Origin of the sequence: Pseudarthrobacter sp. YAF2 (assembly GCF_052113345.1) — a bacterium.
GTDB lineage: Bacteria > Actinomycetota > Actinomycetes > Actinomycetales > Micrococcaceae > Arthrobacter.
In genome coordinates, this window is sequence record NZ_JBFRDA010000012.1 from 57,672 (window position 1) to 114,166 (window position 56,495).

50 protein-coding genes, 1 tRNA gene and 2 riboswitches (2 of these 53 cut by a window edge) are annotated in these 56,495 nt (G+C 67.3%); of the genes, 22 read left to right on the forward strand and 29 right to left on the reverse strand.

The annotated features are described in order from the left end of the window. The 6 genes from AB4Y79_RS13460 to AB4Y79_RS13485 form a co-directional block, all read right to left on the reverse strand. Positions 1-66, reverse strand: partial view of an aldehyde dehydrogenase family protein gene (locus AB4Y79_RS13460; RefSeq protein ID WP_441862605.1) — the start only. Its footprint begins 1,473 nt before the window's first position; 66 of the gene's 1,539 nt are visible here — the first part of the coding sequence; the start codon lies at positions 64-66; the stop codon falls past the left edge of the window. Between the two features lie 109 nt (positions 67-175). Continuing rightward, positions 176-802, reverse strand: a complete 627-nt coding sequence (locus AB4Y79_RS13465) for a TetR/AcrR family transcriptional regulator (protein ID WP_441862608.1) — start codon at positions 800-802, stop codon at positions 176-178. A 73-nt stretch (positions 803-875) separates the two neighbouring features. Continuing rightward, positions 876-2,141 (reverse strand): benzoate/H(+) symporter BenE family transporter, encoded by a 1,266-nt coding sequence (locus AB4Y79_RS13470; protein WP_441862611.1) that lies wholly within the window; start codon positions 2,139-2,141, stop codon positions 876-878. 158 nt (positions 2,142-2,299) lie between these two features. After that, positions 2,300-3,280, reverse strand: a complete 981-nt coding sequence (locus AB4Y79_RS13475) for an ABC transporter substrate-binding protein (RefSeq protein WP_441862614.1) — start codon at positions 3,278-3,280, stop codon at positions 2,300-2,302. A 244-nt stretch (positions 3,281-3,524) separates the two neighbouring features. After that, positions 3,525-4,223 (reverse strand): type 1 glutamine amidotransferase domain-containing protein, encoded by a 699-nt coding sequence (locus tag AB4Y79_RS13480; protein WP_441862617.1) that lies wholly within the window; start codon positions 4,221-4,223, stop codon positions 3,525-3,527. 24 nt (positions 4,224-4,247) lie between these two features. After that, a complete protein-coding gene (locus tag AB4Y79_RS13485; protein WP_441862620.1) occupies positions 4,248-5,120 on the reverse strand; it encodes an aldo/keto reductase in 873 nt (290 codons plus the stop codon). A 142-nt stretch (positions 5,121-5,262) separates the two neighbouring features. Here AB4Y79_RS13485 and AB4Y79_RS13490 point away from each other — a divergent pair, with 142 nt between their 5' ends. The 3 genes from AB4Y79_RS13490 to AB4Y79_RS13500 all read left to right on the forward strand — a co-directional run bounded on the left by AB4Y79_RS13490 (position 5,263) and on the right by AB4Y79_RS13500 (position 10,631). Then, positions 5,263-6,258, forward strand: coding sequence for an LLM class flavin-dependent oxidoreductase (locus tag AB4Y79_RS13490; protein ID WP_441862623.1), 996 nt, complete (start codon positions 5,263-5,265; stop codon positions 6,256-6,258). A gap of 210 nt (positions 6,259-6,468) precedes the next feature. Further along, positions 6,469-9,099 carry a trehalase-like domain-containing protein gene (locus AB4Y79_RS13495; RefSeq protein WP_441862626.1) on the forward strand — a complete coding sequence of 877 codons (2,631 nt, stop codon included), beginning with the start codon at positions 6,469-6,471 and terminating at the stop codon, positions 9,097-9,099. Positions 9,100-9,164: 65 nt separating this feature from the next. Then, on the forward strand, positions 9,165-10,631 hold the full coding sequence (locus AB4Y79_RS13500; RefSeq protein WP_441862629.1) for an MFS transporter: 1,467 nt from the start codon (positions 9,165-9,167) through the stop codon (positions 10,629-10,631). Between the two features lie 64 nt (positions 10,632-10,695). Here the strand turns inward: AB4Y79_RS13500 and AB4Y79_RS13505 are convergent, their stop codons facing one another. The 4 genes from AB4Y79_RS13505 to AB4Y79_RS13520 form a co-directional block, all read right to left on the reverse strand. Beyond that, the gene (locus tag AB4Y79_RS13505; RefSeq protein WP_441862632.1) at positions 10,696-11,829 is read right to left on the reverse strand and encodes an FAD-dependent oxidoreductase; all 1,134 of its coding nucleotides are present in this window, start codon (positions 11,827-11,829) and stop codon (positions 10,696-10,698) included. Positions 11,830-11,862: 33 nt separating this feature from the next. Next, entirely contained in the window at positions 11,863-12,789 is a 927-nt protein-coding gene (locus AB4Y79_RS13510) for an AEC family transporter (RefSeq protein ID WP_441862635.1), read from the reverse strand. Between the two features lie 53 nt (positions 12,790-12,842). Next, a complete protein-coding gene (gene panD / locus AB4Y79_RS13515) occupies positions 12,843-13,268 on the reverse strand; it encodes an aspartate 1-decarboxylase (RefSeq protein ID WP_441862637.1) in 426 nt (141 codons plus the stop codon). Between the two features lie 79 nt (positions 13,269-13,347). Beyond that, positions 13,348-14,262, reverse strand: a complete 915-nt coding sequence (locus tag AB4Y79_RS13520; protein ID WP_441862640.1) for a LysR substrate-binding domain-containing protein — start codon at positions 14,260-14,262, stop codon at positions 13,348-13,350. Between the two features lie 169 nt (positions 14,263-14,431). Here AB4Y79_RS13520 and AB4Y79_RS13525 point away from each other — a divergent pair, with 169 nt between their 5' ends. Both AB4Y79_RS13525 and AB4Y79_RS13530 read left to right on the forward strand, forming a co-directional pair. Beyond that, complete coding sequence (locus tag AB4Y79_RS13525; RefSeq protein ID WP_441862787.1) at positions 14,432-15,880, forward strand: amino acid permease; 1,449 nt, start codon at positions 14,432-14,434, stop codon at positions 15,878-15,880. A gap of 357 nt (positions 15,881-16,237) precedes the next feature. Continuing rightward, positions 16,238-19,744 carry a bifunctional proline dehydrogenase/L-glutamate gamma-semialdehyde dehydrogenase gene (locus AB4Y79_RS13530; RefSeq protein ID WP_441862643.1) on the forward strand — a complete coding sequence of 1,169 codons (3,507 nt, stop codon included), beginning with the start codon at positions 16,238-16,240 and terminating at the stop codon, positions 19,742-19,744. Between the two features lie 128 nt (positions 19,745-19,872). Here AB4Y79_RS13530 and AB4Y79_RS13535 read toward each other — a convergent pair whose 3' ends face one another. Together AB4Y79_RS13535 and AB4Y79_RS13540 are read right to left on the reverse strand one after the other, a co-directional pair. Continuing rightward, positions 19,873-20,187 (reverse strand): hypothetical protein, encoded by a 315-nt coding sequence (locus tag AB4Y79_RS13535; protein WP_441862645.1) that lies wholly within the window; start codon positions 20,185-20,187, stop codon positions 19,873-19,875. Positions 20,188-20,354: 167 nt separating this feature from the next. After that, the gene (locus AB4Y79_RS13540; protein ID WP_308929481.1) at positions 20,355-21,209 is read right to left on the reverse strand and encodes a LysR substrate-binding domain-containing protein; all 855 of its coding nucleotides are present in this window, start codon (positions 21,207-21,209) and stop codon (positions 20,355-20,357) included. 141 nt (positions 21,210-21,350) lie between these two features. Here AB4Y79_RS13540 and AB4Y79_RS13545 point away from each other — a divergent pair, with 141 nt between their 5' ends. Then, positions 21,351-22,730, forward strand: a complete 1,380-nt coding sequence (locus AB4Y79_RS13545; protein WP_441862648.1) for an MFS transporter — start codon at positions 21,351-21,353, stop codon at positions 22,728-22,730. Positions 22,731-22,778: 48 nt separating this feature from the next. Here AB4Y79_RS13545 and AB4Y79_RS13550 read toward each other — a convergent pair whose 3' ends face one another. The 3 genes from AB4Y79_RS13550 to AB4Y79_RS13560 all read right to left on the reverse strand — a co-directional run bounded on the left by AB4Y79_RS13550 (position 22,779) and on the right by AB4Y79_RS13560 (position 24,259). Beyond that, the gene (locus tag AB4Y79_RS13550; protein ID WP_441862651.1) at positions 22,779-23,948 is read right to left on the reverse strand and encodes a N(5)-(carboxyethyl)ornithine synthase; all 1,170 of its coding nucleotides are present in this window, start codon (positions 23,946-23,948) and stop codon (positions 22,779-22,781) included. After that, positions 23,945-24,085, reverse strand: a complete 141-nt coding sequence (locus AB4Y79_RS13555) for a hypothetical protein (RefSeq protein ID WP_441862653.1) — start codon at positions 24,083-24,085, stop codon at positions 23,945-23,947. The genes AB4Y79_RS13550 and AB4Y79_RS13555 overlap by 4 nt, the downstream gene beginning before the upstream one ends. Positions 24,086-24,188: 103 nt before the next feature. After that, positions 24,189-24,259, reverse strand: a tRNA-Gly gene (locus tag AB4Y79_RS13560). A 239-nt stretch (positions 24,260-24,498) separates the two neighbouring features. On the opposite strand from AB4Y79_RS13560, the gene AB4Y79_RS13565 reads away from it, so the two are divergent. Further along, positions 24,499-24,960 (forward strand): SRPBCC family protein, encoded by a 462-nt coding sequence (locus AB4Y79_RS13565; protein WP_441862656.1) that lies wholly within the window; start codon positions 24,499-24,501, stop codon positions 24,958-24,960. A gap of 66 nt (positions 24,961-25,026) precedes the next feature. On the opposite strand, the gene AB4Y79_RS13570 is transcribed toward AB4Y79_RS13565, so the two are convergent. Next, positions 25,027-26,739: a CAP domain-containing protein gene (locus tag AB4Y79_RS13570; protein ID WP_441862659.1), complete on the reverse strand. Its 1,713-nt coding sequence runs from the start codon at positions 26,737-26,739 to the stop codon at positions 25,027-25,029. Between the two features lie 143 nt (positions 26,740-26,882). On the opposite strand from AB4Y79_RS13570, the gene dcd reads away from it, so the two are divergent. Beyond that, a complete protein-coding gene (gene dcd, locus AB4Y79_RS13575) occupies positions 26,883-27,458 on the forward strand; it encodes a dCTP deaminase (RefSeq protein ID WP_441862661.1) in 576 nt (191 codons plus the stop codon). 57 nt (positions 27,459-27,515) lie between these two features. Here the strand turns inward: dcd and AB4Y79_RS13580 are convergent, their stop codons facing one another. The 3 genes from AB4Y79_RS13580 to AB4Y79_RS13590 form a co-directional block, all read right to left on the reverse strand. Further along, complete coding sequence (locus AB4Y79_RS13580) at positions 27,516-28,697, reverse strand: cation:proton antiporter (protein ID WP_441862664.1); 1,182 nt, start codon at positions 28,695-28,697, stop codon at positions 27,516-27,518. Between the two features lie 5 nt (positions 28,698-28,702). Continuing rightward, positions 28,703-29,185 carry a cation:proton antiporter regulatory subunit gene (locus tag AB4Y79_RS13585; protein WP_441862667.1) on the reverse strand — a complete coding sequence of 161 codons (483 nt, stop codon included), beginning with the start codon at positions 29,183-29,185 and terminating at the stop codon, positions 28,703-28,705. Positions 29,186-29,248: 63 nt separating this feature from the next. Then, positions 29,249-30,652 (reverse strand): MFS transporter, encoded by a 1,404-nt coding sequence (locus tag AB4Y79_RS13590; RefSeq protein WP_441862670.1) that lies wholly within the window; start codon positions 30,650-30,652, stop codon positions 29,249-29,251. 197 nt (positions 30,653-30,849) lie between these two features. On the opposite strand from AB4Y79_RS13590, the gene AB4Y79_RS13595 reads away from it, so the two are divergent. Genes AB4Y79_RS13595 through mnhG form a run of 6 tightly spaced genes read left to right on the forward strand, consistent with a single transcriptional unit; the run spans position 30,850 to position 37,215 of the window. Continuing rightward, on the forward strand, positions 30,850-33,879 hold the full coding sequence (locus AB4Y79_RS13595; protein ID WP_441862673.1) for a Na+/H+ antiporter subunit A: 3,030 nt from the start codon (positions 30,850-30,852) through the stop codon (positions 33,877-33,879). After that, positions 33,876-34,397: a Na(+)/H(+) antiporter subunit C gene (locus AB4Y79_RS13600; RefSeq protein WP_441862676.1), complete on the forward strand. Its 522-nt coding sequence runs from the start codon at positions 33,876-33,878 to the stop codon at positions 34,395-34,397. Before AB4Y79_RS13595 ends, AB4Y79_RS13600 begins: the two co-directional genes overlap by 4 nt. Continuing rightward, entirely contained in the window at positions 34,394-35,995 is a 1,602-nt protein-coding gene (locus tag AB4Y79_RS13605) for a Na+/H+ antiporter subunit D (protein ID WP_441862678.1), read from the forward strand. Before AB4Y79_RS13600 ends, AB4Y79_RS13605 begins: the two co-directional genes overlap by 4 nt. Further along, entirely contained in the window at positions 35,992-36,537 is a 546-nt protein-coding gene (locus tag AB4Y79_RS13610; RefSeq protein ID WP_441862681.1) for a Na+/H+ antiporter subunit E, read from the forward strand. Before AB4Y79_RS13605 ends, AB4Y79_RS13610 begins: the two co-directional genes overlap by 4 nt. Continuing rightward, positions 36,534-36,812, forward strand: coding sequence for a monovalent cation/H+ antiporter complex subunit F (locus AB4Y79_RS13615; protein WP_308929493.1), 279 nt, complete (start codon positions 36,534-36,536; stop codon positions 36,810-36,812). Before AB4Y79_RS13610 ends, AB4Y79_RS13615 begins: the two co-directional genes overlap by 4 nt. Next, a complete protein-coding gene (gene mnhG, locus AB4Y79_RS13620) occupies positions 36,802-37,215 on the forward strand; it encodes a monovalent cation/H(+) antiporter subunit G (protein ID WP_441862684.1) in 414 nt (137 codons plus the stop codon). The genes AB4Y79_RS13615 and mnhG overlap by 11 nt, the downstream gene beginning before the upstream one ends. On the opposite strand, the gene AB4Y79_RS13625 is transcribed toward mnhG, so the two are convergent. From AB4Y79_RS13625 to AB4Y79_RS13635, 3 genes are all read right to left on the reverse strand, one after another. After that, the gene (locus tag AB4Y79_RS13625) at positions 37,216-37,479 is read right to left on the reverse strand and encodes a DUF4235 domain-containing protein (RefSeq protein WP_441862686.1); all 264 of its coding nucleotides are present in this window, start codon (positions 37,477-37,479) and stop codon (positions 37,216-37,218) included. Between the two features lie 102 nt (positions 37,480-37,581). Next, the gene (locus AB4Y79_RS13630) at positions 37,582-37,797 is read right to left on the reverse strand and encodes a CDGSH iron-sulfur domain-containing protein (RefSeq protein WP_441862689.1); all 216 of its coding nucleotides are present in this window, start codon (positions 37,795-37,797) and stop codon (positions 37,582-37,584) included. A gap of 98 nt (positions 37,798-37,895) precedes the next feature. Then, on the reverse strand, positions 37,896-38,951 hold the full coding sequence (locus AB4Y79_RS13635) for an iron-containing redox enzyme family protein (RefSeq protein WP_441862692.1): 1,056 nt from the start codon (positions 38,949-38,951) through the stop codon (positions 37,896-37,898). A 367-nt stretch (positions 38,952-39,318) separates the two neighbouring features. After that, positions 39,319-39,458, forward strand: a riboswitch (TPP riboswitch). 66 nt (positions 39,459-39,524) lie between these two features. On the opposite strand from AB4Y79_RS13635, the gene AB4Y79_RS13640 reads away from it, so the two are divergent. The 5 genes from AB4Y79_RS13640 (at position 39,525) to AB4Y79_RS13660 (ending at position 45,410) form a co-directional block, all read left to right on the forward strand. Then, a complete protein-coding gene (locus tag AB4Y79_RS13640) occupies positions 39,525-40,148 on the forward strand; it encodes an ECF transporter S component (protein ID WP_441862694.1) in 624 nt (207 codons plus the stop codon). Further along, positions 40,148-41,686, forward strand: coding sequence for an ABC transporter ATP-binding protein (locus AB4Y79_RS13645; RefSeq protein ID WP_441862697.1), 1,539 nt, complete (start codon positions 40,148-40,150; stop codon positions 41,684-41,686). The genes AB4Y79_RS13640 and AB4Y79_RS13645 overlap by 1 nt, the downstream gene beginning before the upstream one ends. Then, a complete protein-coding gene (locus AB4Y79_RS13650) occupies positions 41,683-42,486 on the forward strand; it encodes an energy-coupling factor transporter transmembrane component T family protein (protein ID WP_441862700.1) in 804 nt (267 codons plus the stop codon). Before AB4Y79_RS13645 ends, AB4Y79_RS13650 begins: the two co-directional genes overlap by 4 nt. 106 nt (positions 42,487-42,592) lie before the next feature. Further along, the gene (locus tag AB4Y79_RS13655; RefSeq protein WP_441862703.1) at positions 42,593-44,116 is read left to right on the forward strand and encodes a UDP-N-acetylglucosamine 1-carboxyvinyltransferase; all 1,524 of its coding nucleotides are present in this window, start codon (positions 42,593-42,595) and stop codon (positions 44,114-44,116) included. Positions 44,117-44,183: 67 nt separating this feature from the next. After that, positions 44,184-45,410, forward strand: a complete 1,227-nt coding sequence (locus AB4Y79_RS13660) for a glutamate--cysteine ligase 2 (protein ID WP_441862706.1) — start codon at positions 44,184-44,186, stop codon at positions 45,408-45,410. 127 nt (positions 45,411-45,537) lie between these two features. Here the strand turns inward: AB4Y79_RS13660 and AB4Y79_RS13665 are convergent, their stop codons facing one another. From AB4Y79_RS13665 to AB4Y79_RS13675, 3 genes are read right to left on the reverse strand one after another with little or no spacing between them, the layout of a single operon-like run. Beyond that, positions 45,538-46,746 carry an O-succinylhomoserine sulfhydrylase gene (locus AB4Y79_RS13665; protein WP_441862709.1) on the reverse strand — a complete coding sequence of 403 codons (1,209 nt, stop codon included), beginning with the start codon at positions 46,744-46,746 and terminating at the stop codon, positions 45,538-45,540. Beyond that, on the reverse strand, positions 46,747-47,157 hold the full coding sequence (locus tag AB4Y79_RS13670; RefSeq protein ID WP_285243836.1) for a rhodanese-like domain-containing protein: 411 nt from the start codon (positions 47,155-47,157) through the stop codon (positions 46,747-46,749). Continuing rightward, on the reverse strand, positions 47,154-47,417 hold the full coding sequence (locus AB4Y79_RS13675) for a DUF1737 domain-containing protein (RefSeq protein WP_018760735.1): 264 nt from the start codon (positions 47,415-47,417) through the stop codon (positions 47,154-47,156). Before AB4Y79_RS13675 ends, AB4Y79_RS13670 begins: the two co-directional genes overlap by 4 nt. Positions 47,418-47,430: 13 nt before the next feature. Further along, positions 47,431-47,545: riboswitch (SAM riboswitch) on the reverse strand. Between the two features lie 177 nt (positions 47,546-47,722). Here AB4Y79_RS13675 and opgC point away from each other — a divergent pair. Continuing rightward, positions 47,723-50,185 (forward strand): OpgC domain-containing protein, encoded by a 2,463-nt coding sequence (gene opgC, locus AB4Y79_RS13680; RefSeq protein ID WP_441862714.1) that lies wholly within the window; start codon positions 47,723-47,725, stop codon positions 50,183-50,185. 122 nt (positions 50,186-50,307) lie between these two features. On the opposite strand, the gene AB4Y79_RS13685 is transcribed toward opgC, so the two are convergent. After that, the gene (locus AB4Y79_RS13685) at positions 50,308-50,562 is read right to left on the reverse strand and encodes a hypothetical protein (protein WP_308929501.1); all 255 of its coding nucleotides are present in this window, start codon (positions 50,560-50,562) and stop codon (positions 50,308-50,310) included. A gap of 222 nt (positions 50,563-50,784) precedes the next feature. On the opposite strand from AB4Y79_RS13685, the gene AB4Y79_RS13690 reads away from it, so the two are divergent. After that, positions 50,785-51,489: a TetR/AcrR family transcriptional regulator C-terminal domain-containing protein gene (locus AB4Y79_RS13690; protein WP_441862717.1), complete on the forward strand. Its 705-nt coding sequence runs from the start codon at positions 50,785-50,787 to the stop codon at positions 51,487-51,489. A gap of 22 nt (positions 51,490-51,511) precedes the next feature. On the opposite strand, the gene AB4Y79_RS13695 is transcribed toward AB4Y79_RS13690, so the two are convergent. Further along, on the reverse strand, positions 51,512-51,976 hold the full coding sequence (locus AB4Y79_RS13695; protein WP_441862720.1) for a pyridoxamine 5'-phosphate oxidase family protein: 465 nt from the start codon (positions 51,974-51,976) through the stop codon (positions 51,512-51,514). Between the two features lie 59 nt (positions 51,977-52,035). Beyond that, positions 52,036-52,965, reverse strand: coding sequence for an aminodeoxychorismate lyase (locus tag AB4Y79_RS13700; protein ID WP_441862723.1), 930 nt, complete (start codon positions 52,963-52,965; stop codon positions 52,036-52,038). Positions 52,966-53,057: 92 nt separating this feature from the next. On the opposite strand from AB4Y79_RS13700, the gene cls reads away from it, so the two are divergent. Next, entirely contained in the window at positions 53,058-54,533 is a 1,476-nt protein-coding gene (cls, locus tag AB4Y79_RS13705; RefSeq protein WP_441862726.1) for a cardiolipin synthase, read from the forward strand. Positions 54,534-54,551: 18 nt separating this feature from the next. Here cls and pabB read toward each other — a convergent pair whose 3' ends face one another. Then, positions 54,552-56,495, reverse strand: partial view of an aminodeoxychorismate synthase component I gene (pabB, locus tag AB4Y79_RS13710; protein ID WP_441862729.1) — the 3' portion only. Its footprint extends 138 nt past the window's final position; only the last 1,944 of its 2,082 coding nucleotides appear in the window; its start codon lies beyond the right edge, outside the window; the stop codon is at positions 54,552-54,554.

The following is a 56,495-nucleotide window of genomic DNA, read 5'->3' on the forward strand; positions in this document are numbered from 1 at the left end:
CAGGGTTGAGGCTGTCTCGGTTGCAGTGCTCTGGGCGGCTTCCCGCGCTGGTGTGGCGTAAGTCATAGGAAGGACAGTAACGCACATTGAACGACTGTTCAATACCTTTTTGAACAGTCGTTCAATGTTACTGCCGGGCCGCCCAAGCCCGGGGGAAGCCCGGGGAGCAGGCGGTTTAGTGCGGGTGGAGCTCGGCGTTCCCAACGCTTTCGTCGTGGACGGGCGCGAAGGCGATCTGTTCCGTACGCTCGATGCTTCGCTGGATGGCGGCCTTGTCCACGCCGAGAAGTGCCGTCAGCCACATGCCGTTTTGGATGACCACGATGTCCGCTGCCCGGTCCCGGCAGGCCTCCCAGGCCAGTGCGGGCCGGGCGCTGGAGACCAGCCCGGCCACCCCGTCGATGTAGCGGTCGAAGGCCGCCGCGTTGATCTGGGCATAGTCCTCGTCAGCCTGGGCGAGGGCCCAGAGGTGCAGGCGGAGCGATAGGTATCGGGTGGTGAGCAGATCGGAGCCGGCCACCCGCCGAAGCGCTTTGCGCAACTGTTCGTCCGGGGGCAAGGACGGGTCCGGCGCAACCAGCAGGAGGTCGTGTTCGTCCACCCGGCGCAGGGCAGCCCGGATCAGCGTGGTCTTGTCGTCGTAGTAGTAGTTCACCAGGCCCAGCGCCACGCCGGCCTCGCGCGCCACGGCACGCATGCTCACCCCTGCAATGCCATGGCGGGACAGCAGGTCCATCGCCGCCTCGAGGATGCGTGACTGCCTGTCCATCTGTTCGCCGGAGTTCACGGCATTCGTCCCCATCCGGCCAGACTATTGCCTAACCGGCCGGGAGTGCACTTTGCAGGACATCGGACGGTGCTGGGGGGCGGGGCCGTCAGGACTGGGCGTGGTCCGCGCGCTCAAGCACGCGGGACACCCCGTAGCCGATGACCAGTCCCCAGAAGGCTGCATGGATGTTGAGGAGGTTCATGCCGGAGATGGTCACCACGAACGTCACCAGCGAACCCAGGGTGAAGCTGGTGGCGAACGCCGTGACGAAGGCCTGCTGGAGGGCCCGCAGCATCGCGATGCCGCCCAGGGCCAGGACGAACTCCTTGGGCGCGGCCAGCATCAGCCGGGTCAGCGTGGGGGCGAACGCTGCGAATACCAGGGCCAGCAGGCCGTAGGCCACGGCAGCCGTGTATTGGCGTTGACGGGTCCCCGACGACGTCAAAAGGGCGTTGGTGGGACCTGTAACGCATGCCGAAACGGCGCCGAAGCCGGCGTTCAGTATTGAAAACGCGCCCGAGGCTATGGCGAAGGCATTCACTGGCGGACGATGTCCGGCGGCGCGGAGGACGGCGATGCCCTGGCCGTTCTGAACGAACAGCACGGTGAGGGCCAGGGGAACCACCAGTTCAAGCTGGGCAGCCCAGGTGAATTCCGGAGCGGTGAACACCGGGGTGGCCAGGAGCGGACCGCCGGGCGTCAGGTTGAACTGTCCGCTGGCCGCCACGGCAATGCCGCCTGCCGCCAGGGTGCCCAGGACCGGCGGCAAGAACCTGCCAAGCTTGGGAACGGCGGTGAGGACCAGGAACGCTGCCACCATCGGAGCCGCCACTGCCGGGTTGTCCTGGGTGGAGGTGACGATGTCTGTCCCGAACTTCAGGAACACCGCCGCAACCATGGCCATCACAATCGGCATGGGCACCAGGGCCATGGCCCTGCGCACCAACCCGGTGGCGCCCAGGACGAGGATAAGCACGCCGGAGGTGAAGAAGGCCCCGACGACTTGGGGGAAGGTCAGGTGCTGCAGGGAAGGTCCCAGGAGCACCGTGCCGGGGATGGACCAGGCGAAGCCCAGGGGCTGCCGGTATATGAGCGACATCAGCAGCGTGGCCGCCCCGGCGGAAAAGAGGATGCCAAAAACCCAGGACGACAGCTGGCCCTGGGTCAAGCCGCCCGCCGTCCCTACGGCCAGGGTGACCGCTATGGGTCCGGACGCCGCGAAGATGAGTCCGATTGCCCCGTTGGAAACATAGGACAGGCCCAGGTCCCGAAGGATTTGGCGTGGGCCGGCGGGCCGGATGCCCGGACGTTCCAGCAAGGGCTGCGGTGCCGGCGCCGGCGGGGCTGCCGGATCGTGGCGGGGACGGCTCATCGGGGCTCCTGGCTTGGGGGAAACCCTGAGGCGCTCCGAAGCATCAGCTCCGGAGCGCCTCCAGGGGTATCTCCCTGTTCGCGTGCTGCCCTGCTTTGCCAGGACGTAGTCATAAACTACTTCCTCGCCCTGTCCATCGGTATGGGGGCGGGGGCCGCCTACTTCTTGGGCAGGCCCGCCGGGTTCAGTTCGGACTTCTGGATGGCCTCGGAGGAAAGGCCCCAGCGGTCCAGGATCTTGGCGTAAGTGCCGTCGTCAATCAGGTGGTTCAGTGCAGCCTGCGCGGCAACCGCCAGGCCGTTGCCTTTCTTGGCGGTGAAGGCGATCTGCGCCGTCAGCGGCCAGCCGCCGTTCAGCGTGCCCACCTGCTTCGTCTTCCCGTCCTGCGCGGACTTGTACGCCGCGGCGGCGTTGGGTCCGAACGTGAGGTCCACACGTCCGGACTGGAGGGCCAGGCTTGAGGCCGAGTCGTCGTCGTAATACTGGAACTGGACCGGCGCCAGGCCGTTCTTCTTGTTCTCCTCGTCCCAGCGCACCAGGATCGCTTCCTGGTTGGTGCCCGAGCCCACGATGATCCTCTTGCCGGCCACGTCCTTGGCTTCCTTGACCTCACCGATGCCGGAGTCGCTCTTGGCGTAGAAACCCAGCAGGTCGTTGCGGTACGTGGCGAAGTCGAACTTTTCCTTGCGCGCCTCGGTGACGGTCACGTTGGACAGCACGGCCTCGTACTTGGACGATTCGATGCCCAGCGGCCAGTCAGCCCAGGCGACGGGCAGGACCTCGACGTCCAGCCCCAGGGCCTCACCCACGGCGTAGGCGATGTCCACCTCGCTGCCGATCAGGGTCTTGTTGTCCGTGGCGAACAGGCTCAACGGCGCCGCCCCGCCCGTGGTCACCACGGTGAGCTTGCCGTCGGCCTTGACCGCCTCAGGCACCAGGGCCGCTGCCGCGGAGTCCTTGGTCACCGGGAAGCGGTCCTGCTGCGGTGACAGGTTGAAGGTCTTGCCCGCGGCGCCGGCAGTGGATGGCGACGACGGTGCTGTCGCCGCCGAGGCGCCCGGGTCGGAGCAAGCGGACAGCCCCAGCAGCGCTGCGACGGCAAGCGCCACGACGGCGGACGGCTTGGGTTTGGGAGCCAATGGTTCCTCCTTGGAGGTGGGTGGGGATGCGGCGGAATGTGCGCGTTGCAGCAACTATCCGGCAGCCCCGCCGGGGGAACCAAAGGCCGCGAAACCCGGAGATACAGGGAGTAACGGCGGTTAACCTCAGGACCGCGGCGGTCATATTCCGGGCCCGCTCCGTACGCCTGCGGCACGCAAAGAGGGGACCAGTCCACTGCGAACTGGTCCCCTGTTTTACTGCGTCAGGGTTGGCACCGGGTCCTTATGACAGCGCCGCCAGGACTTCCTTGGCCACTGCCTCGCTGGACTGTGGGTTCTGCCCGGTGATGAGGTTGCCGTCCCGCACCACGTTGGAGGACCAGGCGGCCCCGTTCTCCACCACGGCGCCCTTGTCCTTGAGCGCGTCTTCCACCATCCACGGCGTGTTCTCACCCGTGCCGCCGCCGAGTTCTTCCTCGTTGCTGAAGACCGTCAGGCGCCGGCCCTTGAAAGCGAACCCGCCGTCGTCGTCCGTTGCACCCAGCAGCCCGGCCGGGCCGTGGCAGAACGGGGCGATGACCTTGCCGTCTTTGTCCGCTGCCACCAGCAGGCGGCCCAGGTCGGCATCCTTGAAGAGATCGGCCATGGGGCCGTGCCCGCCGGGCATCACCACGGCGTCATAGCCGTTGATGTCGACGTCGGCGAGGACCAGCGGGTGCGCCAGCTCGCCGTCGATCTTCGCCAGGTAGTCCCGGAAGCCCTGCGCGCGGTCCTCGCCGCCTGCCGATTCGGGGGCCAGGCTCACCTGGTCCACCGTGGGCTTCCTGCCGCCGGGGGTGGCGATGCGGACGGTGTTCCCGGCATCGGTCAGGGTCTGGTGGGATACCACCAGTTCCTCGGCCCAGTAGCCGGTGGGGTGTTCGCTGCCGTCCTTCATGGTGAGGGAATCTGCGGCCGAGACGACCATCAGGATGTTTGCCATGGTGTTTCTCCTGTCTCTGGGTTTCTACTTGCCGGCGGCTTCGAGCTCGGCGTACGTATCGTCGTCGAGCGTGATGCCTGCGGCGGCCATGTTTTCTTCGAGGTGGGCCACGGAACCGGTGCCGGGGATGGGCATCATCGCGGGGGAGCGGCGCAGCAGCCAGGCGAGGGCCACCTGGGAGGTGGTGGCGCCCAGGCGCTTGGCGGCTTCATCCAGCGGTCCGCCCGGCTTGGCGAGTTCGCCCGCGGAAATGGGTGCCCACGGGATGAACCCGATGCCATTGTCTTCCGAGTACCGCAGCACGTCCTCAGAGGACCGGTCGGTCAGGTTGTAGCGGTTCTGGACAGTGGACACGGTGAAGTGCTTTCCGGCCGCTTCCAGCTCCGCCACGCCCACCTGCGAGAGGCCCAGGGCACGGACCTTGCCCTCGTCCTGGAGTTGGCGCAGCACGCCGAACTGTTCCTCGGCGTCCACCTTGGGATCGATCCTGTGCAGCTGCAGCAGGTCCAGGGTGTCCACCTTCAGCTTGCGCAGGCTCAGTTCCGTCTGCTGGCGCAGGTATTCGGGACGGCCCACGGGGATCCACTTGTTGGGACCGGTGCGGGTGAAGCCCACCTTGGTGGCGATCTTCAGCCCCGCCTTGTAGGGGTGCAGGGCCTCGGCGATGATTTCCTCGCTGATGTTGGGGCCATAGGAGTCTGCGGTGTCGATGAAATCCACGCCGAGCTCCACGGCGCGGCGCAGTACGGACACGGCGGCGGCGCGGTCTGCGGGCTCACCCCAGACCCCGTCGCCCACGATGCGCATGGCACCAAAACCGAGCCGGTGCACGGTTCCCAAGTCCTTGAGGTCGATCGTTCCGGACAGTTCCAGCTGCTTCGTTGAATCTTGGCTCATAGGGGCGGCAACATCATCAGTGTGCTGAGTATTCCGCATCTCACAGAAATAAGCCGGGGCCCGCCGTCGTTATGCACTTAGTGCCCGCCGCAGTCCGGCCGGCACGCACCCTCGCAACGTTCTTGAAAGGCCGGCACCTGACGTGACTCTTCCCCTCTCCATCCTTGACCTGGCAACCATCGGCAAAGGCCAGACGGCGGCGGAGAGCTTCGCGGGCAGCGTGGCCATGGCGCAGAGCGCCGAGAAGCTGGGGTACCGGCGGGTCTGGTACGCGGAGCACCACAACATGTCCTCCATCGCTTCCTCCGCCACCAGCGTGCTGATCGCGCACGTGGCTGCCCACACAGAGAGCATCCGGCTGGGCGCCGGGGGCATCATGCTGCCCAACCACTCGCCGCTGACCATCGCGGAACAGTTCGGAACCCTGGAAACCCTGCACCCGGGCCGGATCGACCTGGGCCTGGGCCGGGCACCGGGCAGTGACCAGAACACCATGCGTGCCCTGCGCCGGGACCCGATGTCCGCGGACAGCTTCCCGCAGGACGTCCTTGAACTGCAGGGCTACCTGACCGGCCCCACCCGCATCGAGGGCGTCGAGGCCACCCCGGGCAAGGGGACCAACGTTCCGCTGTACATCCTGGGCTCGTCCCTGTTCGGCGCCCGGCTGGCGGCGCAGTTTGGCCTGCCCTACGCCTTCGCCTCGCACTTTGCCCCCGCCGCCCTGCAGGACGCCGTGGCCATTTACCGCCGCGAGTTCAAGCCCTCCGCGCAGCTGGATGCGCCGCACGTGATCGCCGGCGTCAACGTGATCGCCGCCGATTCCGCTTCCGAGGCGCAGGCCATGTTCCAGGCCACCAAGCGTGCCCGCGTCTCGCTGTTCTTCGGCGGCGGCCGCGAGTTCACTGACGATGAGGCGGACATGATCCTGGACTCCCCGCAGGGACAGCACGTCGCCCAGATGATGCGCTACTCTGCGGTGGGGACGCCGGACGCCGTGGTGGACTACCTGGCTGATTTCGGCAAGCACGCCGACGCCGACGAACTCATCGTGGCGCACCAGAGCACCGGCACCGAGGCGCGGCTGCGCTCCGTCGAGCTGCTGGCCGAGGCCGCCGGACTGGCCAGGGTGGGCGCCTGAGGGCTTCGCCGCACGCGGTGCCCCCGGGCCCTGTCCGCTGCTTTTACACGGACGCAATGAAAGCGACTTTCGGGGGAAACCCCCGCGGCTGAAGATGGGTACTGCCCCGTCAGGGATTGCTGGGATTTCCGGGCGGGGCACCAACCGGTAGTCCGCAGGCGATCCAGCGGCTGTGTTCCCGGCCTGGTCCTGCCTCGAAGGGGTACCTGGATGCCTACGCCGTTGAACCAAAGCGTGGCGGAATCCGCGCTGCTCACCCGCTCCCTCCCGCTGGACATGCTCCGCACCTTCATCCAGTCGGACGCGGCCGGCAACGGGCTGACCCCGGGGCTCTTGGCTGAACTCAAGGTGCTGGCCCGCGTACCGTCCCTGCTGGTGGCCTGCAACTACGGCGGGACCCTGTGCGAGGCCGAAGGCATCTCCACCGAGGTCCTTCCCCTGGGCAATGCGGCCATCGCCCTGCGCGCTCTGGCGGCACTGCCCAACACCCACGCGGCAATCATTTCGGGCCGGTCACTCCGTGACCTGGCGGCGGTGTCGCGGTTGCCCGTGGAGGTGCACCTCATCGGGTCGCACGGAGCGGAGCCGGACATGGGCTTCGCGCACGCCCAAACGCTGGCCACCGAATCCGTCCTGCAAAAGGTCAACACCGCCCTTAACGAGGCCGTGGGCTTCCAGGAGGGCATCTGGATTGAACGCAAACCCGTGGCGGTGTCCGTCCACACCCGGCCTGCACCGCCGGAGGTGGTGGAATCGGTAACGGAAACCGCCCGCGAGATTGCCCGCCTCCATGGGCTCTTCTTCATCGTGGACGGCTCCGTGCTGGACCTCTCCGTGGTGGAACCATCCAAGGCCGAGGCGCTGGAAATCCTGCGGTCCCGGCTCGGGGCAAGCGCCGCCATGTTCGCCGGGGATGCCTACAGCGATGAACTGGCCATCGCCACCCTGCGCGGCCCGGACCTGGGGCTGCGGGTAGGGCCGGGGGAGACCGCCGCCGCGCATCGTGTCCGTGACCCGGAAGCCTTCGCCCGCGTCCTTGCCCTCCTCTTCGAACTGCGCCGGGCCTGGTTGTTCGGGGAGGACGCCGTGGGCCTGGAACGGCACTCGATGATCGGCAACGGATCCTCCACCGCGCTGCTGACCCCGGACGCGAAGATCTGCTGGATGAGCCACCCGCTGCCGGATTCCGGGTCCCTGTTTGCCCACATCCTGGGCGGCGACGCCGCCGGCCACTTCTCCGTCGAACCGGTCAAAGCCTCACAGGTGCTGGGCCAGCGGTATGTGGACAGCACCATGATCGTCGAAACCCGGTGGGCGGACGTCACGGTTACCGACTACCTGGAGCCCGCCCCGGACGGCATTACCAGCCTGGTGCGGGTGCTGTCCGGCCATGGCGCCGCCAGGATCACCTTCGCTCCCCGGCCGGACTACGCCAACGCGCCGTTCAGCCTGGAGGCCCGCGGCGGAGAACTGCACGTGGTGGGAACCTCTGAGCCCATCATCCTTTTCGCTCCGGGCGTGACCTTCAGCATCACCTCGGACGGCGTCCACGCTACAGCCACGGCTTCCGTGAACCTGCAGGACGGCCCGGTGGTGTTGAACCTGCGCTGCGGCGATACCGAACCGCAGCCCGCGGACCCTCAGGGTGAGACGGAGCGGCGGGCCGGAGTGGCGCTGCGCTCACGCCAGTGGGTGCAGGACCTCGCCCTGCCCTCCGTCAAACCCTCCCTGGTGCGGCGCTCGGCCCTGGTGCTCCGCGCCTTGGTGCATGAGCCCACGGGCGCCGTCCTCGCCGCGCCCACCACGTCCCTGCCCGAGGGGATCGGCGGGACACGGAACTGGGATTACCGGTACTGCTGGCTCCGGGACGGGTCCATGACGGTCAACGCGCTGGTGGACCTGGGCTCCACCGCTGAGGCGGCGGGCTTCCTGGACTGGCTGGGCCGCATCCTCGAGCACGCACCCGGCCCCGAATGGCTGCACCCCCTGTACTCGGTGACCGGCGCGCCGCTCTCCACGGAGGCCGTCGTCGACAGCCTCCCGGGGTACGCCGGTTCCCGCCCGGTGCGGATCGGAAACGCCGCGGACCACCAGGTCCAGCTCGACGTCTTTGGGCCCGTCGCCGAACTGATCCATGCGCTCAGTGAACGGGAGGGCTCCCTTGACGACCCCCACTGGGAACTGATGGTGCAGATGGCATCGGCCGTCCTGGCCCGTTGGCACGAACCGGACCACGGGATCTGGGAGGCCCGGCGAGCGGCCCGCCACCACGTCTATTCAAAGGTGATGTGCTGGGTCACCCTCGACCGGGCGCTGCGGACGGCGGACCGCCATGGCCGCCAGCCGGACCCGGCCTGGGCGCCGACGGCGGCCACCATCCGCGATGAGGTGCTGCGCGAGGGCTGGGACGAATCGGCCCAGTCCTACACGGTGGCCTACGACAGCCCCGACCTCGACGCCGCCGTCCTGCACATCGGGCTTTCGGGCCTGCTGGAGGTCACGGACCAGCGCTTCCTGGACACCGTCACCGCCGTGGAACGGGAACTGCGGGTGGGCCCCACCGTGTTCCGCTACCGGTACGACGACGGCCTGCCGGGCCTGGAGGGCGGGTTCCACATCTGCACCACGTGGCTGATCGAAGCCTACGTTGCCGTGGGCCGCATCGATGAGGCCTGGGACCTGTTCGACCAGTTGGTGAACCTCTTCGGCCCCACCGGACTGCTCCCGGAGGAATACGACCCCGGCACCGAGACCCACTTGGGCAACCATCCGCAGGCCTATTCGCACCTGGGCTTCATCCGCTGCGCCCGGCTCCTGGACGCACACCAGGGCAGACGGTAGTCGGCGTCGGTCGTGGGTACCTAGAGTGGAGGTAACAGGGACCCAAAAAGACTGAAACGAGACTGATGATGACCGCCCGCGCCCAGGGAGTGGGGTTCCGTTCCGAACGGGGCCCGATTCTCATCGCTTTGATGCTGTCCACCGGACTGGTGGCCATCGATTCCACCATCGTCGCCACCGCTGTGCCGTCGATCGTCCGCGACGTGGGCGGCTTCTCCTCCTTCCCCTGGCTCTTCTCCGCCTACCTCCTGGCGCAGGCGGTTTCGGTGCCCATCTACGGCAAACTGTCCGACATGACAGGCCGCAAGCCCATCATCCTCACTGGTATTGGCCTGTTCCTGCTTGGCTCGGTCCTCTGCGGCGTGGCGTGGAGCATGCCCTCCCTGATCGCCTTCCGGGCACTGCAGGGACTCGGCGCGGGTGCGGTGCTGCCGGTTGCCGTCACCATCGCCGGCGACATCTACACGCTTCAGGAACGCGCCAAGGTCCAGGGCTACCTGGCCAGCGTGTGGGCCGTCTCCTCGGTGGTGGGCCCCAGCCTGGGCGGCATCTTCTCCGCGCTGGGCATCTGGCGCGGCATCTTCCTGGTCAACGTGCCGCTCTGCCTGCTGGCGGGCTGGATGCTGGTCCGCACCCTCCACGAGGACGTGGAACGCGCCAAGCACAAAGTGGATTATGCCGGCGCGGTGCTGCTGGCAGGATCCCTGGGCCTGCTGATCCTCGGCGCCCTGCAAGGCGGCCAGGCCTGGGCGTGGAACTCTCCCATCAGCATTGCCGTGTTCACGGTGGGCGCCGTCCTGCTGGTCGCGTTCCTCCTGGTGGAGCGGCGCGCGGCGGAACCCATCCTGCCGGCATGGGTGGTGTCCCGCCGCCTGCTGGCTACCACCACCCTGGTGTCCTTCGGGGTCGGGGCGGTCATGATCGGCCTGACCTCCTACGTGCCCACCTACCTGGAGGGTGCCCTGTCCTCCTCGCCGCTGGTGGCCGGCCTGGCGCTCGCCGCCCTGACCCTCGGCTGGCCCCTCAGCGCCTCGCAGGCCGGCAAGTTCTACCTGAGGATCGGCTTCAAATCCACCGCCCTGATCGGCATCGCCATTTCCGTGGCGGGGCTGCTGATCCTGGCGCTGACGGCCTCTTCGCCCAACGTGGCGCTGATCGCCATCAGCTGCTTCATCGTCGGGCTCGGCCTGGGCCTGCTGGCCACGCCCACGCTCATCTCCGCCCAGTCCAGCGTGCCGTGGCACGAACGCGGCGTGGTGACCAGCACCAACATGTTCGCCCGTTCCATCGGCAGCGCCCTCGGCGTGGCCGTCTTCGGTGCCGTGGCCAATGCCATCTACGGCGGCAGCAGCGGCGGCAACACCGATCCCGCCACGGTGATCAGCGCATCCGGGGCCGTATTCCTGGCGGCGCTGGTGGCCGGGCTGATCACCGTGGCAGCCGTGCTGGCCATGCCGGCGGTGAAGGCTGATGACGCCGGGAAGGCAGAGGAGCAGCCGGTCCCCACCAGCGTGGAGGGCAGCCAGAACTAGCGGGACGCCCCGGCCAGCGGGCAGCTCCAGCTACTGGGCAGCTCCAGCTACCGGGCAGCTCCAGCTACCGGGACGCCCGGAAGATGGCCGGCGCGTCCCGCGTCCCGGTAGCAAGGTCCGCCAGGATCCGGCCGATCACCGGCGTGAACTTGAAGCCGTGGCCGGAGAACCCTGCGCCGATCACCACCGGCCCCACCCGGTCCAGGATGAAGTCCTCGTCAGGGGTGGTGGTGTAGGTGCAGCTGATGGCCTCGAACTGCTCTGCGTCGACGCCCGGGAGCCACTGCCGGGCGTAGTCCTGCAGGGCGGCGAGCTGGGCCGGCTCCGGCAGGAAATCCCGGTGGTCCGGATCCACAACGGGGCCCACACCGTGCCAGCCGGCCTTGATGCCTTCGCCGGGGGTCCGCATGCCGTACACGGGGGAGTACCAGCCCCGGTAGTCCGCGCCCGGGTAGTGGTTGAACCCCGGCCACACTGCCCCGGCGTCCGCCACCCGGAAATGCGCCGGCTGCTCCTGCGTGACCCGCAGCTTCGGGATCCGCACACCGGGCGCATCCTTCCCGGCGGCGGTGGCCAGCAGCTTCTCCGTCCAGCCGCCGGCAGTCACCACCGCCTGGGCTGCGGTGACCACCTCGGTGCCCGCAGCGTCTTCGAGCGTCAGCCGCACGCCGTCGTCGAACACCTCGAAGTCCACCACCTTGGTGTGGTGCCTGATCTCGGCGCCCCGGGCCGCGGCCAGCCGCTGGAACGCAGGAAGCGCTGCCTCCGGATTGAGCTGGCCGCCGTCGGGCATATGCAGGACCTGCCGGTCGAAGCGGATGCCGCGCCACCGCTCACCGGCTTCCTCCGGCGCCAGGAATTCGGCGCGGATCCCGGCCGACGTGAGCGCGGAGGCAACCTGCTGCGGGTCGAAACCGGGCCCGTGGTTGACGATGCCCGTGCGCGCCAGCAGCTGCCCGCCGCTTTCCTGCTCCAGTTCCTCCCACAGCGACAATCCCTCAGCCAACATGGCCACGTAGTCCGGCTGGTGGTAGCCGGGATTCAGGTTCCGGGTGGCGCCGTGCGACGCGCCGATCTTGTGTCCGGGACCGAATTGCTCCACCAGCGTCACCTGGCGGCCGCGGCGGGAAAGCGCCCAGGCGGCGGCCGAGCCCATGGCGCCGCCGCCGATCACCACGGTGTCAAGAATGGTATTCATCAGCCCTCCAAGCTGGGGTCATGCGGTCAAAAGCTATGCCAACAGGAGCGCGACGCCGATCATCGCCGGCACCGCCACCACGGTGGTGATCAGCACGGTGTCCTTGGCCACGGTGAGCCCGGTCTGGTAGCGGCTGGCGGCGACGAACACGTTCTGGGCAGTGGGCAGCGCCGAGGTGACCACCACCGCGAACAGGGCGTGGCCATCCATCCCGAGCGCAAAGCGGGCGAAAACGTAGGCGAGGGCCGGCTGGACGGCAAGCTTGAAGCCACTCGCCAGCAGGGTGTCCACGCGGCGCCGGGCGGAGGCCTGCAAGGGGCGGGTGCCGTTCAAGCTCATCCCGAACGCGATCAGCATGGCGGGAATCGCGGCGCCGCCGATCAGGTGGATGGGCTCCATCACCAGCGGCGGGACCTGGAATCCGGTGCCGGCCACCACCAGGCCCAGGGCGGAGCCGACGATCATCGGGTTCCGCAGGATCATCAGCACAAAGCGCAGGGGAGTGGTGCGGTGGGCGCTGGTGCTTGAATCGAGGAGCATCAGGAACATCGGAGTGAAGAACGCCAGCTGGAAGATCAGCAGCGGTGCCACGTAGCTGGCGTCACCCAGGACATATACCGCGATGGGAATACCCAGGTTTGCCGAGTTCGCCAGCGAGGCCGACATGGCGGACATCAGCGATTCCGGGAGCGCCCGCTTCAGCCAAAACCGTGCGAGCAGGAAAAAGATTGATGCCGTGGTGATCGCTGCCACCGCCGTCACCAGCAAAGGCTCGGCGAAGACCTCGTGGAGACGCGCCTTGCTCAGGGTTTCGAAAAGCAGCGCGGGGCTCGCCACGAAGAAGGTCAGGCCGCTCAGTACCGGCCGCGCGTTCTCGCCCAGGATGTTCTGCCGGCCAACGAACCATCCCACCAGGATGATGCACCAGACCACGAAGAATCCCGCCAGGACCCCTAGCACGGGATCCCTCCGCGAGCGCGGCGGAAGCGTCTACCGGAGTTCACGCCCCGGGTTCAGAGGGTGGCGTTGTTCAGCGCGAACGGCGGACGCGTCATGCCGGCGGTGAGGCCCTCGGCGGGGTCGTTGCCCAGTTGGATGATCCGGTTGTCCTGGTCCACATGGACCACCCGGGGCTCGTACGCCTTGGCTTCCTCAGTGGTCATCTGCGCGTAGGTAATAAGGATGACAATGTCGTTCTCGTGCATGAGGTGCGCCGCCGCACCATTGATGCCGATCACGCCGGAGCCGCGCTCACCTGCGATGGTGTACGTCTCCAGCCGCGCCCCGTTGGTGACGTCCACGATGGACACCAGCTCGCCGGGAAGGATGTCCGCAGCCTCAAGCAGGTCAAGGTCAACGGTGACCGAGCCGACGTAATGCAGGTCGGCGTGCGTGACGGTGGCCCGGTGGATTTTGGACTTGAACATTGTTCGATTCATAACGGGTCCAGTCTAGACCCGTGCTCACTCACCCCGCAGTGACGCAGGAAACACAGGAGTCACGGACGACGACGGCCGGTCACCCGGCGTCGTTCCCCGCCACCGCCGCGGCGGCCGCGGCAAGCGTCTCGCGGGCTGCCAGGATCGCCGGGCGCTGTGCACTGGAGCGGCGGACCGAGGTGAAGATGGTGCGGTGCGGCTTGCCGGGAAGCTCAAGGAGTTCCGCCGTGGTGCCGCGGCCGGTCCACACCAGGTCCGGCATCAGCGCCACTGCGTTGCCGGACTCGATCAGGCGGGCCTGTGCCTGCAGGTCTGCGGTTTCAAAACGGACATCGGGCTCGAACCCGGCGCTGCGGCACGCCTGCTCCGCCCAGTGGCGGGACGCGGCACCCCGCGGTTCCATGACCCAGGCCAGGGCCGCCGTGTCCGCCAGCGACCGGATGGCCGGGCCGCCGCCGGAGGCCGGGGGAACGGCGAGCCGGATGGCGTCGGTGGTCAGCTTCACCCGGTCCAGTTCGGGGTAGCGCGGGGCAGCGTGCCCCGGGTACTGCTCAGCGACCACCAGGTCGAAGTCCCGCGCCCAGGTCTCGTGCAGCGCCGTCTCCGGCTCCCGCTGGATCATCTCGATCCGCACCTCGGGGTAGGCGGCGGCCATGCGCGTCAGCGTGTCCGGCATCAGCGCCAGCGCGGCCGATTGGAACACCGCGATCCGCACCGTCCCGGTCACCGTGGTCAGGGACGCGGCCAGGTCTGCCTCGGCCTGCTCCATGGTTTCGAGCAGCTGCGCGGTATGGGCAACGAGTACTTCGGCCTGGGGTGTGAGCTGCACGCGGCGCCCGGTTTTCCGGAGCAGCTCCACGCCTACCTCCTTCTCCAGGAGTGCAAGCTGCTGCGACACCGACGACGGGCTGTACTGCAGTGCCTCAGCCACCTCGGCGAGTGTCCCGCGGATGCTTAACTCACGCAGGAGCCGGAGCCGGCGGACGTCGAGCATAGCGGATTCCTGACTGAAACTAATCAATATTGGTTAGAAGGATTCACTTTATCTAACGCAACCGCCCACGCATACTGTTGGAACCGAGTTACCCCCGTCACAGCCAATTCACATGGCGTGCCGCGGCGGGGTCGCACCCCAAAAGCAGGAGTTCCTGATGAGTAGAGACATGACCCAGTCGATCATGCGGCGTAAGCCCATCGATGACATCGAAGAAGAAAGTAAGCACAGCGGCCTCTTCAAGTCCCTCGGGCTGTGGCAGCTCACCGCCATCGGTGTTGGCGGCATTATCGGCGTCGGCATCTTCTCGCTCGCGGGGCTGGTGGCGGCCGGCAGCGATGGAACTCCCGGGGTGGGGCCCGCGGTACTGATCTCCTTCCTGATCGCAGGCCTCGCCTCCGCGGCCGCGGCCCTCTCCTACGCGGAATTCGCGGGCATGATCCCGCGCGCCGGCTCGGCCTACACCTACGGGTATGTGGCGCTCGGGGAGGTTATCGGCTGGTTCATCGGCTGGGACCTGCTGCTGGAATACATTGCCATCGTCGCGGTGGTGGCCATCGGCATCTCCGGCTACCTGGACGCCTTCCTCGCCGGCATTGGCATCCACCTGCCGGCCGCGATGACCTCCACCTTTGACGAAGGCAAGGGCGGCATCATCAACGTCCCTGCCATCCTGGTTTGCCTCCTGGTCACCTGGATCCTGTCCCGCGGAACCAGGGCGTTCGGCAGGTTCGAACTCGTGGCCGTGGGCATCAAGGTGGTCCTGATCCTCTTCATCATCGGGCTTGGCGTGTTCTACATCGACACCAACAACTACAACCCGTTCATGCCCAGCGGCTTCGGCCCCGTGGTTGCCGGCTCCGCCACCGTCTTCTTCGCCGTGTTCGGCTACGACGCCATGAGCACGGCGGCCGAGGAAGCCAAGGACGGCAAGAAGCACATGCCCAAGGCCATCGTGCTCTCGCTCATCATTGCCATGCTGCTCTACGTTGCCGCCACGCTTGTCCTCACTGGCATGCAGAACTACAAGGACATCGACCCCAAGGCGGGCTTCGCCTCGGCGTTCACCTCCGTGGGCCTGCCGGTCATCGCCACCATCATCTCGGTGTTCGCCGTGCTGTCCATCCTCACCGTGATGCTCACCTTCCTCCTGGGCGTGACCCGCGTCTGGTTCTCCATGAGCCGCGACGGCCTGCTGCCGGGCTGGTTCGCCAAGACGGACCACAACGGCACGCCCCAGCGGGTCACCTGGATCGGTGGCATCGCCTCGGCCTTCCTGGCCGGCGTCTTCCCCATCAAGGCGGTCGCGGACCTGACCAATATCGGCATCCTGGCCGCGTTCGTCGTCGTCTGCCTGTCCGTGATCATCTTCCGTTACAAGCGGCCGGACGCGCCCCGTACCTTCCGCCTGCCCCTGATGCCCGTGATCCCGGCATTCGGTGTGCTCGCCTCGGCCTTCCTGATGCTGCAGCTGCACTGGGAAACCTGGCTGCGGTTCGTGGTGTGGCTCATCATCGGCCTGGTGATCTACTTCGGCTACGGACGCAAGCACTCGCTGATGAACCCCAACAGCCCGCGCCACCAGGAGCTCGCAGACATGCACCGCCCCCTGGCCTAACACCTCCCGACGCCCGCTCACGTCTGGCGGTTATTCCCGGAACGCCCGCTCACGTCTGGCGGTTTTTCCTGAAACGCCCGCTCACATTCGGTTAGAACAGGTACCCCTCCTGCGCATCACGTCCAGGAGGGGTCCTTGTTTATCCGCTAAATGTGAGCGGGCGTTTGGAATTTAAGCGCAGGATCTGAGCGGGGGTTGGGGGTATGGGCGTCAAAGGTGAGCGGGGGTTTTGAGGGCCTCGGAAGCATTGGCTTTTCTAACCTGTATTGGTTGGAAAAGATCGCTTTATCTTATGTGACTCGAAGCTCATACTGGTGGAAAGACCTCCTCCCACAGCCAGAAAGATCGGGAAAAATCATGACCCACGTTGCAATGGAACCGGCAGTCGCAGTCGCTGCCACGCCGCAGACGGTCGACGTCGACGTCCGCCAGGCGAAGGCACTCGCCGATGAAGCGGTCACCTTGGTCCGCCGCTGGCTCACGGAGGCGTCGAAGGTCCCCGTCGACGCCTCCGCCCAGCAGTTGGCCGGCGTGCTCAAGGACCCCAACGGCCTGGAGTTCACCGTCGGATTCGTGGACGGCGTGGTCCGGCCCGAGGACCTGAACGTCGCCGCCCGCAACCTGGCCACGCTGGCCCCCAAGGTTCCGGCCTTCCTGCCCTGGTACATGCGCAGCGCTGTGGCGCTCGGCGGCACCATGGCCCCCGTCCTGCCCCAGGTGGTCATCCCGGTGGCCCGCAGGGTCCTGCGCGAAATGGTGGGCCACCTGATCGTTGACGCCACCGACGCCAAGCTTGGCCCCGCCATCGCCAAGATCAAGAAGGACGGCGTCAAGCTCAACGTCAACCTGCTCGGCGAGGCAGTCCTCGGCGAACACGAGGCCACCCGCCGGCTCGAAGGCACCCACACCCTGCTGGCCCGCCCCGACGTCGACTACGTCTCCATCAAGGTCTCCTCCACCGTGGCCCCGCACTCCGCCTGGGCCTTCGACGAAGCAGTGGAACACGTCGTCGAAAAGCTCACCCCGCTGTTCCAGCGCGCCAACTCCTTCGCCGGCCCGGGTACCAGGGCCAAGTTCATCAACCTGGACATGGAAGAGTACAAGGACCTGGACATGACCATCGCGGTCTTCACCAGGATCCTGGACAAGCCCGAGTTCAAGGACCTCGAAGCCGGCATCGTGCTTCAGGCCTACCTCCCGGACGCACTGTCCGCCATGATCCGGCTGCAGGACTGGGCTGCGGAGCGCCGTGCCAACGGCGGCGCCGGCATCAAGGTCCGCGTGGTCAAGGGCGCCAACCTCCCCATGGAGCAGGTGGAATCCTCCCTGCACGACTGGCCGCTGGCCACCTGGGGATCCAAGCAGGATTCGGACACCAGCTACAAGCGGGTCATCAACTATGCGCTGCACCCGGACCGGATCAAGAACATCCGGATCGGCGTGGCCGGCCACAACCTGTTCGACATCGCCTTCGCCTGGCTGCTGGCCAAGCAACGCGGCGTGGAATCCGGCATCGAATTCGAGATGCTGCTGGGCATGGCGCAGGGCCAGGCGGAAGCCGTCAAAAAGGACGTCGGCTCCCTGCTGCTCTACACCCCGGTGGTCCACCCGGCCGAGTTCGACGTCGCCATCGCCTACCTGATCCGCCGCCTCGAAGAGGGCGCCAGCCAGGAAAACTTCATGTCGGCAGTATTCGAGCTCAGCGAAAACGAGGGCCTGTTCGAGCGCGAAAAGCAGCGCTTCCTCGCCTCGCTGGAAGCCCTGGACAACACCGTTCCGCTGCCCAACCGCCGGCAGGACCGGAATCTGGCCCCGGCGGCCTTGCCTCACACCGGCTTCGGAAACACCCCCGATACCGACCCCGCGCTGCCCGCCAACCGCACCTGGGGCCGTGCCATCCTGGAGCGCGTCCCGTCCTCCGCCCTCGGCGACGCCTCGGTGAAGGCCGCCTTCATCAACGACGAAGCCGCGCTCACCACCGCCATCGAAACCGCCATCGAGAAGGGCAAAGCTTGGGGTGCCCTGTCCGGCGACGAGCGTGCGGAGATCCTGCACCGTGCCGGCGACATCCTCGAGGCGCGCCGCGCCGACCTCCTGGAAGTCATGGCCAGCGAAACCGGCAAGACCATCGACCAGGGCGATCCCGAGGTCAGCGAGGCAGTGGACTTCGCGCACTACTACGCCGAGTCCGCACGCCGCCTGGACGCGGTCGACGGCGCCACGTTCGTCCCAGCCAAGCTCACCGTGGTGACCCCGCCGTGGAACTTCCCGGTTGCCATCCCGGCAGGATCCACGCTGGCGGCACTCGCCGCCGGCTCCGCCGTCGTCATCAAACCTGCCAAGCAGGCCGCCCGCAGCGGTGCGGTCATGGTGGAGGCGCTGTGGGAAGCCGGCGTCCCGAAGGACGTCCTGACCATGGTGCAGCTGGGGGAGCGGGAGCTCGGCCGGCAGCTGATCAGCCACCCGGCCGTGGACCGCGTGATCCTCACCGGCGGCTACGAAACCGCCGAACTGTTCAGGTCCTTCCGCAAGGACCTGCCGCTGCTGGCCGAGACCAGCGGCAAGAACGCCATCATCGTCACCCCCAGCGCCGACCTGGACCTGGCAGCCAAGGACGTGGCCTACTCCGCGTTCGGCCACGCCGGCCAAAAATGCTCCGCGGCCTCACTGGTGATCCTGGTGGGCTCCGTGGCCAAGTCCAAGCGGTTCCACAACCAGCTGATCGACGCCGTCACCTCGCTCAAGGTGGGCTACCCCCAGGACCCCACCAGCCAGATGGGCCCCATCATCGAACCCGCCAACGGCAAGCTCCTCAACGCGCTCACCACCCTGGGTGAGGGCGAAGACTGGGCCGTGGAACCGAAGAAGCTGGACCACACCGGACGGCTCTGGAGCCCGGGCGTGCGCTACGGCGTCAAGCGCGGCTCCTACTTCCACCTGACCGAGTTCTTCGGCCCCGTCCTGGGCGTGATGACCGCCGAAACCCTGGAAGAAGCCATCGCCATCCAGAACCAGATCGAGTACGGCCTCACCGCAGGCCTGCACTCGCTCAACTCCGAGGAACTGGGCATCTGGCTGGACACCATCCAGGCCGGCAACCTCTACGTCAACCGCGGCATCACCGGCGCCATCGTGCAGCGCCAGCCGTTCGGCGGCTGGAAGAAATCCGCCGTGGGCGCCGGCACCAAGGCCGGCGGCCCCAACTACCTTGCCGGCCTGGGCGGGTGGGCACCTGCCACCAGTACAGCCACCGCCGCCGTGACGCACGCGGGAGTCCGCCGGATCCTCGACGCGGCCGGCCCCGCCCTGCAGCCCGCAGAGCTTGCGTCTGTCCAGCGTGCCCTGGCCTCCGACGCCGCCGCCTGGGCTGACGAGTTCGGCACGGCCAAGGACGTCTCAGGTTTGAGCGCGGAACGCAACATCTTCCGCTACCGGAACCTCCCCGTCACCATCCGCCTCTCCGAAGGTGCGCCGCTGGCACACCTCGTGCGGACTGTGGCGGCCGGTGTACTGGCGGGCTCGACTCTCACCGTCTCCACCGCCGTCGAACTTCCCGCCCAACTGCGCGCCGTGCTCACCGCACAGGACATCGAGGTGACGGTGGAGTCCGACGCCGGCTGGCTGGCTTCGGCGGGACGGCTCGCCTCCGCGGGCAAGCTGTCCGGTGGCCGCATCCGCCTGATCGGCGGTGACGCCTCCGCGCTGGCCGATGCGACAGGCGGACGGCCCGATCTTGCGGTGTACGCCCACCCGGTCACGGAAGCGGGGCGGGTGGAGCTGCTGCCGTTCCTGCACGAGCAGGCCGTGAGCATCACCGCGCACCGGTTCGGAACCCCTAACCACCTCTCCGATGCCCTGATCTAGGGCCGCCGGCAAAAGACAAGCTCAGCCACCGGCGTGCGGAAGGCCGGGCAGCCACCTGATGGTGACTGCCCGGCCTTCTTGTTGTTCATGTCCGCGCCAGCTGCGCTGCGTGAGACCTGGCCTGTTTTTTACCCCAGGTACCAGCCGGGCGGTGTCCAGGTGACCGGGACGTTGTGGGCCGAGAATTCCTCGCAGTGGGTGCAGGTGTAGGCCACTTCGCCAAGTGCGGCCACGCTGCCATCGCGCCGGTACGTAGGGGGAATATAGGACTCAAGGTAGACAAATTCGTCGGTCCGGCACTTGTCGCATGTGGGCTTTCCGACGTATCCGGTGTCAACGGAGGCCCGTCCGCTGCCGAGGGTGTTCTGGCGGGTGGAAGGCCGTGTTTCGGCGTACGGGCGAGCGTGCGCGGAGTTGAGGCGGGTGTTCCTGGCTGTCGTCATTGGCTGCCTGTCCCAAACGCGGGCCGGCATGCGGAAGCGCGTTTGTGGTGGGTGAACGCGGCCTGCTGCTGGACCTTGGTAATAGAGCATAGGGGATGGAATCTCCCCTATCAATGGACACGGACCCCCTAATCCCGACAAATGCTGGAATTTGGGGAGCCGCGGGGTTAAGTTTGCCGGTTAATGGTCCTGCCGACGATCGATTGGGTGAGGGCGTCGATCACCTCGGAGTTCGCCAATGGGTTGCGGATCAGGGTGAAGTCCACATCCCCCACCGCCGGAAGATCGAAGCGCCGGGTGATGATCTTCAGGTCCTCGGGGACCAGCGACGTCGGCATCACGGCAACGCCGATGCCTGCCCGGACGGCCGCGAGAACTCCGCTGATCTGGCGGGTGGTGCAGGTGATCCGCCAGGTCCGGCCGTGGGCTTCCAGTGCATCGATGGCCAGTTTCCGGCTCAGGCTGGGGGACGGGTAGGCGATCAACGGGACGGGTGTCCCGGGTTCCAGTGCGGTTTGTTCAAGGCCCACCCAGGAGAACGAATCATGCTGGACCACCGTGCCGTCCTTGGCCCCGGCCACCCACTTGACGAAGACCAGGTCCAGCTGGCCGGCGTTGAGTTTGCGGTAGAGCTGGTCGCTTTGCCCCACCGTGAGTTCGAGGTTGATCTGCGGGTAGATTTGCCGGAATTCGCGCAGGATGCGGGGAAGCCCGGTGATGGCGAGATCGTCAGCCGTGCCAAACCGAAGGCGCCCCCGCATTGCGGAGCCCGAAAAGTAGCGCGCGGCGGCATCATGGGCCGCCAGGATATTCCGGGCGAATCCGGCCATGGCGTCGCCGTTGTCGGTGAGCCGCACGTCCCGGGTGTCCCGGGCGATCAAGCTGCGTTTGGCGGCCGTTTCAAGCTTGCGGATGTGCTGGCTGATAGTGGGCTGGGCCAGGCCCAGGCGCTCGGCGGCCTTGGTGAAGCTCAGGGTATCTGCCACCGCCAGGAAGGAGCGCAACTGGGCTGGTTCAAACATTTCGGTACTCCCGCGGCGTTCGGTCTCGGCGACTATTGCGTTTTGCAATACGAGTTATAGGGACCATACCGCTCCATAATTGCCTCCGCCAGCCTAGCGTTAAGGACATCCCAGACCGCCCGCAATTTTGAGGACACACCTGTGGCACCCCCACCGCCTTCGTCGGCCTCCGTCACCCAGCCAGTTATCGACGCGGCGGGCTCAGCGCCGCCGGACAACCAGACCCAGCCGCTCGCCGTCGTCGCTGACAGGCTCCCCTGGCGGCACACTTTCATCTCGCTACGGGTGCCCAACTTCCGGATCTTCGCCGTCGGCCACTTCATCGCAGTCATTGCCATCTGGATGCAGCGCATCGCCCAGGACTGGCTGGTGCTTCAGCTCTCCGGATCGGTGACCGCCGTGGGGTTCACGGTGGCACTGCAGTTCACCCCTTCCCTCCTGCTGGGGCCGTGGGGCGGCATGATCGCCGACCGGTTCGCCAAGCGGAAGATCCTCATCCTGTGCCAGAGCATGGCCGCGATCCTGGCGGCGGCCCTGGCCGTCCTTGCCCTCACGGGCGTGATCATGGTGTGGCACGTTTACGTCATCGCCTTTGTCCTGGGACTGGTGACCGTCCTTGACCAGCCGGCACGCCAGGTGTTCGTCAACGAACTGGTGGGGCCCACGTATTTGCGGAACGCCATCAGCGTCAACTCCACCACCTTCCAGCTGGGCGGCCTGATTGGGCCGGCGATCGCGGGCCTGCTCCTGACGGCAGTAGGGGCGGGCTGGGCTTTCGCCGCCAATGCCCTGGCGTGCTGCTCAACGGTGACCATGCTCCTGGTCCTGCGCAAGGACCAGCTGTACGTCAGCGCCCCGGCACCCAAGACCAAGGGCATGCTCCGCGAGGGGCTGCGCTACGCGCTGAGCAAGCCCACCATTTACTGGCCATGGCTCATGGCCGGGTTCATCTCAGTGTTCGCCATGAGCCTCCCTGTGCTGCTTGCCGCCTTCGCGGACCACGTCTACCAGGTGGGAGCCGGCGGCTATGGACTCCTCAACGCCCTGGTGGCACTCGGTGCCCTGTCCGGCGCCGTGGCGTCCACCCGGCGTCGGCAGCTCCGCCTGCGGTCCGTGGTGTTCTGCGCGGGGATGTATGGCGTGATGCTCTGCCTTGCAACCCTCGCCCCGTCCATGGTGTGGTTCGGGGCCGTGATGGTGCTGTCCGGATTCTGGTGCCTGATGTTCCTCACCGGGTCCAACCAGCTGGTGCAGGTCAGCTCCAACATGGCGATCCGCGGCCGGGTGATGAGCCTGTACATCATGGTGTTGATCGGCGGCCAGGCACTGGGCGGGCCCATGCTGGGCTGGATCGCCGAACACGCGGACCCGCACGCAGCGCTGCTGGTGTCCGGTGGCGTTCCGGCGATGGCGGCCCTGACGGTGGGCGCAGTGCTGGCCCGCAAGGGCGGCCTGCAACTCCGGATGGACCTGAAGTGCCGGCGCCCTCTGAGGATCGTCAGCCGCCACGCCGGCGCCTAGGGAGGTGCGCGGGGAGCAGTGCCCGGGCACTGGTCCCCGGCGCGGTGCCTAGACGGCGGCCAGGTGCAGCGCCTTGTGCGGATACTCCGGGCCGCGCTCCTGGAACTGCAGCACGGCGTCATTCCGGATGACGCCGTCACGGATCTCAATGGCCCGCGCTATGGTTTCGTTGCCTTCCCACGCGGCCGGGCCTCCCATCACGGTGGCGAGGAACGGCTGAAGCGCCTGGCTGAGCTCCCAACTGGAGGAGTTCCAGAGGTAGGAGGGGCTGTGGTCCACCGCGTAGTAGTTGATGTGGTCGCCGACGGTGATCATCGGTGCGGCAAACGTGGTGGAACGGGCCCAGCTGAAACCCATGCCCTCATCGCAGGAAACATCAACGATGAGGCTCCCCGGGCTGAAGGCCGCCAGGTCCTCTGTCCGCAGGTACGTAAGCGGGTTGTTCGGGTCCTGCAGCGTGCAGTTGACCACGATGTCGCTTTCGGCGAGGAACGGTGCCAGCGGAACCCTGCCCCGTTCGGTGATGACCTGGCTCAGGAAGGGGGCCTCGTCGTCGTGGTCGAACTGCACGATGTTCACCGAATGGATGGGGGCGCCCACCGCTGCGACGTTGCGGTTGGTCAGCACCTGGACGTCGTGGATGCCGTGCGCGTTCAGCGCCGTCACAGCCCCGCGGGCTGTGGCGCCGAATCCGATCACGACGGCGCTCAGGCGCCGTCCGTAATCCCCGGTGGAACCGGTCAGCGCAAGCGCATGCAGGACCGAGCCGTAGCCGGCCAGCTCGTTGTTCTTATGGAACACGTGCAGGCCGAACCCGCCGTCGCTGGCCCAATGGTTCATCGCCTCAAACGCGATGAGGGTCAGTTTCTTGTCAATCGCCAGCTGGGTGATGGCGCGGTCCTGGACGCAGTGCGGCCACCCCCAGAGGACCTGCCCGTCACGCATGTCCGCCAGGTCTTCCGGCTGCGGTTTGGGCAGGAGGACGACGTCGGCCGCGGCCAGCAGCTCGTCCCGGGGCGCCATTCGTCCCACCAAAGTGGAGAGATGGCTGTCCGGGACGCCGAAGCGCTCGCCGTAGCCCTGCTCCAGGATGATGCGCCGCCGCAGTGCGGGGGCGATCCGTTCAAAGTGCAGGGGATGGATGGGTACGCGGCGTTCGTCCGGTTTACGCGTGGAGGCCAGGACGCCCAGGCTCAGCTGGGGTTCTTGGCCGCTCACTTCTTCTTTGCGGCCTTGGTGGACGTGATGTCCGGGGAGCTGGCCGGCGCTGCGGCGGCCTTCTTGTCTGCGCGCTTTTCCTTGATGGACTTGCCGGACTTTTTTGATGCACTTTGACGCGGGGACTTGTCAGCCATGATTGCTCCTGTAGCGGAACCGAAAAGGTTCCTGGCTACCGACCCTACACCCCTGCACCTAATGGACGGCGGGGAGATTGCAGTGCGGGGAAGGAGGTTCCAGAGCGGCTGACGGGAATCGAACCCGCGTATCAAGCTTGGGAAGCTAGCGCTCTACCATTGAGCTACAGCCGCAGTGCCGCCACTCGCGCGGGGCAAAACTTAGCTTAGCGCAGATCGGCGGGCTCCCCGCCAACCATGCAAGCGGGCGTTGCGTGTCCCGCAAACCACCTGCGTCATCCAGTAACTCTTCAATAACGCCGGCCCTGCCGGCTAGGTCCCGCGGACGGGCGCTGGCTAACCTGATCCGGGTAGCGGCCACATTGGGGGAGGCAGTTACTGCGGCAGCCGACGTCAACCACAGGAATATCTTCATGGCAATCGCAGAATACGAGGTCCTCATTGGGCGCGACGCCATGGCCGTGTACCAGTACCTCCTTGATGCAACCAACCTGCCCGCCTGGCGGCACGACGTCCGCAGCGTCAAACTCGTGCAAGGACCGGCCGACAGCAGGGGCGCCGTGTACCGCAAAATGGTGGCGGGCCGTTCAGGGCTGAGCATTCCCGCGGAGCTGGAAATCACCAACGTCCGGCCCGGGGCTGAAATCGAGTTCCACATCGTTTCGGGGCCAGCGACCCGCTGGGGCGGGTACTACCTCAGCACCGAAGGCTCCGGGACCCGCGTCCGGTTCGCCATGGAAGCCAAACGCGAGGGCCGGTTCAGCATCCTCAACCGGCTGGGGCTCCTGGACGGGATGCTGCAGCGGCGCGTCAGCTCCGACGTCTCGCAGCTTGAGCGGTTGAAGGACGTCCTGGAACTCCAGCCCGCCGTCTGAAACCCCGGCTGGGCCGGCCGGCCCCAAACATCCCGGGCACTACGGCGCAGGGCCTGCTGAGCGGGCCTACTGCGCCAGCCGCTGCCCGGTCCAGGGCCCGGCAACGTTCGACGGCGACGCGAGGCTTCCGGAGCTCAGGTCCCAGTACTGCACGGTGTCGTTTGCCCGGCGCAGCGCCACCCCCGTGGAGTTCAGCCCCGTGACATTGCGCAGCGCGCGGATCCCGGTGACATCCGTCCAGCCCGTGGCCACGGTAGGCCGTGCCTCAGCGCGAAGCGTGGCGGTTCCCCACCCGCGGTACAGCGTGACGCTGCCGTCGGCCTTCAGGGCAAGAATGTCCTGGAAGCCGTCGGCGTCGTAGTCCACCATGGCCAGCCGGGAGGCGGAAATACCCGTGGCAATGGTGACGCGGTCGGCGATATCGCCGGTGCCCTTGTTGGCGTAGAGGTAGAGGTTCCCGGAGCTGTCGAGGGCCAGGATCTGGGGCATCCGGTTGTTGGCGCACCAGCCTCCCACCGCCAGGGTCAAGGTGCTCCAGCCGCCCGTGCCGAGTGTGATGGGCGCCTGGAATCCGCCGGCGGCGATGCCCCGGTAAAGGGTCAGGTTGCCCGCAGTCCACTGGGCCAGGACATCGTAGGTGCCGTCACGGTCCCAGTCCGTCACGAAGACTTCCTTGGCGCCGGCGAACCCAGAGCCGATCACCCTCGCTGCGGCATAGGTTCGCGGCCCGGTAGATGCCCTGTTCAGCAGTTGCCCTGCCGAGTCGACCGAAACGAGGTCAGCCGGGCCCGTGATCGCGGCGGCGGAGAGGTTCAGGGTGGGCGGCATGTGCCGTGCCGGGGCATCGCACAGGCTCGGCGACGGTGCCGGGAAGGCCCCGCCGGTTCCTGCGCCGCCCGGGGAATCGAGGGTGCCGGCGGGCAGCGTGGTGTAACCGAAGAAGTTCACCACTCCCCAGATCTGGTAGGTGGAGTTGGTGTAGGAGATGCCGGCCCCCATGACGTTGAACCTGGGGTCCAGCAGCATGGCGTTGTGCCCGGGGGAGCCCTTCCACCATTCCACGAGCTGGGCGGCGTCGCGATCGGTGCGGATGGCGATGATCTCACCGGCCCCGTTGTTGGGACTCAGCGCGCGGGGGTCGGTCCAGAAGGAGGCCCGGTGCTCCACCACTTCCCGGGTGGCGATATTGTCCGACCATTCCTGGGACATGCTTGCCACGGTGGGGTGGTACTTCACCTTGTTCAGGCCGTTGGCCACCCGGTACTCGTTGATCTTGGTGAAGACCGTGAGGATCGCTGCCGCATTGCTGTCCGGGACCAGCGCCTCGGTGGACGGAAGCGCGGTGGCGGATTCGGGTGCGGCCAATGGGGCCGGGGCGGGGGTGGCAAGTTCCTGGTCCGGTGCCCACAGCGGAGGTATGGACGGCACGTCGGCCGCCGGCGTCGCCGGGGTGGTGGCACGGAGTGTCTCCGTGGAAGGAGCAGGGGCTGGAGAAGATACCGCAGCCGCTGGTGATGTTGCCGGAGCGGACGTGGCGGTGGGCGCGGGATTGGGCGCAGGCAGCGGCGAAGCGGCCCGGATGTCCGGGTCCACGGCCGGGGTGAGGGCCCCGGTGGCTGCGTCCGCCGGGGCGGACCTGCCGGCGTCGCGCACCAATGGCGCCGCAAGCGTGATGTTCGCCGTGCCCGCAGCGTGGCCGAACGGCGGCGCAGGAGGAGCGGCGGCGGACGATGAAACCAGCGCCAACGCACAGAGCACGCCAATGAAAGACGGTGCCACCAATTTATTCACAACATCCCCAGCTCTGTCATGCCTGCCGGGAGACCATTCCGGCGGCTTTCATTCGCAACATTAGCCCCACGGGGCCACAGCAACAACGGGAAAGTGCGGGTGTGGATAACCGATGCGGTAATTTGGGACCCGTGCTGATCTCTGACCGCGACATTCGTGCCGAAATTGATTCCCAGCGGATCGTGCTGGAACCTTACGACCCCGCGATGGTCCAGCCATCGTCCGTGGATGTCAGGATCGACAAATTCTTCAGGTTGTTCGATAACCACAAGTACGCGCACATCGATCCCGCGCTGGAGCAACCCGAGCTGACGCGGCTGGTGGAAGTGGAGCAGGACGAAGCCTTCATCCTCCACCCCGGTGAGTTCGTCCTGGGGTCAACGTACGAAACCGTCACCCTGCCCGATGACATCGCAGCCCGCCTGGAGGGCAAGTCATCCCTGGGCCGCCTTGGCCTCCTGACGCACTCCACGGCAGGCTTCATCGATCCCGGGTTTTCCGGGCACGTCACGCTTGAGCTGTCCAACATGGCGACGCTGCCCATCAAGCTGTGGCCCGGCATGAAGATCGGCCAGCTCTGCTTCTTCCGGCTCAGTTCCGCTGCGGAATACCCCTACGGCCAGGGGGAGTACGGCAACCGGTACCAGGGCCAGCGCGGTCCAACTGCCAGCCGCAGCCACCTGAACTTCCACCGCACCAGCATCTAAGCACCGGCTGCCAGCCCGGGCGCTGCGGCAACCCAGGACTCGGCGCCGGCGGCAACCCTAGACCTGGGGCGCGACGGCGGGCCGCCGGATGGCCGCCTTGGCCAGTGGTTCAACATAGCGTGCAGCCAACGGGCCCAGCACCGCCATCAGCAGCACATAGGCCGTTGCCAGCGCCGCCAGCTGGTGCGGAACCGCTCCGGAAGCGACCGCCAGGCCCGCGATCACGATGGAGAATTCGCCGCGCGCGATCAGGGCGGCGCCGGCGCGGAAGCGGCCCGGACGGGCGATTCCGGCGCGTTTCGCCGCCCAGATACCGGTGAGCATCTTGGTGGCGGCGGTGGCTGCCGCCAGGACCAGCGCCCAGCCCAGGACCGGCGGGATGGACGTGGGGTCTGTATTGAGCCCGAACGCCACGAAGAAGATGGCGGCGAAGAGGTCACGCAGCGGTTCGAGGATGCGGGTGGCGCTGTGGGCAGTGGCGCCGGAGATGGCGATGCCCAGCATGAAGGCGCCCACCGCCGCGGACACCTGCATGGCCGACGCCGCGCCGGCCACCAGCAACGCAGCACCCAGGACGTTGAGCAGGAAGACCTCAGAGTTCTCGCTGTGGACGGCCTTGGAGACATGGTGCCCGTGCCGCAACGCCACCATCAGCACCAGGCTCACCACCGCCAGGGCGATGCCCACCGTGGTGAGCCCGCCCAGGAAGCTCACGCCGGCGAGCGTGGCCGTGAGGATGGGCAGGTAGACGGCCATGGCCAGGTCCTCGAACACCAGGATGGACAGCACCACCGGGGTTTCGCGGTTTCCGAGCCGGCCCAGGTCTGTAATGACTTTGGCGGCAATGCCGGACGAGGAAATGTAGGTGACGCCGCCCATGACCATGGCCCCCACGCCGCCCCAGCCCAGCAGCAGCGCGAGGCCGGCCCCGGGCAGGAAGTTCAGGACGAGGTCCAGGACACCGGCCTGCCACGAACGGCGCAGCCCGGTGAACAGCTCGGCCGCCGTATATTCCAGTCCGAGCATAAGCAGCAGGAGGATGACGCCGATCTCGCCGGAGAGGTGTGCGAACTCGTGCATCCCTTCAAGCTTGACAATGCCGCCCGCCCCGAAAGCGAGCCCTCCCAGCAGGTAGAACGGGATAGGGGACATTCCAATCCGGCCGGCCAGCCTGGCCAGCAGGCCGAGGCAGAACACGACGGCCCCCAGCTCAATGAGGGTCTGGGCCAGCGGGTCCATTCGACTTAGCCGTGGCGCAGGATATTGGCCGCGGAGTCCAGGCCCTCCTGGGTGCCCACTGCCACCAGCAGGTCACCGGCGTGGAGGACGACGTCGGGCCCGGGCGAGGGCAGCACCTCACCCTCGCGCATGATGGCCACGATGGAAACGCCGCACCGAGTGCGGATGCACGCTTTGCCCATGGGCTGGCCCTGGAACGGGGAGTCCGCCGCAATGGAGAACTGGCGGGTGACGATACCGGGGACGTCCTTATGCTCTTCGGCGAGCTTCATGGCCAGGTGGGTGCCCCCCAACAGGTTGCCCAGGGTGGCGGCTTCATCGCTGGTGAGCGGAATCGAGGCCTGGCAGGTATCGGGATCGTCCCAGGTGGAAACGATAAGCTCGGTCTGGCCTTCGCGCAGCTCTACGACGCCTATGCGGCGTCCCGAGGCGGTCATGAAATCCCTCCGGCGGCCCAGGCCGGGCAGGTTGGTTTCGTCCACGTTCATGGTTCCAGCCTAGTCTGCCTGGCGAGACTTGGCCCGGGCTCCGGCGGGGTGCCGGCCGCCGTGTCAGGCGGCGGGGACCACGACGATGGGAGCCTTGTCCGGAGACTTCACCGGCAGCAGGACCAGGAGCCCGGCCAGGAGCACCACCATGATGCCCAGGATGCCCCAGCGCTGCGCCTGCCCTGCTGGTACCAGCGGGGTGGCCACCGTGATGCAAAGGGTGAACAGGGCGGGTGCCAGGAAGCTGACCGCGCGTCCGGTGGTGGCATACAGGCCGAAGAGCTCTCCCGATTCCCCGTGCGGTGCCAGCCGGGCCAGGTAGGCGCGGGACGATGACTGGGCCGGCCCCACGAACAGGCAGAGGAAAAGCCCGAACACCCAGAACGTGGTGCTCCCGGCCCAATCCATGCCGAAGAAGGAATAGCTTCCGTTGCCCAGGACCAGGATGGCGGTCCCGGCGGTCAGGAGCCCCACCAGGGAACCGGTGATGACGGCCTTGGGGCCAACCTTGTCGTCCAGGAAACCACCAATCACGGCGCCGATGGCCGCCACCACGTTCCCGAAGATGGCGAAGAAGATGACCTGGGACAGGGCGAATCCGAAGGTGCCGGCAGCGATGATGCCGCCAAAGGTGAAGACGGCGGCGAGGCCGTCCCGGAAGACGGCACTGGCGAGCAGGAAGTAGATGGTGTGCGGGCTGGTGGCGTAGATGGCCTTGATGCGCCGGAGCAGCAGTCCGTAGCTGGCCAGGAAGCCCAGGCGGGCGGCCTGCGTGGTGCGGGGCAGTTCAGGGACGGCGAACAGGACCGGGAGGGCGAAGACGAAGAACCAGAGTGCGGAGAAGACGGCCACCAGCCGGATGTTGAGGCTGTCCGTGGTGGACGCGCCGAACCAGTCGAAAGCCGGTTGGACGAACAGTTGCAGGACGATCAGGAGGGCCACGATTCCGCCGAGGTAGCCCGCGCCCCAGCCGAACCCGCTGACCTTCCCGATGTTCTGCGGCGTGGAGACCTGGGCAAGCATGGCGTTGTAGTTAACCCCGGCGAATTCGAAGAACACATTGCCCAGGGCGATCAGGCAGGCACCGAGGAGCAGGAATTCCGGGTGCGGAAACACGAAGAAACACAGGGCGGTGAGGATGGCGACGGCGGCCGAGTTCACTCCCAGCCACAGCTTGCGGCGGCCGCCCGCATCAGAGCGCTGGCCGGTGACCGGCGCCAGGAGTGCGATGGCCAGCCCGGCAACGGCCAGTGCGGCGCCCAGGACCGCGGATGCGCTGTCCTCCCCGCCGAAGGCATTGGAGGTCAGGTAGACGGTGAACACGAACGTGGTCATGACCGCGTTGAAGGCTGCCGAACCCCAGTCCCACGAGGCCCACGCCAGGATGCGGCGCTTGCTGGAGGTCCGGGTCCCGGTTTCGAGTTCCGAGGCAGGCCGCATTGCCCCCTGAGCGCTGGCGCTGTTCATACGTTGAATCGTATCCGCCCGTGGCGAACATCCGGCGGAGCACAGGCCCCTGACGTCGGGGAATTCGCCTTCCGGGCCCGCGCGGACCAGAAAAGCTGGTGCGGGGGCCTTGATAAACTGAAGCCTCCCGGATCTAACTACTTTTGCCGCCTGCTCCAACTTTTGACAATCGAATCCCTGACGTTGCGGAGATACCAGTGATAACAGTCCTTGCCGTGCACTTTTCGGTGGCTGTCCTGGCGCCTTTCCTCTTCAGGGCCTGGGGCCGGAATGCGTTCTACGCGCTGGCGGCCGTTCCGGCTGTTTCCTTCGTCTGGCTGGTCTCCCAGTACGGTTCCGTCTACTCCGGCCCGGGTGCGGTAGCGGAAGTTTTCGAATGGATTCCAGGCCTCCATCTCGAGTTTGCCTTCCGGATGGACGCGCTGGCCTGGGTGATGTCCCTGCTGGTGCTCGGCGTCGGTTCGCTGGTGCTGCTCTATTGCGCCCGGTACTTCAAGCGGAAGGACCAGGACCTCGGTGGCTTCGGCGCGCAGCTGCTGGCGTTCGCCGGCGCCATGTTCGGGCTGGTGCTTGCCGATGACCTGTTGCTGCTGTTCATCTTCTGGGAACTCACCACCATCCTGTCCTACCTCCTGATCGGGTTTGCCCGGACCCGGCTCGCGGCCCGCCGGTCCGCCCTGCAGGCCCTGATGGTCACCACGGCCGGTGGCCTGGCCATGCTGGTGGGCCTGATCATGCTGGGCTACACCGCAGGCACTTACCGCGTCTCCAGCATCCTGGAGCAGGCGGCCGCCCTGGTCTCCGGACCCTCGGGCGCCACGGTGAGTGCCGCCGTCGTACTCATCCTGGTGGGTGCCATCACCAAGTCCGCGCTGGTCCCGTTCCACTTCTGGCTCCCCGGCGCCATGGCTGCCCCCACCCCCGTCAGCGCGTATCTGCATGCCGCGGCGATGGTCAAGGCGGGAATCTACCTGGTGGCCAGGCTGGCCCCGGGCTTCGCCGGGACGGCGTACTGGCAGCCTGTGGTCCTGGGCCTGGGCCTGGCCACCATGCTGGTGGGCGGCTACCGGGCGCTCCGGCAGTCCGACATCAAGCTGATCCTCGCCTACGGCACCGTCAGCCAGCTGGGCTTCCTCACCATGGTGGTGGGCCTGGGAACGCCGGACGCCGCCCTGGCCGGCCTGGCGATGCTGCTGGCCCACGGCCTGTTCAAGGCCACGCTCTTCCTGGTGGTAGGCATCATCGACCACCAGTCCGGGACCCGCGATGTCCGGGAACTCTCCGGCGTCTTCCGGTCCTCCCGCGCATTGGGCATCGTGGCAGGCATCGGCGCCGCATCCATGGCAGGCGTGCCGCTGCTGGCCGGGTTCGTTGCCAAGGAATCTGTGCTTGAAGCGTTCGTGCACCACGCCACCGGCCCGCACGCCGGCCCCTGGGGCATGGTGGTCCTGGCAGGCCTGGTGGCGGGATCCATCCTTACCTTCGCCTACAGCGCCAGGTTCATGTGGGGCGCCTTCGCGGCCAAGCCCGGCGTGGAACCCACCCCGTTCAAAGCCGTCAGGCCCTCCTTCCTTGCCGCCCCCGCGGTCCTGAGCCTCCTGACCGTCGCCTACGGGCTCTGGCCGGTTCCGGTGGATGCCTGGATCCAGCCCTATGCTGCGCTGTTCGCGTCCACAGTGCCCGACGCCGGGACGCCGGCCGGGCAGGCCGGCCACCTCGCGCTGTGGCACGGTTTCACCCCCGCGCTGGGGCTGACGGCCGTCACTTTCGTGCTGGGCGCGGCCATGTACTCCGGGCGCAATGCCGTGGCCCGCGCCCAGTCCCTGGTCCCCGCCTGGGTGGACGGCGACCGGGCCTACCAGCTGACCATCGGGGCCCTGGACGACGCCGCCGTCTGGATCACGGGCCGGACCCAGCGCGGTTCCCTCTACTTCTACCTTGCCGTGATCCTCAGCGTCGCGTTCGTCCTGCCGCTCACCGCCATCCTGCTCAGCGGCAATGCCCTGCCGCAGGACATCTACCTCGTGGATCCGCACTCCCCGCTGCAGCTCGTGGCCGGGGTGGGCATCGTGATTGGCGCCCTCGCCGCCGTCAAGGCCAACAAGCGCTTCCTGGCGGTGCTGATGGTCTCCGTCACCGGATACGGCATCGCCCTCATGTTTGCCCTGCAGGGAGCTCCCGACCTTGCCCTCACGCAGATGCTCGTGGAAACCATCATCCTGGTGGCGTTCGTCCTGGCCATGCGCAGCCTTCCCCCGGAGCTGCGGGACCGCACCGGTGGAAAGTACCGGGTGGTGCGCGTCATCATCGGGTTGGGATTCGGCGTGACCATGGTGTTCGCGGCGATCTTCGCCATGGGAGCCAGGACCGCCATCCCGGTATCCCTGCAATTTCCGCAGCTTGCCTACGAGGGCGGCGGCGGCCTGAATGTGGTCAACGTGACGCTCGTGGACATCCGCGCCTGGGACACGTTCGGTGAGATCAGTGTCCTTGCCCTGGCCGCCACCGGCGTGGCCAGCCTGATTTTCGTGCGCGGCCGCGGAGACCGTTTGCAACGGTCCGCCTCCGTTGCCGAGGGCACGGTGGGCCGCTACCACGGCGTGGACCCCGGCTCCCGTGACGGCGCGGCGCTGGCCATCAGCCGGAAGTTCGCCGCTTCCGCCCGGGACGCCTGGATCGTGGCTGGCAGGACCCTCGCCCCGGAACGCCGCTCCATCATCTTCGAAGTGGTCACCCGCCTGATCTTCCACTCGATGATTATCTTCTCGCTCTACCTGCTGCTGGCAGGCCACAACCTGCCCGGCGGCGGTTTCGCCGGAGGCCTCACCGCCGGCCTGGCCCTGACCATCCGCTACCTCGCCGGCGGGCGGTTCGAGCTGCGGGAAGCCGCACCGCTCAGCGCCGGTGCATTGCTGGGCGCCGGCCTTGCCCTGGCCGCTGCCTCGGGCGTGACGCCCCTGCTGCTGGGCGGCCAGGTGTTCCAGTCGGCCATCATCGGGGTGTGGCTGCCCGTGTTTGGCGACATCAAGTTCGTCACCTCCACAATTTTCGATATCGGCGTGTACGTCGTGGTGGTGGGCCTGGTGCTGGACGTGCTGCGCAGCCTCGGCGCCGAGATCGATGAACACATGGAGGAGCGGTCCGCGGCAGCCGGGCCCGAACCGGCACAGCAGGACCAGGAACCGGACCGTATTCCTGCCGGGACCACCGCAAAGGGCAACGCATGAGCGTCAACCTGACCCTGCTGATCGTCATGGGCGCCCTGTATGCCTGCGGCATCTACCTCATCCTCGAACGCAGCCTGACACGCGTCCTGCTGGGACTGATGCTGCTGGCCAACGCCACCAACCTGCTGATCCTGTCCACCGGCGGATACGCCGGCCTGGCCCCGTTCTTCACCAAGGACACGCCCGCCGCCGATTACAACGACCCCCTGCCGCAAGCCCTGATCCTGACATCGATCGTGATCTCCTTCGCCGTCACCGCGTTCATGCTGGGCATCATCTACCGCACGTGGGTGCTGGCACGCCAGGACGACATCCAGGACGACGTGGAGGACCTCCGGGTGGCGGAAACCCCCAGCTTCGACGCGGAGGACGACGCCGAAATCCCTGCTGAAACATCCGAGTTCCCGCTCACCACCATCACGGCGGGAGGCCGGGAAATGCCGGCCGAACACGCAGCCGCGGAGGAAAAACCGGGCTCTCTCAACATTGAACCCGGCCCGGAAGGCGGCAAAAAGTGAACATCGCCAGCCTGGCCCCGCTCGCCGTCGTCCTTCCCATCCTGGGCGCCGCCCTGACCTTCCTGCTGATCCGGCACTCCCGGGCCCAACGGACGGTAAGCATCGGACTGTTGTCGCTGACCCTGGCGCTCGAATGCCTCCTGCTGGCATCCGCGTGGAGCAGCGGGACCGCAGCGGTGACCATCGGCGGCTGGCTGCCGCCCTGGGGCATTGTGATGGTGGTGGACCAGTTCTCGTCACTGATGCTGGTGGTCTCCTCGGCCGTGAGCCTGGCCGTGCTGGTGTACGCCACCGGGCAGGGCATGGCCGACGGCGACGAGGACGCCCCGGTCTCGATCTTCCACCCCACCTACCTGATCCTGGTGGCAGGGGTGTCCAACGCGTTCCTCTCCGGTGACCTCTTCAACCTTTACGTCGGCTTCGAGATCCTCCTGACCGCAAGCTACGTGCTGATGACCCTCGGCGGCACCGGGCCCCGCATCCGGGCCGGCGTCACCTACGTGGTGGTGTCCGTGGTGTCCTCGGTGCTGTTCCTGATCGCTATCGCCATGGTGTACGGCGCAACCGGCACCGTGAACATGGCGGACCTCGCCCTCAAGCTGGGCGACCTGGACCAAGGCACCAGGACCCTGCTGCATGTCATGCTGCTGGTGGCATTCGGCATCAAGGCCGCCGTCTTCCCCCTGTCCTTCTGGCTCCCCGACTCCTACCCAACGGCGCCGGCACCCGTCACCGCTGTGTTCGCCGGCTTGTTGACCAAGGTGGGCGTGTATGCGATGGTCAGGACCGAGACGCTCCTGTTCCCCGGCGACACCCTGAACACGCCCCTGATGGTGGTGGCGCTGCTGACCATGGTGGTGGGCATCCTTGGTGCGCTGGCGCAAAGCGACATCAAGCGTCTGCTCTCGTTCACCCTGGTCAGCCACATCGGGTACATGGTGTTCGGGCTGGCCATGTCCTCCGTGGCCGGGCTGGCGGCGGCGGTCTTCTACGTGGCGCACCACATCACCATCCAGACCAGCCTCTTCATGGTGACCGGCCTTATTGAACGCCGCGGCGGCAGCTCATCGGTTGACCGGCTGGGCGGCCTGGCCAAGCTCTCACCCATGCTTGCGCTGCTGTTCTTCATCCCGGGCATGAACCTGGCCGGCATCCCGCCCTTCTCCGGGTTCCTGGGCAAGGTGGGCCTGCTCCAGGCCGGCGTTGAGCTGGGCACCCCTTTGGCCTATGCGCTGGTGACCGGCGGGGTGCTGACCAGCCTCCTGACGCTGCTGGCGATCGCCCGCGTCTGGAACCGCGCGTTCTGGCGGAAGCCGGAGGACGCCGAACATCCGGACCCGGTGCTCCTGGCCGGCCCCTCGGGGCGCGCCGCCGGGCCGGGTGCCAAACTCAACACCGTCACGCTCCTGCCGCGCACCATGGTTGGCTCAACCCTGGGCCTGGTGGTCCTCGGGGTCGCCCTCACAGTGTTCGCCGGGCCGCTGTTCGGGCTCTCCGGCCAGGCCGCGCGGGACATGCTTGACCGGGCGCCGTATATCCAGTCGGTCCTCGGCGAAAATACCGCCGTCCCGGCCACCATAACGGGAGGAGGACGATGAGCCGCAAACGGATTTCGCTGCGCCAGGAGCTTCCGCTGCTGGTGTGGCTGGTGATTGTGTGGGGCGCCCTGTGGCAGGACTTCAGCCCCGGAAACCTGCTCTTCGGCGCGCTGCTGGCGGTGGGCGTTGCCCGGTTGTTCTACCTTCCGCCGGTGGAGCTCAGCGGCCGGTTCAACATCCTGTACGCCGTACCCTTCGCCTTGGCCTTCCTGGGGAAGGTGGTGGTGGCCAGCGGCCAGGTCCTGTACCTGGCGACCGTCCGGGGACCCAGGGTGACCAACGCCGTCGTCGCGGTAAAGCTCCGCAGCCACCAGGACCTGATCGTCACCGCCACCGGGCACGTGATCTCCCTGATCCCAGGCTCCCTGGTGGTGGAGGTGGACCGGCCGGCCTCCACCCTGTACCTGCATGCACTCAACATCACCTCGAAGCAGGACATCGAGGGCCTGCGGAACGAGGTACGGTCCATCGAGGCCGGCCTGATCCGCATCATGGGCTCTGTCGAAGAACTTGAAGCCGTCCGAATGGAGGCATCCGCATGATGCCCGTTGTCCTGGCGGTCACGGCCGTCATTTTCTCGCTGGCCGCCGGCGGGGCCATCATCCGGATTGCCCGCGGCCCTTCGCTTCTGGACCGGGTCCTCGCGGCCGACGTCCTGCTGGCCATCCTGGGCGGGGCCCTGTGCGTGGACATGGCGGTGAACCGGCACCTGAACAACCTGATGCTGGTGGTGGCCATTTCCATCATCGGGTTCATCGGGTCAGTGACGGTGGCCCGGTTCGTCGCAGACCGGAGGGTGAACCCGAATGAATCCTGACGTCTCCGGCGCCGATGCGTGGATTGACCTTGCCTCCGCCGTGTTCATGGTGGTGGGCGCGCTTCTGTCGCTGGGCGCAGCGATCGGGCTGCTCCGCTTTCCCGACCTGATGAGCCGCATGCACGCCGCCACCAAGCCGCAGGTCCTGGGCCTGTTCCTGCTGCTGGCAGCCATTGGACTCCAGATGCGGACATGGTGGGTCTGGCCGGTGCTGGTGGTGGCCTGGATCTTCCAGCTGCTTACGGTGCCCGTGTCCGCGCACATGGTAGGCCGGGCCGGCTACCGCACCAAGCACCTGCACAGGGAACTGCTTGCCGCGGATGAGCTTGAAGCCGTGGTGCAAAAAGCCGCCGCCGAGGCTGCCCGGACGGACAACCGCGACGACGGCGAAACCCGCCAGTAGCTAGACGATGTCCTGCGACTTGGCGAACCGGGTGATGGCGCGCTGGGTGCCCCGGTTGGCCAGGACCTGGATGATCGCGCTGACCGAGGCGGAGATCAGCGCGAACGTCAGCGCCGAACGGAGGCTGGTGGGCACGTCCTCGTTCTTGCCGGTTGGCGGCTTCTGTCCGGTGGTCTTCTCCCAGATGGCGTTGACGAGCTTGGTGCCGACCAAGCCTGCGCCCAGGCTCACCCCGGTCCCGAGCAGCTTGATGAAAAGGTTCATTCCTGTTACTCCTTGCGGGCGGAAAGCGGACTTCCTCCAGCCTAGCCGTACACCCGGGCTGGTCCGGGCAAAGGCGTGGCGGGCTGCAAGCGGGTTGTTTGGCTAACCGGCCGCCGGGCCGGTGCGGAACTTGATCATCTTGTGCGTGCCGTCGCAGTAGGGCTTGATGGCCGAGGCGCCACAGCGGCACAAGGCAACGGTCTTGCGGTCGCGGGGCACGGCGTCCCCGGACGGCGTGACGATTTCAAAATCACCCCGGACGATCAGGGGCCCGTCCGGGCAGACCACGATGGAGCCCGTGGCGGATTCCTGATCCATGTCGGAGCCGGTTCCACGCTGTCCGGGATTCATGCCTGCACCGCTTTCATCGAGTTGTTGCCGTTCTTGGCGGGCCCGGCTATCCGGGGGTGCAGGCCTCATGCTGCCGCCGGGACGGCCGTCCGCAGCGATGATGCCCCGGCCTCCCACGAGGAGATCAGATGGGCGGACAGCCTGCTGTCGAGGGCCATTACGGCACTCGCCCCAAACAGGACGTCCGCGAGGAGGTGCGGCTCGGCTTCGACGAGGCCGCCGGCGAGGTCACGGCCTGCAATCTGTTCGTGGACGGCGTCTGCCTCCACATGCTCATCGAAGTAGTGGGTAACCTCCGCGCCGAAACCGTGCCGGCGGAATCCGTTGCCGTAAAACCGGTTGGGCTGGGAGGACGTCATTTCGTAGATCGCCAGGTGGCCGGTGATGGCACCCCGGAGCCGCCGGTTCAGGCCGCAGAGCGACATCAGGTTCACGGAGGCGAGGGAGACTGCGGGGACGGCATCAACGTAGGCGCCGTACCTGTCGTCGAGGCCCAGACCGCGCATGGTTCGGGCGAACAGCGCGCTGTGCATCCGCTCGGGCCGGCCGCCGCCGTATTCGTCCGCCTGGATTTCCACCAAGGCCGCCTTGGGCCGTCCGCTGAGCCGCGGAATGGCCCATGTGTGCGGATCGGCTTCCTTCAGCTGGTACACCGCCTTGTGGACCAGGAATTCCCGGAGCTGCTCCAGGCTTGCCTTCCTGGCAACGTAGCGGGAGAGGCTGGGACCGGTGTCCATGGCGGCGAGGCCGAACAGGACGTCGGCTACTTCGTCGCTGGTTATGGCGCCGCGGTCGGGCAGTTCGAAGTCTCCGGCCGCCTGGTGTGCGGCAGCGCGGAGGGCCGCCTCGAACGGTTCCTCGACCAGCTGCCGGACCCTGATCAACGCCGGCTCCCACTCCCAGTTGTCCGAGACGCTGTCCAGGCCGGAGTAATGGAGCTCGTAGAGGCAAAAGAGTGCCAGTTGGATGTCCTCGTCCCCAATGATGTCACCGGTGCCGGCCACCTGCCGTGCCGCGAGGCGGTAGAGCCGGTCCAGCTCCGTCCCTGCGGCGTCCGGTGCCTGGGCCAGGACTGTGAACAGGGCGCTGGTGAGGGGGCCTCTGGTGTCCGGGATTCTCATCGTGCTCCTTGGTCTGCCGCGGGGACGGGAACGAAGGCCGGACCGCCATGGTGACCCCCATGCCCTGTCCTCTCGAAAACCCGGGAAACAATATAGTAAGCATGATTACTAATAAAAGCTAAGCAGGCTTTGCACGGAGGCTCCTGCAGGACCACTGGCGCCCGGGCAGGCAGCGTGCAATAGGGGTAGGCAACCGGACGGCGTCCTGGTGGGGCGCGGCTCCAGCGAGGCCTCCGGCTGGGCGCCCGCCGAATCCTGTCACATGCGGTGGAATGGCGCTCATAGCCCGCTATCCACCCCTGCCCGGTGTAAACTTGACCACGCCCCGGAAGGGCAATCAAAAGCCTTACCCAACGAAAAACAACACCAATAACGACAGGGGAGCGCCGCCGTCGGACAACCTGGCTTGCCAGGAACCGCAGGTGGGCGCTGAGAGTGCGGAACAGCCGCAGACCCTCGAACCTGATCCGGTTAGTACCGGCGCAAGGGAGTCGAGTTCTCAAAGTGCCGCGGCTGCACGGCAACAGCCGTCAGCCGGGTCCACTTTCCCCTCCTGTTTCCCAGGAGGATCACATGAGTACTGCAGCAATCAAGAAGACCACCAGTAAGTCCTGGCGCGTCGTGGACATCGTCGTCGCCGCGCTGGTGGCCATCGCGGGCGGCGTCATTTTCTGGGCATGGGACCAGGGAGCAGCCGCGCTGTCTGCCCCCATGAATGCCGCCTACCCGCCCCTGACGGGGCTGCTGGCGGGTGGCTGGATGATTCCCGGCGTGCTGGGGATGCTCATCATCCGCAAGCCCGGTGCCGCCCTGTTCTGTGAAACCGTGGCCGCCACCGGGGAACTCCTCATGGGTTCCCAGTACGGCGCCTCGGTTCTCTTCTCCGGCTTCATCCAGGGCCTCGGCGCCGAAATCATCTTCGTTATTTTCGTGTACCGCAAGTTCAACCTGCCCGTATCCCTGCTGGCCGGCGCCGCGGCTGGGTTCTTCTGCGGACTGAACGACTCGTTCGCGCCGTGGGGCTGGAACATCGCCTACTCCGGTGCGGACAAGCTGGCCTACATCGTGTTGACCACCGTCTCCGGTGCCATCCTCGCCGGTGCCCTGTCCTGGCTCGCCACGCGCGGCCTGGCACGTACCGGCGTGCTGAGCTCCTTCGCGTCCCGCAAGGCCGCTACGGAGCCTGTCTTCTCCTGATGGCACCAGCCCAGGGCGCCGTCCGCCCCGCCGCCGTCACTGCCCGTGGCTGGGGCTGGCGGCATGCCGGCCGGGCAAAACCTGCCGTCCATGCCCTCGACCTGGACATCAGCCCCGGCGAGCGGGTGCTCCTGCTCGGTCCCTCGGGTGCCGGGAAGTCAACGCTGCTGCATGCCCTCGCCGGGGTGCTGGGTGATATCAACGACGACGGCGAGGCCGGCGACGCGGACGAGTCCGGTTCGTTGCTGGTTGACGGCGCCGTGCCCCGCGCCCAGCGCGGGCGTGCGGGACTCATGCAGCAGGACCCGGAGACGCAGGTGGTCCTCTCCCGGGTCGGGGACGACGTCGCCTTCGGCGCCGAGAACCTTGCCGTGCCCCGCGACGCCATCTGGGCGCGCGTGCACGAGGCGCTTGCCGACGTCGGGCTGTCCCACCTCCCGCTCGACCACCCGACGTCGGCCCTGTCCGGCGGCCAGAAACAGCGCCTGGCGCTGGCCGGCATCCTCGCAATGCGCCCGGGGCTGATCCTGCTGGACGAACCCACCGCCAACCTGGACCCGGACGGCGTGCTGGAGGTCCGCGACGCCGTGGCGCGCTGCCTGGACAAGACCGGAGCCACCCTGGTGGTGGTGGAGCACCGGGTCTCCGTGTGGAAGGACCTGGTGGACCGGATCGTGGTCCTGCAGCCGGGCTCCGCCTCGGATCCCGCCGTGCTCCTGGACGGGCCCCCGGACCGGGTGCTCAGCGAAGCCCGGGCCATGCTGACGGCCGCCGGGGTGTGGGTGCCGGGGTACGTGCCGGCAACCCGCCGCCGGGCGGACGTCCCAGCCGCCGGAACCGGCAACCTCCTGCTGGCAGCCGAAGACCTCGGCGTCTCCCGCGAGCGTCCCCGCCGCAAAGGTTTCCGGAAAATCCCGCCGGTTCCGGTCCAGGAAGGTGTTGCCGCGCAGGTCAGGGCCGGCCAGGCGCTGGCCGTCACCGGCCCCAATGGCGCCGGGAAATCAACGTTCGCGCTGACCCTCGCGGGGCTCCTGGAGCCGGTGTCCGGAAAAGTGTCCGCCACGGTGGACCTCAGCCGCGGTGCCGGGATCGACCCCTACATGTGGAAGGCCGAGCAGTTGATCTCGAGGGTGGGAACCGTGTTCCAGGAGCCGGAGCACCAGTTCGTGACCGGCAAGGTGCTGGATGAGCTGCTGTTCGGGCCGCGTCATCTTGGCCACGGCGAGGACCGGGTGGAGGAACTGTTGGAGCGGCTGCGGCTCACCCAGCTGGTGGACGCAAACCCCTACACACTGTCCGGCGGTGAGAAGCGGCGGCTGTCCGTGGCCACGGTCCTCGCCGCCAGCCCGCAGGTGCTGGTCCTGGACGAGCCCACGTTCGGGCAGGACGCCACCACCTGGGCCGAGCTGGCCTCGTTCCTGTCCGAACTCCTGGACGCCGGCACGGCAGTGGTGTCCGTGACCCACGACGCCGAATTCACCGCTGCCCTGGGCGGGGCGGAGCTGCGGATGGCTGTGGCGGAACCGGTGGCGCCATGAGGCAGCAACTGACGTTGAGCGGCAACCACGCCCTCCTGGCCCGAGCCAATCCGCTGAGCAAGTTCGCCGCCGTCGTGCTCATCACGGCGGTCCTGGCGCTGTCCATCGACTGGGTGTCCGCTTCCGTGGCCCTGGTTTTCGAGCTGATGTTGTTTCCCCTCGCGGGGCTCACCCTGTCGCTGCTCTGGCAGCGGGGCTGGCCGCTGATCCTTGCTGCCGCCATCGGCGGGTGGAGCACGTCCATCCTGGCGCCGGACAGCGGAAGGATCCTGCTCGACGCCGGCATCTGGACCATGAGCGAAGGGTCCCTCCAGCTGGGCATCGGCTTCCTGCTGCGCGGCTTCGCGATCGCCCTTCCAGCGGTGCTCCTGATGAGCTGCACCGATCCGACCGACCTCGCGGATGCACTGGCGCAGAAGGCGCGCCTGCCGCACCGGTTTGTTTTGGGAACCCTGGCGGCGATGCGCCTGGTGGGGCTTATGGCCGAGGAATGGCAGACGATCGGCATGGCCCGGCGCGCCCGCGGTGTGGGTTCGCGAGGGAACGTGGTCCGGCGGGTGAAGGCCACCCTGGGGCAGAGTTTTGGACTGTTGGTGCAGGCGATCCGCCGAGCATCGAGGCTTGCCGTCACCATGGAAGCGCGGGGCTTCGGCGGCGGGGACCGGACCTGGGCCCGCGAATCCACGTTCAGTGTGCTGGACCTGTGGGTGGTGGGCGGCGGCGTCCTGGTGGCCGGGCTTGCCCTGGGCGCGGCACTTGCCGCGGGCAGTTGGAATATGGTGTGGCTGGGCAGCAGCTAGGCCGTTACCGGCGGGTACTATCGCATGTAGCGGGTAGGTTGTCCCCGATTGGCTGCCTCGCAGGGCGATCCGCAGCCACCTAGCTCATTCATGATATATTTTCGGCATGACTCAGGAGACCGCCGGCCACGTGGCCGCCATGTTGAGGGACGCCCGGAGCGAGAAGGGCTGGACGCAGGGCCAGCTGGCTTCCGAACTCGGTACCAGCCAGAGCGCCGTCGCCCGGATGGAGCAGGGCAAGCAGAACCTCAGCCTCAAAATGATCCAACGGCTGGAGAACATCTTCGACCGGAGCATCGTCAACGTGGGCAAGCCCAGGATGACGCACCTGCGGGTGGAGGGCGGACGCACCCTGTCCGGCGCCGTGGACGTGAACAGCAGCAAGAACGCTGGTGTGGCGTTGCTGTGCGCCAGCCTGATCAACCGGGGCACCACCGTGCTCCGCCGCCTGGCCCGGATCGAGGAAGTCAACCGCATCGTTGAAGTGCTGACCAGCATCGGCGTGGAATGCACCTGGCTTAACGACACCGATCTCCGCCTGCGCCGCCCCGCCGTCCTCGACCTTGAAGCGATGGACGTGGACGCGGCACGGCGCACCCGCAGCGTCATCATGCTGCTGGGCCCGCTGCTGGATGAGTCACGGGAATACCGGCTGCCCTACGCCGGCGGCTGCGACCTGGGGACCCGCACCGTGGAACCCCACATGCAGGCACTGCGCGAGTTCGGCCTCTCGGTGGAGGCCACCGCCGGTTTCTACACTGTCCAGGCGCCCCCTGCGGACAACCAGGACCGCTCCTTCGTCCTCACCGAACGGGGCGATACCGTCACCGAGAATGCGATCATGGCGGCCGCGCACCGGCCGGGAACAACCGTGATCCGCAATGCCAGCCCCAACTACATGGTGCAGGATCTCTGCTTCTACCTGCAGATGCTCGGCGTCACCATCGAGGGCGTGGGAACCACCACGCTTCGAATCACCGGCCGGGCCGCGATCGACGCCGAGATTGAGTATTTCCCGTCCGAGGACCCCATCGAGGCGATGAGCCTGATCACGGCCGGCATCGTCACCAACTCCGAGGTCACGGTCCGTCGGGTACCCATCGAGTTCATGGAAATCGAGCTGGCCACCCTGGGCCAAATGGGACAGAAGCTCGAAGTCTCCGGTGAGTACATGGCCCGGAACGGCCGCACGCGGCTGGTGGACGTGACCACCAAGCCCTCGGAGTTGCGCGCCCCCGAGGACAAGATCCACCCGATGCCGTTCCCCGGGCTGAACATCGACAACCTGCCGTTCTTCGCCGTCATCGCCGCGAACGCGCACGGGCAAACCATGATCCACGACTGGGTGTACGAGAACCGGGCGATCTACCTGACAGAGCTCAACCGGCTCGGCGCGCAGGTGCAGTTGTTGGACCCGCACCGGATCTACGTCAATGGACCCACCAAGTGGCGTGCTGCAGAGGTGGGCTGCCCGCCGGCGCTCCGGCCCGCTGCCTGCCTGCTGCTGGCCATGCTCGCCGCGCGGGGCGTCTCCGAGCTGCGCAACATCTACGTGATTGAGCGTGGCTATGAGGACCTGGCGGAGCGCCTGAACACCATCGGCGCCAAAGTGGAGTACTTCCAGGACTAGGCGTTCACGGTTCGTCATGATCAGTGGCGGCTCCCGGAATTTCCGGCCCCTGACGCAGAATGTTCGTATGCGTACTTTCGGCGTGGAGGAAGAACTCCTGATTGTGGATCCGGAGTCCGGAGAGCCGCTTGCCCTGGCTGACGCCCTGCTCGCCGGACACCGTGTCGCGGCGGACGATCGTCCCGTGGAACCGGACGTCCGCCATTCCGGGAAGCAGGGGGACCACGACGACGAGATGGGCTTGAGTGCCGAGCTGAAGCTTGAGCAAATCGAGACGCAGACCCGGCCCTGCCTGGAATCCGCGGGCCTGCTCGAACAGATCCGGGCCGGCCGGGCAATGGCCAACCACGCGGCCGCCAAACATGGTGCCAGGGTCGCTGCCCTTGCCACCTCACCCCTGGCATCCACCAGCCATACGACGCCGGACCCGCGCTATGCCAGGATGCTGGAACGCTTTGGCCTTACGGCGCAGGAGCAGCTGACCTGCGGTTTCCACGTCCACACCTATATCGAATCACCGGAAGAAGGCGTCGCGGTCCTGGACCGGATCCGCGACAAGCTGGCCGTGCTGACGGCGTTGAGCGCCAATTCGCCGTTCTGGAACGGCGTTCCCACCGGATTCGAAAGCTACCGCACCCAAGCATGGAACCGGTGGCCGACCGCCGGCCCGGCCGCCATCTACGGAACATACCCCGCGTACCGGAGGGTGGTCACCCGGCTGCTGGAAACCGGCGTCATGCTCGACGAGGGGATGCTGTACTTCGACGCGCGGCTTTCCCGCAACCACCCGACCGTGGAGGTGCGCGTGGCCGACGTCTGCCTCCGGGCCGAGGACGCAGCCCTGATCGCCGTGCTGGTCCGTGCGCTGGTGGAATCAGCCAGCAGGGAATGGTCCGAGGGCGTGGATCCGGCCCCCGTGCCCACTGTCCTGTTGCGGATGGCGTCGTGGCAGGCCAGCAGCTCAGGACTTAGCGGGGAACTCCTGGACTTTGGGAATTTCCGCCCGGCCCCGGCCGCCGACGTCGCCCGTTCCCTGGTGGACTACCTGGCGCCCGTCCTGCACGAACAGGGCGAACTGGCCTTGGCCCGGCAGGGCGTGGAGCACATCATCGCCCGCGGCACCGGGGCCGCCGAGCAGCGCCGGGCCCGCGACCGGGCGCTGGCCGGACCACCTCCCGAGGACATGGGGTTCGGCGCCGTGGTCCGGCACGCCGTGGACGTCACCATGCGCGGCGCGCTGGATCTTTCAGACGTGGAGGACACCCCGGAACTCCTGCGGGTCCGCCAGGCCTGACAGTCTTCGACACCCACATTCGCCCTCGACCCGCAGGGTCATTCCCGCACCGGAAATATGGTGCGCGCGAGGGAACATGCGCAGCGCAAACGCGCAGGTGTGTCGCAGCTGAGAACCTGCGTCGCGGCTAGATCTGCTTGAGCGCCTGTTCCAGGTCGCGAATGAGGTCATCCGCGTCCTCGAGCCCCACCGACAGCCGGACCACGCCATCGCTGAGGCCAATGGCGGCCCGCCCCTCCGGCCCCATGGCGCGGTGCGTGGTGGTGGCGGGGTGGGTGATCAGGGACTTGGAATCGCCGAGGTTGTTGGAGATGTCGATGATCCGCAGGCCGTCCAGCAGCGCGAAGGCGGCCTCCTTGCCGGAGCGCGCGCCGGAAGAAGCCAGCTCAAGGGTGAGGACGGTGCCGCCGGCACTCATCTGCTTCGCCGCCAGCTCATACTGCGGGTGCGACTTCAGCAGCGGGTACTTCACCCAACTCACGGCAGGCTGCTCTTCGAGCCATTCGGCGAGCCGCAGCGCGGTGGCCGAGGAGTGCCGGACGCGCAGGCTCATGGTTTCCAGGCCCTTGGTCAGGACCCAGGCGTTGAACGCCGAAAGCGCCGGACCGGTGTGGCGCATCAGCTGCTTCACCGGGCCGTCGATGAATTCCTTGGTGCCCAGGATGGCACCGCCCAGGACCCGGCCCTGCCCGTCGATGTGCTTGGTGCCGGAGTACACGATCACGTCAGCGCCGAGGTCCCCGCAGCGCTGCAGCAGGGGAGTGGCGAAGACGTTGTCCGCAACCACCTTGGCGCCGGCGGCATGGGCGAGTTCACTCACCGCGGCGATGTCCACGATTTCCTGCATCGGGTTGGACGGGGATTCAAAGAAGACGGCGGTGGTGGGCTTGGACAGGGCCTCGCGCCACTGGTCCAGGTCCGGGCCGTCGACGAAGACCGTTTCCACGCCCCACCGGGGAAGGATCTCGTTCAGGATCACAAAGCACGAACCGAACAGCGAGCGGGCGGCCACCACGCGGTCGCCGGCGGCGAGCAACGCGCCCAGGGCGGTGAACACCGCGGACATGCCCGACGCCGTCGCGAAGCACGCCTCGGTGCCTTCCAGCAGCCGGAGCCGTTCCTGGAACGTGGCCACGGACGGGTTGCCGTACCGCGAGTACACAAAGCGTTCGTCCTCGCCGGTGAAGGCGCGTTCGGCCGCCGCTGCGGATTCGTACACGAACCCTGAGTTCAGGAAAATGGCCTCGGAGGTTTCCTGGAAGTTGGTGCGGTCCAGCCCGCCGCGGACCGCCTGGGTATCGGGGTTCCAGCCGGGGGCATCTTGATTGAAAGTCACTTAGTTCTTTCCGAGGTTGGTGGGCAGGCCGCGGTTCTTCCAGCCGTTGACGGTCCGTTCGCCGTAGCGGTCAGGCTCGCCTTCGAAGCCTTCCAGGACGTTGTAGGAGGTGAAGCCGGCCTGGGTGGCGGCGATGGCTGCGGCGATGGAGCGCTGTCCTGAGCGGCAGAGGAACACCAGTTCCGCGCCGGGGTCTTCGGGCGCCTGCTCCGTCAGATCCTTCACGAAATCCGGGTTGGGGATGCCGCCGGGGAAGGTCCACTGGATGAACAGGGGATCGTTGTCCGTTGCCTTGGTGTCCGGAATGCCGATGTGGGCCCATTCGCCCTCGGTGCGGACATCCACCAGGATGGCGCCCTGCTCCAGCTTGGCCCATGCTTCCTGCGGCGTCAGGTCTCCTGCGTAGCTCATGCGTGGCCCTCGCCGTCGAACTCGCCTTCCAGGTCATCAACCGCCGTGGCCACTGCGGCGTCTGCCGACGCGATCGCGGCCGGGAGGACAACTGCCTGGGCCACGATGACGCTGCTGCCGTTGAAGGTGGCCGCCGGGCTGCCGTGCAGGACGTAGCCGTCCGCGAGTGCAGCCGAGATCCGCTCACAGAAGGAGCGGTCGTCCGGGCCCGTAATCAGGCGGTAGGACAATTTTTCGTCAGGGGCGGGTGCGTCAGACACGACGGATCTCCTTCTTTCACGCTTGCAGCTCGAATCGGTCGATATGCCGAGTATTCACCTGAGGCACCCCGCCGCGAGAGGAGGGTTGCCGACCGGCCAGTCAGGGCTTAACACCGGTACTCATTACTCCCCAAAAACGTAACACCTGCCGCGCCAAGCCGCACGGCCGTCGTCGTCATGTTCCGTAATTGAGAGCTTGCAGCCGCTGCGCGTCATGGGAACACGGCAACCCCGCCGGACCGATAAGGTTTCTACCGGGGCGCCGCCCTGCCGTCACAGTGGGAGTACCGGGGGGTCTTGCCAGCATGCGAGCAGCAACATCGCACCACCGGGCCGGCCGTCGTGCCCGTCAGCGTTCCGTCGGAGCCTTCCTGGCCGCCGTCTTCGCGCTCCTGGCCCTCGTGGGAGCTGCAGGTGCGGCGCATGCGGCCGCCGCGACACCGGACCAGGGCAAGCCCTGGCTGGGTGCCGTCCTTGAGTGGGGCGAGGATACTGCCGCGGGATTCTCAGGCCGGCTGGGGGCGAGCCCGGCCGTCTTCGGCCACGACATCGCCTTTCCGTTCCGCGACTCGGACCGGAACAACATAGAGGGTTTCCTCCAGCAGGCCGGTGCCAAGGGCGCCCACGCCATGCTCACCGTGAAGCCGTCGGTGGCGCTGGACCAGATCGGCGCCACCGAAGCAGAAGCCTTTGCCGGAAAGGTTCGCGACCTGGCCTCCGGGTTCAAAGGCCAGCTGTTGATCCGGTTCGCCCCGGACATGAACTCGAGCTGGGTGGCCTGGGGCCAGCAGCCGGCCGCCTACCGGGAGGCCTTCAAGGCCGTCGCGGCTGCCATCAGGAAGGACGACGGCGGCCGGGCCGCCATGGTCTGGGCGCCGTACCTGGGCAAGGACTACCCCTTTGACCAGAGCCGGAACGCGCCGCAGCCGGGAAGTGACGGCTTCGCACTCCTGGACACCAACGGCGACGGCGCCTGGAACGGCTCCGATGCGGCCTACGCTCCGTACTATCCGGGCGACGACGCCGTGGACTGGGTGGGCCTGACTGCCTACCATGACGACACCGCCGGCGGGGCTGCCGTCAACACCGTGCCGCGCGCCGGTGAGCTCCAGGACATGCTGACCGGCTCCGGCAGCGCGAACTTCTATGGCACCTACGCGGAAGGGCGCAAGAAGCCGTTCCTGCTCCAGACCGCGGCGTTCTTCGCCCCTGCCGCGGGCGGCGCGCCGGAGGCGGACATCAAGCTGGGTTGGTGGGACCAGGTGGTGGGTACTGCCACCTCGCCCGCGTTCGCCAGGACGGCCGCGGTGGTGTGGGACGAGCGCACCAGCACCAGGGATACCGGCGTGGCAAGCATCGACTGGCTGCTGACTGGGAACCCCTCCATCGCCAAAGCTGCGCTGGACAGGCTTAAATCCACTCCCGTGGTCACCGGCCCGGTCACCGACGTGGCCGCGGACGGCACGTATGTCCGGGCCAACACCCTCTCCGGGGCGGCCGTCTGGACGGTGGCGCTGGCCATGGTCATCCTCCTGGCGGCGCTGTGGCAGGTTCCCCGCCGTGTCAACGCCGCCACCGGGTGGAGCTACCAAGACCCGGGAAACAGGGACTCGCGCGTCGATTTGCTGCGCGGGATGGCCATTGTCTTCGTGGTGGTCAACCACCTGGGCCTGGCATCACTGTTCCAGCTGCTCACCCAGGAAGCCGTGGGCTTTGTATCGGGCGCCGAACTGTTCGTGCTGTTCTCCGGCCTGGTGGTGGGCATGGTCTACGGGCCAAAGGCCAGGGAAGACTTCGGGAAGGTTGTGGACCTCACCTCCCGCCGTGCGGGGAAACTGTATGTGACCGCGCTGGCCGTGCTGATCGGCGTCTTCCTCATCTCACTGCTTCCGTTCTTCCACACCGAAGCGCTGACCACTTTCGTGGACCAGGGGACCGGCGGGGCCGGGCACAACGGCGCAGGCCGGACTTACGACCTCTACGCCGGGATGTCGTCGCTCTTCCAGTTCCCGGTGCCGCCCCAGGTTCTGCCGGCCATCATGCTGCTGCAGTTCGGGCCCTGGCAGTTCAACATCATGGGCTTGTACGTGGTGCTTCTCCTGGTCAGCCCGCTGATCCTTGCGCTCCTGAACCGTGGGAAGGCCGTGTGGGTCCTGGCGGCATCGCTGGCGGTGTACGCCGTGGGCGCCGGAACCAGGTTCCGGATCCTGCCGTCCCAGTTCGAGGACTCGTTCCCGCTGCTGGTGTGGCAGGTCCTGTTCGTGCTCGGGCTGGTGGCGGGATACCACCGGCGCAGCATCATCGCGTGGTTGTCGGCGCATGCCTGGGTGGTGGCGGCCTGCACTGTCGCCGCATTCGCCCTGGCCTTCTTGTCCTGGGGCAACCCCTACTTGGCCAACAACTACGACGTCCGGCTGGCGCTGATGCCGGACGCCACCTACCGGGCAATGTATGACGCCCTCTTTGGCCGGACCTACCTGGCCCCCGGACGCCTGCTCAACGTCGTCTTCCTGGTGGTGGCGGCCTACGCGTTCCTCAGCGCCTACTGGAAACCGGTGGAGCGGGCCCTGGGCTGGTTCCTGATCCCGCTCGGCCGGGCAACGCTCTACGTGTTCATCATGCACGTGGTGCTGATCGCCGTCGTAGCCAATATCCCGGCACTCCAGCAGGAAAGCATCTTCCTCAATACCGCGGCGTACTCCGTGGTGCTGGGCCTGCTGTGGGTGATGGTCCGCACCAGGTTCCTGTTCCGGATCATTCCCACCTAGCGGCCGGGCGGCCACCCGGGTATGCGGTGCCCGGGCATGAAAAATGCTGTGGCACTGTTGGTGCCACAGCATTAACTCACGTGCCGGATGTTCGGTGGGGCAGGCCCCACAGTCCCGGTGCCTTAGACCAGTTCGGGGTAGGAAGCGACAATGTAGTCGGCGGCTGCCGCACCCTTCATGCGCAGGCCCTTGCGGCTTCCCGGCAGCCGGTCCTTCATCGCTGCCCAGAACGTTGTTTCCGTGCCCGGCAGGTGCTGATTGATGAAGCACCAGCTCATGTACAGGCCGTAGAAGCGGTCGCGTTCCAGCGTGGAGTCCGATGTTTGGTCGAAGTAGGTGGCGTCTTGGAGAAAGAGATCAAACTGGGAATGTGCCATGAGGGCGTCCCTTCGCTAAGTGCGTGGCGCCGCCGTTCGGCTACAGCAGCGGACTCGATGCCGTGCACTGGTGGCAATCGGGTCCATAGATTCGATCCCCGGAAAAACTGGGGCCGTTAGCGCCGTCAACGCCTGTCTACGCTGTAGACTTTACTCGTAGACTACATATGAGGCAACCCTCTCGGAAGAAGCCGGGAGGCCGCCTCCAGCAAGGATAAAGCCATGACCTCCCCCAATCCGTCCCGCGCCGGCAAGGCCAAAACCAGGCTCAGCAGGGACATCGTGCTGGCTAAAGCGCTGGAAATGGTTGATGCCGAAGGCCTGGACGCACTGACCATGCGCGGCCTGGGCCAGGAGCTGGGGCGGGACCCGATGAGCCTCTACCGCTACGCGGAAAACCGGGCCGCCTTGCTGGACGGGGTTACGGAACTGGTCCTGGACCAGCTCACCATCCAGCCGGAGGACCCGGACTGGAAGGCCCAGTTGCGGAAGATCGCCCACAACCTGCGGATGCTGGCGCTGCGGCATCCCAATGTTGTGCCCCTGCTGGTCACCCGGCCCCTTTCCACCCCGCTGGGTTTGCGCCCGCTGGGCACGCTGCGGCCGCTGGAGCAGATCCTGTCCCTGCTGGCGGGTGCCGGATTCGAACCGGCCGACGCGCTGCACGTTTATCGCGTGTACTACGGCTTCCTCTACGGCCACATCCTCAACGAACTGCAGGAGTTCGTGGTGGACCCGGAAGAGAACGAGGTGCTGCTCCGGCTGGGGCTCCACCGCCTGCCCGCCAAGGAATTTCCCCGGCTGCGGGCGCTGGCGCCGGCGTTGTCGGATTACGACGGCGCCAGCGAACTCGACCAGGGGCTCACCATCCTGCTGTCCGGGCTGGAAGCGCAGCTTTCCCGGCAGGTGGCAGTACCGCTGAGTTAACGCGGGCGCGGCAAGCGCGGGCCTACTCGAACGAGGCCCGGCGGCGGTCCTGCACGCGGGTGTTCCAGACATCCGGCCGGTTCACCTGGAACCTGCGGCCGGTCAGGGCCTTGGCGTTGAGCCGGACATAGTTGGCCTTTTCGCCCGGCTGCCACGGTTCCAGGCCAAGGCCGTCCACCTGGTCCTTGACCGCCTGGTCCTCGATGATCCCGGTATCGCCCCGCGCCACCACACTCCACGCCAGTTCGGTGGCGGGGTCGTAGCCATCTATCTCCAAGGCGGCCGGGCGTTCCATCTTGGCGCCCCACAGCTTGGAGCCGGGCGCGGTGCGGAAGACGATGCTGCGCAGGTGGACGACGTAGTTCACGGGGAAGATTTCGGGATGCTCGTCCACCACGATGGCCAGCCTGCCCACGGTGTCATTGGCGAGGAGTTCCCAGCAGTCGTCAAAGGTGAGGTTTTCGATCGGCAGCTTGTGCGAGTCCATGGTCCACACCTTACGGCTGAAGCCCGAAGGGCAACAGGGCCGGTGGCCCTGTTGCGCGGCTACTGGATCCCGGCGAAAAGCCCGCTCAACTCGGCGGTCAGTTCCTTTTGGATGGCCGGCGCGCCGATCTCCTTGCCGTCGATCCGGTTCACGGGGGCCAGCAGGCGGACGCTGGAGATCAGCCAGACCGCATCCGCATCCAGCAGGTCCCGGGGTTCCAGCGGGCCGTACCCCAGCTCCCAGCCCGCCGCCTTGGCCGCCGCGAAGAGGGCACCCTGGGACGTTCCGGGCAGGATGCCGCTGTCCAGCCGGGGCGTGATGAGGCGCTTGACCGCCGTGCCGTCGTCGGACTTTTCCACGTGCGCCAGCAGCACGGTGGAGGTGGGGCCTTCCAGGACGCGGCCGTCCGAAGACACGAAGATGACGTCATCCGCGCCCTGCTTGTGGGCGTGCCGGAGGGCCGCCATGTTCACGGCGTAGGACAGCGTCTTGGCTCCCAGGAGCAGCCACGGAGCCCGGTCGGCCACGTCGCTGTCGTAGCCCCGGTCAAGGAGGATAACGTCAATGCCGGTTTCCCGCTGGCGGCGGCCGACAGCCCCCGCAGGCGATACCTGCACCCAGGCGGTGGGGGCGGGGGCGCCCTCGACGCCGCGGGTCACTACGAGCTTGACCACCAGTTCGTCTGCGTCAGCGTCCGACGGCGGGTTCCCGGCGCGGTGCCGGGCAACGGCGGCCGCAATGGCGCGCTGCCATGCCTCCTGCTCCGGAATTTCGAGGTCCAGCGCGCGGGCGGAGCCTGCGAGCCGGTCCAGGTGGGCTTGCATTTTCCGGACCGTCCCGCCGACGGCGAGCATGGTTTCGAAGATGCCGTCGCCCCGGGTGACGCCCAGGTCCGTGACCAGGAGCTGGGGTTTGGCGGCGTCCGCCATCCTGCCGTCCGGGTAAGCAGGGTCAAGGAAGACGAGAACGACGGGGGCTGGAGAGCTCATGGCACCAGCTTAGTGCGGCGGCGCCGCTAAGCTGGGCGGAGTGCGCCGGCCGGAACCGTCCCCGGAGCCTGATCTCCCCGGGAGTTATTGACGTGTTGTGGCCTTTTTCGCTTGCCGGCACCGCGCCGACGTGGGTTGTGGTGCTCCTGGGCTTTGCCGACCTGGTGATCAGGGTCCTGGCCCTGGGCATCATCCCCGGCAACAGGCGCCCCACCACGGCCATGGCGTGGCTGCTGGGGATCTTCTTCATCCCGTTCGTGGGCATCGTCCTGTTCCTGCTGTTCGGCAACTTCCAGCTGTCCAGCCGCCGGCGCGCACAGCAGGAGCAGGTCAACGACAGGGTGCGGGCAGGCATCAGCGCGCTCTCGGACGCGGAAAGCGACTACCCCGGCCCGGAGTGGGTGAAGTCCGCCGCTGAACTCAACCGCACGCTGGGATCGCTGCCCATGGTGGACGGCAACTCAGTGGACCTCATCCCGGGCTACCCGGATTCCATCCTGGAAATGACGCAGGCCGTGCGGAAAGCCAAGAAGTTCGTCAATGCAGAGTTCTACATCATGAGCTCGGACCATGTCACCAACGATCTCCTCACCGCCATGGAGGAAGCCGCCGAGCGGGGCGTGGAAGTGCGGCTCCTGTTCGACCACATCGGTACCCTCCGCATCAAGGGCTACCGGACGCTGCTCAAGCGCCTCCGGGCCGGCAAGATCCAGTGGAAACGGATGCTGCCGCTGCTGCCCATCCACGGCCAGTGGCGCCGCCCGGACCTTCGCAACCACCGCAAGATCATGGTGGTGGACGGTGAAATCGCGTTCACGGGGTCGCAGAACCTGATCGAGCCCTCCTACAACAATCCCCGGCACCGCAAAGCCGGCCGCGAGTGGGTGGAACTGATGGCGTGCCTGCGCGGCCCCATCGTGACCACCCTGAACGTCGTCTTTGCCACCGACTGGCTGAGCGAGACCGACGAATCACTGGAGCACCAGTTGCAGCTCCCGGCCAACCCGGAGCCCGGCAACGTCACGGCCCAGGTGGTGCCCAGCGGCCCCGGGTTCATCACTGAAAACAACCTGCGGCTCTTCAACACGCTCATCTACTCCGCGCAGCACCGGATCTCCATCTGCAGCCCGTACTTCGTCCCGGACGATTCCCTGCTGTACGCCATCACCACCGCGGCGCAGCGGGGCGTTGACGTGGAGTTGTTCGTCTCGGAAAAGGGTGACCAGTTCCTGGTCCACCACGCGCAGCGGTCCTACTACGAGGCCCTCCTCGAGGCGGGCGTGCGCATCTACCTCTATAAGGCTCCGTTCGTCCTGCACGCCAAGCACTTCACCATCGACGACGAGGTGGCCGTCCTGGGCTCCAGCAACATGGACATGCGCTCGTTCTCGCTGAACCTTGAGGTGTCCGTGATGCTCCTGGGGGAGGACATCGTGAACAAGATGCGGGCGGTGGAGGATACGTACCGGGGCATCTCCCACGAGCTCAGGCTGACGGACTGGCTCAACCGGCCGCTCGCGGCGCGCTACGTGGACAACGTGGCCCGCCTGACCGCAACCGTGCAGTAGCCGGCCGGCCCTCGGGGGTCAGTCGTCCGGGAACTCCGTCCCCAGGGTGGAGAGCACACCGAAGGCCTTGGTCCGGATCTCCTCGTACTCCTCCTCCGCCACGGAGTCCGAGGTGATGGCACCGCCGACGCCGAGCGTCAGGTGCGCCGCTCCGCCACCCCGGGCGTCAATCACCAGGGTGCGGATGGCGACGGCGAGATCCGTCGCCGAGTTCAGTGAAAAGTACCCGATGGCCCCCGAGTAGAGTCCGCGGGGTCCGGCCTCCAGCCGGTCCAGGATGGCCATGGTACTGATCTTGGGGGCGCCGGTCATGGAACCTGCGGGGAAGCAGGCCGCCACCGCCTCGGCCCGCGGCGCCCCGGGGAGGAGCCGGGCGTCGATGGTGCTGACCATCTGGTGGACGGTGGCGTAGCTCTCGATCGCGCAGAGCCGGCTGACCGTCACGGAGCCGGGCACCGCAAAGTGGCTGAGGTCGTTGCGCAGCAGGTCAACGATCATGATGTTCTCGGCACGGTCCTTCAGCGACGCAGCCAGGTCCGCACGCAGTTGCGAGTCTTCCTGCGGATCAGCAGCCCGGCGGCGGGTGCCTTTGATCGGTTCGGCGCGCATGCCGCCGTCGGACGCTATTTTCAGGAACCGTTCGGGCGAGGTGCTGGCGACGGCCAGGCCGCCCAGCCGCAGGTAGCTGGCGAACGGGGCGGGGTTGCGGCGGCGCAGCGCCAGGTAGGTGGTCCAGGGATCCAGGGTGTCCGCCGGGATCCGGGCTTCCAGGGTGGTGGTGAGGCAGACTTCGTAGGTGTTTCCCTGCGCGATCTCGTGCTGCGCGGCGGCGATTTTGGCCCGGTACAGGGCGCCCGTATCCCGGCTGCGGAAAGCGGGCGGTCCGGGACGTACGACGCCGGTGCTGCCGCCGGCGGCCGCGGCGTCCACCACCCCGGCCGGACCTGAGGCGGCGGCGTGCACGGCTGTCCGCGCCCGGGCCAGCCACTCGCCGGCGTCCGGTGCTTCAAGGGCCAGGAGCCAGGCGGTGCCTTCGGCGTGGTCCAGCACCACGCCGCGGCCGGCGAAGATCAGGGCCGCGTCCGGGGTTGGCGCGGCAAGGTCACTGCCGCCGGTCTCGCGCTTGAGCTCGTAACCCAGGCAGCCCAGCCAGCCCAGGGTGAACTGGCCCGGATAGTCTTCGGGAGTCCGCACCGCCCGCCGGCCCCACACGGTATTGAGCCAGCGGAAGAAGGGGCCTGGAACCTTCACCGTGGACGAGCCTGCACTGATCCGGCTCACCCCCGCACGGTGCGTGACAAACTGCCCGAACGTTCCGGCGTCGTCCGCCATGATGCTGAACCGGCTGCGTTCGGCGGCGGTCCTGTCCTGCCCTGGGCCTTCTGGTGCGTCCCGGTGGTTGGAGGAGTCCAGCCAGACGGCGTTGGGGGAGCTGCCATACAGGGAATGGAACAGGGCCGGTGCGTCCGGTGCCAGGTCCAGGCGCTCGGCGTGCAGGCGGAGGCCGCGGCGGGCAGACAGTTCCGGCGCGAGGACCGGCGCCAGCGCAGGCAGGTACGGGAGGAGCCGCAACAGGTCGCCGCGTGCGGAGCCGTCGGCGAGGTTGTTGACGCGGACGTCTGCCCGGCCGGGGACGTCGTCGCGGTCCAGCCATTCTTCTTCCTGGGCTGCCCACTGGTCCCAGAACGGTGTGTAGGTGTCGCCGTCCCGGTCAAGGGCGCGGGTCCGGCGGACATCGTCCGGTGACTCCGCCCAGATCACAGCGCTCAGGAAAGGGCGGGCAGCCTCCGACGCGGCGCCCACGCCCTCCACGATGACGATCTCCGCGGGCAGTGTTACCCGGGCGTCGCCGTCGTAATGGTTTGCCCAGTCCCAGCTGGTCCAGGTGGCGGCCTCGCCCCGGCTCAGCGGCGTGAGCACGGTAGAGACGTAGCGTTCGACGCCGGCAGCGAGCCCGTCCCA

Coding starts and splice junctions, on each gene's coding strand:
- AB4Y79_RS13465 (WP_441862608.1), bottom strand. CDS start 802: ATGGGGACGAATGCCGTGAACTCCGGCGAACAGATGGACAGGCAGTCA.
- AB4Y79_RS13470 (WP_441862611.1), bottom strand. CDS start 2,141: ATGAGCCGTCCCCGCCACGATCCGGCAGCCCCGCCGGCGCCGGCACCG.
- AB4Y79_RS13480 (WP_441862617.1), bottom strand. CDS start 4,223: ATGGCAAACATCCTGATGGTCGTCTCGGCCGCAGATTCCCTCACCATG.
- AB4Y79_RS13485 (WP_441862620.1), bottom strand. CDS start 5,120: ATGAGCCAAGATTCAACGAAGCAGCTGGAACTGTCCGGAACGATCGAC.
- AB4Y79_RS13495 (WP_441862626.1), top strand. CDS start 6,469: ATGCCTACGCCGTTGAACCAAAGCGTGGCGGAATCCGCGCTGCTCACC.
- AB4Y79_RS13500 (WP_441862629.1), top strand. CDS start 9,165: ATGATGACCGCCCGCGCCCAGGGAGTGGGGTTCCGTTCCGAACGGGGC.
- AB4Y79_RS13505 (WP_441862632.1), bottom strand. CDS start 11,829: ATGAATACCATTCTTGACACCGTGGTGATCGGCGGCGGCGCCATGGGC.
- panD (WP_441862637.1), bottom strand. CDS start 13,268: ATGAATCGAACAATGTTCAAGTCCAAAATCCACCGGGCCACCGTCACG.
- AB4Y79_RS13520 (WP_441862640.1), bottom strand. CDS start 14,262: ATGCTCGACGTCCGCCGGCTCCGGCTCCTGCGTGAGTTAAGCATCCGC.
- AB4Y79_RS13525 (WP_441862787.1), top strand. CDS start 14,432: ATGACCCAGTCGATCATGCGGCGTAAGCCCATCGATGACATCGAAGAA.
- AB4Y79_RS13530 (WP_441862643.1), top strand. CDS start 16,238: ATGACCCACGTTGCAATGGAACCGGCAGTCGCAGTCGCTGCCACGCCG.
- AB4Y79_RS13535 (WP_441862645.1), bottom strand. CDS start 20,187: ATGACGACAGCCAGGAACACCCGCCTCAACTCCGCGCACGCTCGCCCG.
- AB4Y79_RS13540 (WP_308929481.1), bottom strand. CDS start 21,209: ATGTTTGAACCAGCCCAGTTGCGCTCCTTCCTGGCGGTGGCAGATACC.
- AB4Y79_RS13555 (WP_441862653.1), bottom strand. CDS start 24,085: ATGGCTGACAAGTCCCCGCGTCAAAGTGCATCAAAAAAGTCCGGCAAG.
- AB4Y79_RS13565 (WP_441862656.1), top strand. CDS start 24,499: ATGGCAATCGCAGAATACGAGGTCCTCATTGGGCGCGACGCCATGGCC.
- AB4Y79_RS13580 (WP_441862664.1), bottom strand. CDS start 28,697: ATGGACCCGCTGGCCCAGACCCTCATTGAGCTGGGGGCCGTCGTGTTC.
- AB4Y79_RS13585 (WP_441862667.1), bottom strand. CDS start 29,185: ATGAACGTGGACGAAACCAACCTGCCCGGCCTGGGCCGCCGGAGGGAT.
- AB4Y79_RS13590 (WP_441862670.1), bottom strand. CDS start 30,652: ATGAACAGCGCCAGCGCTCAGGGGGCAATGCGGCCTGCCTCGGAACTC.
- AB4Y79_RS13600 (WP_441862676.1), top strand. CDS start 33,876: ATGAGCGTCAACCTGACCCTGCTGATCGTCATGGGCGCCCTGTATGCC.
- AB4Y79_RS13610 (WP_441862681.1), top strand. CDS start 35,992: ATGAGCCGCAAACGGATTTCGCTGCGCCAGGAGCTTCCGCTGCTGGTG.
- AB4Y79_RS13615 (WP_308929493.1), top strand. CDS start 36,534: ATGATGCCCGTTGTCCTGGCGGTCACGGCCGTCATTTTCTCGCTGGCC.
- mnhG (WP_441862684.1), top strand. CDS start 36,802: ATGAATCCTGACGTCTCCGGCGCCGATGCGTGGATTGACCTTGCCTCC.
- AB4Y79_RS13625 (WP_441862686.1), bottom strand. CDS start 37,479: ATGAACCTTTTCATCAAGCTGCTCGGGACCGGGGTGAGCCTGGGCGCA.
- AB4Y79_RS13630 (WP_441862689.1), bottom strand. CDS start 37,797: ATGGATCAGGAATCCGCCACGGGCTCCATCGTGGTCTGCCCGGACGGG.
- AB4Y79_RS13635 (WP_441862692.1), bottom strand. CDS start 38,951: ATGAGAATCCCGGACACCAGAGGCCCCCTCACCAGCGCCCTGTTCACA.
- AB4Y79_RS13640 (WP_441862694.1), top strand. CDS start 39,525: ATGAGTACTGCAGCAATCAAGAAGACCACCAGTAAGTCCTGGCGCGTC.
- AB4Y79_RS13645 (WP_441862697.1), top strand. CDS start 40,148: ATGGCACCAGCCCAGGGCGCCGTCCGCCCCGCCGCCGTCACTGCCCGT.
- AB4Y79_RS13650 (WP_441862700.1), top strand. CDS start 41,683: ATGAGGCAGCAACTGACGTTGAGCGGCAACCACGCCCTCCTGGCCCGA.
- AB4Y79_RS13655 (WP_441862703.1), top strand. CDS start 42,593: ATGACTCAGGAGACCGCCGGCCACGTGGCCGCCATGTTGAGGGACGCC.
- AB4Y79_RS13660 (WP_441862706.1), top strand. CDS start 44,184: ATGCGTACTTTCGGCGTGGAGGAAGAACTCCTGATTGTGGATCCGGAG.
- AB4Y79_RS13670 (WP_285243836.1), bottom strand. CDS start 47,157: ATGAGCTACGCAGGAGACCTGACGCCGCAGGAAGCATGGGCCAAGCTG.
- opgC (WP_441862714.1), top strand. CDS start 47,723: ATGCGAGCAGCAACATCGCACCACCGGGCCGGCCGTCGTGCCCGTCAG.
- AB4Y79_RS13685 (WP_308929501.1), bottom strand. CDS start 50,562: ATGGCACATTCCCAGTTTGATCTCTTTCTCCAAGACGCCACCTACTTC.
- AB4Y79_RS13690 (WP_441862717.1), top strand. CDS start 50,785: ATGACCTCCCCCAATCCGTCCCGCGCCGGCAAGGCCAAAACCAGGCTC.
- AB4Y79_RS13695 (WP_441862720.1), bottom strand. CDS start 51,976: ATGGACTCGCACAAGCTGCCGATCGAAAACCTCACCTTTGACGACTGC.
- AB4Y79_RS13700 (WP_441862723.1), bottom strand. CDS start 52,965: ATGAGCTCTCCAGCCCCCGTCGTTCTCGTCTTCCTTGACCCTGCTTAC.